This is a genomic window from Verrucomicrobiota bacterium (assembly GCA_016200005.1).
GTDB lineage: Bacteria > Verrucomicrobiota > Verrucomicrobiia > Limisphaerales > PALSA-1396 > PALSA-1396.
In genome coordinates this window covers 57,672-115,342 of sequence record JACQFP010000063.1, presented here as the reverse complement: position 1 = coordinate 115,342, position 57,671 = coordinate 57,672, and the positions used below count along the sequence as shown (strand labels likewise).

At 58.0% G+C, this 57,671-nt stretch carries 43 protein-coding genes (2 of these 43 cut by a window edge); 20 read left to right on the top strand and 23 right to left on the bottom strand.

The window, feature by feature from the left end:
- The 8 genes from HY298_21435 to HY298_21400 all read left to right on the top strand — a co-directional run.
- A protein-coding gene (locus HY298_21435; protein ID MBI3852826.1) for a hypothetical protein crosses the window boundary here: on the top strand, positions 1-920 show its end. 952 nt of this gene lie to the left of the window's left edge; the window shows 920 of its 1,872 coding nt (coding positions 953-1,872); its start codon lies off the left edge, out of view; it ends in the stop codon at positions 918-920.
- A gap of 235 nt (positions 921-1,155) precedes the next feature.
- On the top strand, positions 1,156-1,758 hold the full coding sequence (locus HY298_21430) for a LemA family protein (GenBank protein MBI3852825.1): 603 nt from the start codon (positions 1,156-1,158) through the stop codon (positions 1,756-1,758).
- 32 nt (positions 1,759-1,790) lie between these two features.
- The gene (locus HY298_21425) at positions 1,791-2,282 is read left to right on the top strand and encodes a hypothetical protein (protein ID MBI3852824.1); all 492 of its coding nucleotides are present in this window, start codon (positions 1,791-1,793) and stop codon (positions 2,280-2,282) included.
- A 28-nt stretch (positions 2,283-2,310) separates the two neighbouring features.
- Positions 2,311-4,290: a M48 family metalloprotease gene (locus HY298_21420; GenBank protein MBI3852823.1), complete on the top strand. Its 1,980-nt coding sequence runs from the start codon at positions 2,311-2,313 to the stop codon at positions 4,288-4,290.
- A gap of 166 nt (positions 4,291-4,456) precedes the next feature.
- Positions 4,457-5,848: an efflux RND transporter periplasmic adaptor subunit gene (locus HY298_21415; GenBank protein ID MBI3852822.1), complete on the top strand. Its 1,392-nt coding sequence runs from the start codon at positions 4,457-4,459 to the stop codon at positions 5,846-5,848.
- 17 nt (positions 5,849-5,865) lie between these two features.
- Positions 5,866-6,540 carry an ABC transporter ATP-binding protein gene (locus HY298_21410; GenBank protein MBI3852821.1) on the top strand — a complete coding sequence of 225 codons (675 nt, stop codon included), beginning with the start codon at positions 5,866-5,868 and terminating at the stop codon, positions 6,538-6,540.
- Between the two features lie 6 nt (positions 6,541-6,546).
- Positions 6,547-7,776, top strand: a complete 1,230-nt coding sequence (locus HY298_21405; protein MBI3852820.1) for an ABC transporter permease — start codon at positions 6,547-6,549, stop codon at positions 7,774-7,776.
- 7 nt (positions 7,777-7,783) lie between these two features.
- Entirely contained in the window at positions 7,784-9,049 is a 1,266-nt protein-coding gene (locus HY298_21400) for an ABC transporter permease (protein ID MBI3852819.1), read from the top strand.
- A gap of 9 nt (positions 9,050-9,058) precedes the next feature.
- Here the strand turns inward: HY298_21400 and HY298_21395 are convergent, their stop codons facing one another.
- A complete protein-coding gene (locus HY298_21395) occupies positions 9,059-10,090 on the bottom strand; it encodes a TIGR00730 family Rossman fold protein (protein ID MBI3852818.1) in 1,032 nt (343 codons plus the stop codon).
- A 164-nt stretch (positions 10,091-10,254) separates the two neighbouring features.
- Here HY298_21395 and HY298_21390 point away from each other — a divergent pair, with 164 nt between their 5' ends.
- Both HY298_21390 and ileS read left to right on the top strand, forming a co-directional pair.
- The gene (locus tag HY298_21390; protein ID MBI3852817.1) at positions 10,255-10,959 is read left to right on the top strand and encodes a hypothetical protein; all 705 of its coding nucleotides are present in this window, start codon (positions 10,255-10,257) and stop codon (positions 10,957-10,959) included.
- A gap of 111 nt (positions 10,960-11,070) precedes the next feature.
- Positions 11,071-14,013, top strand: a complete 2,943-nt coding sequence (ileS, locus tag HY298_21385; GenBank protein MBI3852816.1) for an isoleucine--tRNA ligase — start codon at positions 11,071-11,073, stop codon at positions 14,011-14,013.
- 50 nt (positions 14,014-14,063) lie between these two features.
- On the opposite strand, the gene HY298_21380 is transcribed toward ileS, so the two are convergent.
- The 3 genes from HY298_21380 to HY298_21370 form a co-directional block, all read right to left on the bottom strand.
- Positions 14,064-14,273, bottom strand: a complete 210-nt coding sequence (locus tag HY298_21380; protein MBI3852815.1) for a hypothetical protein — start codon at positions 14,271-14,273, stop codon at positions 14,064-14,066.
- A 175-nt stretch (positions 14,274-14,448) separates the two neighbouring features.
- Positions 14,449-15,753, bottom strand: coding sequence for an MFS transporter (locus HY298_21375; protein MBI3852814.1), 1,305 nt, complete (start codon positions 15,751-15,753; stop codon positions 14,449-14,451).
- A gap of 195 nt (positions 15,754-15,948) precedes the next feature.
- Positions 15,949-16,845 carry a hypothetical protein gene (locus tag HY298_21370; protein ID MBI3852813.1) on the bottom strand — a complete coding sequence of 299 codons (897 nt, stop codon included), beginning with the start codon at positions 16,843-16,845 and terminating at the stop codon, positions 15,949-15,951.
- Between the two features lie 283 nt (positions 16,846-17,128).
- Between HY298_21370 and HY298_21365 the strand changes: the two genes are divergently transcribed.
- A complete protein-coding gene (locus HY298_21365; GenBank protein ID MBI3852812.1) occupies positions 17,129-19,528 on the top strand; it encodes a dehydrogenase in 2,400 nt (799 codons plus the stop codon).
- On the opposite strand, the gene HY298_21360 is transcribed toward HY298_21365, so the two are convergent.
- The 3 genes from HY298_21360 to HY298_21350 form a co-directional block, all read right to left on the bottom strand.
- On the bottom strand, positions 19,516-20,478 hold the full coding sequence (locus HY298_21360) for an NAD(P)-dependent oxidoreductase (protein MBI3852811.1): 963 nt from the start codon (positions 20,476-20,478) through the stop codon (positions 19,516-19,518). The genes HY298_21365 and HY298_21360 overlap by 13 nt on opposite strands.
- 153 nt (positions 20,479-20,631) lie before the next feature.
- On the bottom strand, positions 20,632-21,063 hold the full coding sequence (locus HY298_21355; protein MBI3852810.1) for a hypothetical protein: 432 nt from the start codon (positions 21,061-21,063) through the stop codon (positions 20,632-20,634).
- Between the two features lie 174 nt (positions 21,064-21,237).
- Complete coding sequence (locus tag HY298_21350; GenBank protein MBI3852809.1) at positions 21,238-21,651, bottom strand: YlbF family regulator; 414 nt, start codon at positions 21,649-21,651, stop codon at positions 21,238-21,240.
- Between the two features lie 215 nt (positions 21,652-21,866).
- On the opposite strand from HY298_21350, the gene HY298_21345 reads away from it, so the two are divergent.
- The 3 genes from HY298_21345 (at position 21,867) to HY298_21335 (ending at position 28,931) form a co-directional block, all read left to right on the top strand.
- The gene (locus HY298_21345) at positions 21,867-25,478 is read left to right on the top strand and encodes a PSD1 domain-containing protein (protein ID MBI3852808.1); all 3,612 of its coding nucleotides are present in this window, start codon (positions 21,867-21,869) and stop codon (positions 25,476-25,478) included.
- Between the two features lie 3 nt (positions 25,479-25,481).
- Positions 25,482-26,927, top strand: coding sequence for a DUF1501 domain-containing protein (locus HY298_21340; GenBank protein ID MBI3852807.1), 1,446 nt, complete (start codon positions 25,482-25,484; stop codon positions 26,925-26,927).
- 297 nt (positions 26,928-27,224) lie between these two features.
- Complete coding sequence (locus tag HY298_21335; protein MBI3852806.1) at positions 27,225-28,931, top strand: FG-GAP repeat protein; 1,707 nt, start codon at positions 27,225-27,227, stop codon at positions 28,929-28,931.
- 155 nt (positions 28,932-29,086) lie between these two features.
- Here the strand turns inward: HY298_21335 and HY298_21330 are convergent, their stop codons facing one another.
- On the bottom strand, positions 29,087-30,601 hold the full coding sequence (locus HY298_21330) for a sulfatase (GenBank protein ID MBI3852805.1): 1,515 nt from the start codon (positions 30,599-30,601) through the stop codon (positions 29,087-29,089).
- Positions 30,602-30,998: 397 nt separating this feature from the next.
- On the opposite strand from HY298_21330, the gene metF reads away from it, so the two are divergent.
- Positions 30,999-31,886 carry a methylenetetrahydrofolate reductase [NAD(P)H] gene (gene metF, locus HY298_21325; protein ID MBI3852804.1) on the top strand — a complete coding sequence of 296 codons (888 nt, stop codon included), beginning with the start codon at positions 30,999-31,001 and terminating at the stop codon, positions 31,884-31,886.
- 227 nt (positions 31,887-32,113) lie between these two features.
- Here metF and HY298_21320 read toward each other — a convergent pair whose 3' ends face one another.
- Positions 32,114-32,893, bottom strand: coding sequence for a prepilin-type N-terminal cleavage/methylation domain-containing protein (locus HY298_21320; protein ID MBI3852803.1), 780 nt, complete (start codon positions 32,891-32,893; stop codon positions 32,114-32,116).
- A gap of 359 nt (positions 32,894-33,252) precedes the next feature.
- On the opposite strand from HY298_21320, the gene HY298_21315 reads away from it, so the two are divergent.
- The gene (locus HY298_21315; GenBank protein MBI3852802.1) at positions 33,253-34,383 is read left to right on the top strand and encodes a hypothetical protein; all 1,131 of its coding nucleotides are present in this window, start codon (positions 33,253-33,255) and stop codon (positions 34,381-34,383) included.
- Positions 34,384-34,696: 313 nt separating this feature from the next.
- Here the strand turns inward: HY298_21315 and HY298_21310 are convergent, their stop codons facing one another.
- From HY298_21310 to HY298_21295, 4 genes are all read right to left on the bottom strand, one after another.
- Positions 34,697-36,223: a DUF4445 domain-containing protein gene (locus HY298_21310; GenBank protein MBI3852801.1), complete on the bottom strand. Its 1,527-nt coding sequence runs from the start codon at positions 36,221-36,223 to the stop codon at positions 34,697-34,699.
- Between the two features lie 36 nt (positions 36,224-36,259).
- A complete protein-coding gene (locus HY298_21305) occupies positions 36,260-36,919 on the bottom strand; it encodes a corrinoid protein (GenBank protein MBI3852800.1) in 660 nt (219 codons plus the stop codon).
- Between the two features lie 200 nt (positions 36,920-37,119).
- Positions 37,120-37,776 carry a hypothetical protein gene (locus HY298_21300; protein MBI3852799.1) on the bottom strand — a complete coding sequence of 219 codons (657 nt, stop codon included), beginning with the start codon at positions 37,774-37,776 and terminating at the stop codon, positions 37,120-37,122.
- A 9-nt stretch (positions 37,777-37,785) separates the two neighbouring features.
- Positions 37,786-37,938 (bottom strand): hypothetical protein, encoded by a 153-nt coding sequence (locus tag HY298_21295; GenBank protein MBI3852798.1) that lies wholly within the window; start codon positions 37,936-37,938, stop codon positions 37,786-37,788.
- A gap of 165 nt (positions 37,939-38,103) precedes the next feature.
- Here HY298_21295 and HY298_21290 point away from each other — a divergent pair, with 165 nt between their 5' ends.
- Both HY298_21290 and HY298_21285 read left to right on the top strand, forming a co-directional pair.
- Entirely contained in the window at positions 38,104-38,790 is a 687-nt protein-coding gene (locus HY298_21290) for a hypothetical protein (protein ID MBI3852797.1), read from the top strand.
- Entirely contained in the window at positions 38,787-39,182 is a 396-nt protein-coding gene (locus tag HY298_21285; GenBank protein ID MBI3852796.1) for a hypothetical protein, read from the top strand. The genes HY298_21290 and HY298_21285 overlap by 4 nt, the downstream gene beginning before the upstream one ends.
- A gap of 764 nt (positions 39,183-39,946) precedes the next feature.
- Here the strand turns inward: HY298_21285 and HY298_21280 are convergent.
- On the bottom strand, positions 39,947-40,132 hold the full coding sequence (locus tag HY298_21280) for a hypothetical protein (protein MBI3852795.1): 186 nt from the start codon (positions 40,130-40,132) through the stop codon (positions 39,947-39,949).
- A gap of 1 nt (position 40,133) precedes the next feature.
- Positions 40,134-41,273, bottom strand: coding sequence for a hypothetical protein (locus HY298_21275; protein MBI3852794.1), 1,140 nt, complete (start codon positions 41,271-41,273; stop codon positions 40,134-40,136).
- A 188-nt stretch (positions 41,274-41,461) separates the two neighbouring features.
- On the opposite strand from HY298_21275, the gene HY298_21270 reads away from it, so the two are divergent.
- Positions 41,462-41,626, top strand: a complete 165-nt coding sequence (locus tag HY298_21270; GenBank protein ID MBI3852793.1) for a hypothetical protein — start codon at positions 41,462-41,464, stop codon at positions 41,624-41,626.
- An 84-nt stretch (positions 41,627-41,710) separates the two neighbouring features.
- Positions 41,711-43,534, top strand: coding sequence for a hypothetical protein (locus tag HY298_21265; protein MBI3852792.1), 1,824 nt, complete (start codon positions 41,711-41,713; stop codon positions 43,532-43,534).
- Positions 43,535-43,601: 67 nt separating this feature from the next.
- On the opposite strand, the gene HY298_21260 is transcribed toward HY298_21265, so the two are convergent.
- The 8 genes from HY298_21260 to ligA all read right to left on the bottom strand — a co-directional run.
- The gene (locus HY298_21260; protein ID MBI3852791.1) at positions 43,602-43,961 is read right to left on the bottom strand and encodes a DUF2185 domain-containing protein; all 360 of its coding nucleotides are present in this window, start codon (positions 43,959-43,961) and stop codon (positions 43,602-43,604) included.
- A 212-nt stretch (positions 43,962-44,173) separates the two neighbouring features.
- Positions 44,174-44,635 carry a hypothetical protein gene (locus HY298_21255; protein ID MBI3852790.1) on the bottom strand — a complete coding sequence of 154 codons (462 nt, stop codon included), beginning with the start codon at positions 44,633-44,635 and terminating at the stop codon, positions 44,174-44,176.
- A gap of 183 nt (positions 44,636-44,818) precedes the next feature.
- Entirely contained in the window at positions 44,819-45,445 is a 627-nt protein-coding gene (locus HY298_21250; protein ID MBI3852789.1) for a response regulator transcription factor, read from the bottom strand.
- 40 nt (positions 45,446-45,485) lie between these two features.
- Complete coding sequence (locus HY298_21245; protein ID MBI3852788.1) at positions 45,486-48,668, bottom strand: ATP-binding protein; 3,183 nt, start codon at positions 48,666-48,668, stop codon at positions 45,486-45,488.
- A gap of 158 nt (positions 48,669-48,826) precedes the next feature.
- On the bottom strand, positions 48,827-49,264 hold the full coding sequence (locus HY298_21240) for a hypothetical protein (GenBank protein ID MBI3852787.1): 438 nt from the start codon (positions 49,262-49,264) through the stop codon (positions 48,827-48,829).
- Positions 49,265-49,279: 15 nt separating this feature from the next.
- Positions 49,280-52,510, bottom strand: coding sequence for a hypothetical protein (locus HY298_21235; GenBank protein MBI3852786.1), 3,231 nt, complete (start codon positions 52,508-52,510; stop codon positions 49,280-49,282).
- Between the two features lie 1,454 nt (positions 52,511-53,964).
- Positions 53,965-56,148 carry a S8 family serine peptidase gene (locus HY298_21230; GenBank protein MBI3852785.1) on the bottom strand — a complete coding sequence of 728 codons (2,184 nt, stop codon included), beginning with the start codon at positions 56,146-56,148 and terminating at the stop codon, positions 53,965-53,967.
- A 521-nt stretch (positions 56,149-56,669) separates the two neighbouring features.
- Positions 56,670-57,671, bottom strand: partial view of an NAD-dependent DNA ligase LigA gene (gene ligA / locus HY298_21225; GenBank protein ID MBI3852784.1) — the 3' end only. The gene runs 1,026 nt beyond the window's last position; 1,002 of the gene's 2,028 nt are visible here — the last part of the coding sequence; its start codon lies off the right edge, out of view; its stop codon occupies positions 56,670-56,672.

Below are 57,671 nucleotides of genomic sequence, written 5' to 3'. Positions count from 1 at the left end.
CCTCTGTGTTTACGCGCGCCAATCAGGCACGTAACGGTGATGATGAGAATTCGGCCGTAGCCATCCAGACCCAGGACGGGCACGTTCCTTCCGGCAGCGTCAGCAATTGCGTCTTTGTGAATTGTGGCAGCGCCAACGCTCAGCGAGCATATTATGGCGGCGTCAACAACCATAACGGCAATCTCCTTACCGTTGATCATTGCACGTTTGTAGATTGCGTCAGCGGCGTCGGTGCCGGTCGAGGCGGGGCGGGGGCAACGCTTTCCGTCAGCAACAGCATCTTCCACCAAATCGGCGACAACGTTCCTCCGTCGGTTGATTCCTTCGGCATCACGTTGACCAATGGCAGTCCGGAACTGGTGGGCGGATTGTATCCTGCCTGGACGAATGGCTTGGCCAATTTCGGCTCGTTCCCATGGTCGGCGGTGTTCAATCGGTTTATGAACAATAACTCTCAGATCATCATCGACAATTGTATGGTAGGAAGTATCGATACTGAAGATACACAGCCTTGGGATCAGGCGCTTACCAACGTGATCGGTTGCCGTTTGTATGCAGGGTACGACACCAATTTCGTCGGCACGGGCACAGTGTTTCGCGCAACTCCGGTATTCGTGAATAACGATCCCAACGCGCCAAATGCCTTTCAACTGGCCAGCGGCTCTCCGGGGCAGGGCTTGGGTGCCAACGTGGCCCCAGTGCTCGAACCCAAGCTGGGGACTAGCGTAGCTGGAAACCAGCTAACGATCTCCTGGACACAGCCGATCTGGATGACAGGCTACGCGTTGAAGATCACTCCCAGCCTGAGCAGCCCGTCGTGGACAACGGTGCCGGGCGTTACCAACTTCAGTGTCAACTATAGTGCTACTGTCACTGTCGGCGACGGAAACCAATACTTCGCCATTCTCAAACTTCCGTAGGCTCATGCCCTGCGTCACAACGCAGGACATTCCAGTCATCGCTTACGCGCCTGCATCTTCCCAGTGCAGGCGCGTTCGCTTTGAGTGAAGCAGGTTTGAGCGCTGGTCGAAGCAACCTTGGCTGCATCAGATTACAGCGCCAGGGAGTGGTTATCTTACAAACAACCCGCCAGAATATAATTGCTTCGACCTGCGCGCTGCCCTACTTATTGCCCAACTAAATGAAAGGACCGCCATGCTAAAATCGATTTTCATCCTCGGGCTGATCATCATCATCCCGCTGTTTTTTATCCTGATTTACGTGGTCAGCGCTTACAACCGGCTGGTCGCGCTGCGCAACCGATTCAAGAACGCCTACGCGCAGATTGACGTGCAACTCAAGCGGCGCTACGACCTGATTCCGAACCTGGTCGAGACTGCCAAAGGTTACATCAAGCACGAACGCGAAACGCTGGAAGCCGTCACCAAGGCGCGCAATATCGCCTACGCCGCGTCGCAGACCGCCGCCGCCAATCCCGGCGACGCAAGCGCCGTGAAGGGCCTCATTTCCGCCGAGAGCGGCCTGACCGGCGCGCTCAGTCGATTGATGGTTGTCTCCGAGCAATATCCCGATCTCAAGGCCAACCAAAACATGATGCAGCTCACGGAAGAGTTGACCTCGACGGAAAATAAAATTTCCTTCGCGCGCCAGGCGTACAACGATTCGGTGATGGTTTACAACACGCAGCGTGAAGTGTTCCCGGCGAGCCTCATCGCGAACACGTTCAACTTCACCGCCGCCGAGTTGTTTGTCATCGACAAGCCGGAGCAGAAGGACGCACCGAAGGTGCAGTTCTAACGAGCTATGGACAAAACGAACGCCTGGTCTTTATGGACACGCTTGCCACATATGAACAGAGTTTCGGCGGCGTCCGAAGGCGGTTCATCTTGCTGCCGGATCATTTGGCGGTGCGTGGTCGCAGGTTTGGATCGACCTTTGATGCCCGATACGATTTGGCATCGTTGAGCGCACAATTCGATAGCGCACGGATTTTAGCTCCACTTTTCCACGGCGGAGTGGTGCTCATCGCTATTGCGCTGCTCGGCGCAATCATCCTCGTCTTCAACAGTGGCTTGATTTGGCCAGCGTTGGCTGTCGTGGGCATGATCGCGTTCAGCGGCATCGCTTGCGTGATTTTTAGGAGGCGGCCGTTGCAGGTTTTCGTGTTCAAGCTTAAAGGCGGAAACTATGCCTTTGAGGTAATCGGCGCCGGCCCGGAAGCGGTCCGAGTCGAGCAGTTCGTCTCGTCAGTGGCGGAGCAAATAGGGAAGGAACACGGTGAGACACGAGTGTCGCCGAGCACTAGCAGAGTGGTCGCGTAGCCGGCCAGATCCCGGCAGCACGTTTTGAATGGACTTCTTTGAGCGCCAGGCCAAAGCACATCGCAACACCAAACTGCTGGTGGTGTATTTCGCTGCCGCCGTCGCGTTGATCATCCTGTCGGTTTATCTCGTCATTGCCTTTGCGCTGTTCGGAGGCAGATTGAACCACCCATCCCAGGATGTGGCTGCGGTTGCCTCGCTTTGGAATCCGCAGGTTTTTCTATGGGTCGCGCTCGGCACGCTCGCTGTCATCACGATCGGCAGCGCGGCAAAAATCATGGAGCTTTCGCAAGGCGGCAGCGCCGTGGCCGAGATGCTTGGCGGACAGCTTATCAACCCGGACAATGCCGATCCCAACGAGCGCAAACTGCTCAACGTCGTCGAAGAAATGGCCATCGCCTCCGGTGTGCCCGTGCCACAGGTTTACTTACTGCCGGAACAAAGCATCAACGCCTTCGCCGCCGGACACTCGACCAGCGATACGGTCATCGCCGTCACGCAAGGATGCATGAAGCTGCTCTCGCGCGACGAATTGCAAGGAGTCATCGGCCACGAATTCAGTCACGTCCTCAACGGCGACATGCGCCTCAACCTCCGGCTCATCGGCCTCATTTTCGGCATCATGGGCCTGGCCATTGTTGGCCGGGTTCTGTTGCAATTGCGCAGCCGCAGCAGCCGCGACCGCAATCTTCTGCCTCTCCTCGGCCTCGCGCTTCTACTGATCGGCTGGATTGGTGTCTTCTTCGGGCGGCTCATTCAAAGCGCGGTCAGCCGCCAGCGCGAGTTTCTCGCGGATGCCTCCTCCGTCCAATTCACGCGCAATCCTGCCGGTCTGTCCGGCGCGCTGCAAAAAATTGGCGGCCTCGGTTACGGCTCCCGAATTGAATCGGCCCACGCCGACCTGGCCAGCCACATGTTCTTTGCGAACGGCATGGGCGAAACACTCTTCGGCCTCATGGAAACTCACCCGCCGTTGGAGGAACGCATTCGCGCCATCGATCCGACCTGGGACGGGAACTTCAAATCCATCCGCGTTGACGCCATCGAAACCGAAGAACGAGCGGCGAGTTCCGCAGCCCGAGCGCCGGCCAGAACTGTTCGCCCGCCGAGCATTGGCGATCTTCTCGGAGCGCCGCCGGTCGTCGCTGGCTTAAGCGCGGCGGCGGTTCGGACGGACAGTGTCATGCCCTCCCTTGGCACACCCAGTGCAATGCACCTCGAATACGCCGCCAATTTCAGATCGACGCTTTCAGAAATTCTTTCAAGCGCCGCGCACGAGCCAGCCAGTGCCGCCGCATTGATTTACTCCGTGCTGCTCAGCCCCGATGAAACGACCAGAGCCATCCAGCTTCGCCAACTCCAATTGCAAAGCGATCCCGGCGTGTACCAGGAAATCGCGCCGCTGTTTTCGGGAGTATCCAAACTGATTTCTCAGGCCAGACTGCCGCTGCTGAATATGACGTTGCCGACGCTGCAACGACTCTCACCGGCGCAATACGAACAATTCAGGAAGAACATGCAGTTCATCATCGAGAGCGATCGGCAGATTGATCTGTTTGAATACATGCTGCAGAAAATTGTTCTGCGCCATCTCGCGCCGCATTTCGGGCCGGTCAAAAAACCCATCGTTCAGTATTACGTCCTCAAGCCGCTGGTGCCGGATTGCGCCCTTCTGCTCTCGGCGTTGGCTTATCTTGGCCACGGCGACGAGGCGCAGATCAAGAACGCATTTCGCCTCGGCGCGCAGCAACTAGAACTTCCTGAAAACATCCTTTCACTCATCGAATCCCAAGATTGCAATCTCCCGCAGATCGATGCGGCGTTGAAGCGTCTGGTCGAAGCAGCGCCGAACGTCAAAAGGCTCGTGCTCAACGCCTGCGCTTACACCGTCGCCGCCGATGGCGTCATCCAGCCCGAGGAGGCTGAATTGTTGCGAGCCATCGCCGACACGTTGGATTGTCCCATTCCGCCGTTTGTGCAAGGGATTTCTCCCGAGGAGCACGGTTGACCTTACATCCCAACTGGACACCGCCCCTCCAATCTCCTACTTTCGCCGGCAGGCTATTCAACTGCCAAGACGAGTATATTGCCAGATGGCAGAACAACCCAGTGGCCTTGACTCCGAATATTATTGAAACAAAACGACCGGCGGGGTGTCTTTAGAAGGCAAACAAATGGCAAATCCCAAATCGAAAAAGCGCAAAAAGATCATCGTCGTGTCCCTGATCTTGCTGTTGGCCGCCGGAGGTGGCGTGTTCGCCTACTTCAAGAAGAAGGAAGTCGTCATCACCGTGCAGAAGGAGCAGGTCGCCCGCCGGAACATCACGGAATTGGTCGTCGCCAACGGCCGCATCCAGCCCGTGCTGCAAGTCAAGATCAGCCCCGAAGTCAGCGGCGAAATCATCGCGTTGCCGGTCAAGGAAGGACAACAGGTCAAAAAGGGCGACCTGCTTTTGAAGATCAAGCCGGACCTCTACATCGCCAGCAAGAATTCGTCCGAAGCGAGCTATCTGGGATCGTTGGCCGGCAAGACCACTGCGGAGGCCAGCTTGCAAAAAGCGGAGTTGGAATTCAAACGCAACCTGGAACTCTTCGCCAAAAAACTGATTTCCGACTCCGCCTATCTGGAGGTCAAGACCGCCTATGATATTGCGAAGGCGCAACTCGAAAGCTCCGTGCATCAGGTGGCCGTCGCCAAGGCCGCGCTCCAGCGGGCCGAGGAAGACCTGTCCAAGACCACCATCGTGTCCCCGCTCACCGGCACCGTAAGCCGCTTGAACTCCCAACTCGGCGAACGCGTCGTCGGCACCGCCATGATGGCCGGGACGGAAGTCATGACGGTAGCCGATTTGAACGAGATGGAAGCGCGCGTCGATATTGGCGAAATCGACGTGGTGTTGATTGCCCTCGGACAGAAGGCGCGGCTCGAAGTGGATGCCTACCGCGACCGCAAATTCAACGGCATCGTGACCGAGATTGCCAATTCCTCGAAAGGTGCGGGCATGCTGGGTGCCAGCGGCGGCAACAGCGGCGGTGGTCAATCACAGGAAGCGACCAAATTCGAAGTAAAAATCCGGATCAAGGAAAAGGAAACCTTCCGACCGGGAATGTCGGTCAACGCGGAAATTGAAACCCGCTCGCGAACAAACGTTCTCTCGGTCCCCATCGCCAGCGTCACAACGCGACTGCCCAAAGCGCCGGACGCCGACAAACGCGCCGGCGCGAAGAGCGACCCCAAACAATCCACCACCAACTCTGCGAAAACCGATCCCGTCTCTTCGGCCTCGACGAACGCGCCATCCATGACTTCCACAAACAACTCCAAGCCTGACAAAAAACCAGGCGAGGCCCCGAAACCAATTGAAGTCGTGTTCGTCGTTGAAGCCGAACGCGCCAAAATGTTGCCGGTCAAGCGGGGCATCAGCGATGATTCTTACGTGGAGATTACCGAAGGATTGAAAGAGGGACAGGAAGTGGTGTCCGGCGGCTACAAGGCCATCAGTCGAGAGTTGGAGAACGGCAAACGAATCAAGATTGGCAAGCCTCCCGCCGAAGTGAAAAAATAAGGTAGAATCTTGTGGCCCTGATTCGACTGCAAAACATCTCCCGCCGCTATCAGATGGGCACGGAGACCATTCACGCCTTGCGCAATGTCTCGCTGGAAATCGAGCGCGGCGAATACGTAGCCATCATGGGTCCTTCCGGCTCCGGCAAATCGACCTTGATGAATTTGATCGGCTGTCTGGACACGCCGACTGACGGCGAGTTTGAGTTGAACGGCAACAAAGTCAGCGAAATGGACGACAATGAACTGGCGGAAATCCGGAATCGCGAAATCGGCTTTGTCTTTCAGAGTTTCAATTTGTTGCCCCGCTCCAACGCGCTTCACAACGTCGAGCTACCGCTGATTTATTCCGGCATGAACGCCGAGGAACGCCGGAAAGTGGCCCTCGACACGCTGGAAAACGTCGGCCTGACGGACCGCATGCATCACAAACCCAACGAAATGTCCGGCGGGCAGCGACAGCGGGTCGCCATCGCGCGCGCGCTGGTGAACAAGCCTTCCATCATTCTCGCCGATGAACCAACCGGCAACCTCGATACCAAAACCGGCGTGGAGATCATGGATCTGTTCGAGAACCTTTCACGAAAAGGCAACACCATCATCGTCGTTACGCACGAAGAGGACGTGGCCAAGCACGCCCGGCGCATCCTGCGCATCCGCGACGGCCAGATCGCCAGCGATGAAAGGGTGTGAACCGGGATGAACCTCTTCGCTGAACTCAAGGAAGGTCTGGGCATTTCCTGGGACGCCATCCGCGCCAACAAACTGCGCTCCGGCCTGACGACGTTGGGCATCATCATCGGCATTGTCACCGTGACGTTGATGGGCACAGCCATCGACGGTTTCAATCGCGCCTTTCTTCAAAGCATCTCAGCCATCGGCTCGGATGTGTTGTTCGTTCAGCGGTTCGGTTGGTTCATCGAGTCGGACGAGGAATGGGTCGCAGCCGAACGCCGTCCTGAAATTACCATCGCGCAAGCCAGGGAGGTGGAACGGCAGATGACTCTGGCGCAAGCCGTCGCTCCCAAAGCGGATTCTCGCGCATCGGTGAAATACAAAAACCGCAGTTCGAACATGGTCAATGTCATCGGCACCACGGACCAGTTTCTATTGACAGGCGGAGTGACCGTCGTTGATGGCCGGTTTTTTACGCCGGGCGAATCGGATAGCGGCCGCGCGGTCTGCGTGTTGGGCGCGAACGTCGCCACGAACCTGTTCCCGGATGAACCGCCGGTGGGCAATAAAATTCAGTTGGGCGGAGGGGCGTTGGAAGTCATCGGTGTGCTGGAGAAGCAGGGAAACTTCATGGGGCCATTCAGCGCGGACAACCAGGTGATCATCCCGATGCAACAATTTGTCAGCAGCTTTTGGGCGCAGCCGGACGTGCAAATTCAGGTGAAAGTGAACGACCTGCGCCAGCTTGAGGATGCGAAAGAGGAATTGCGCGGTGTGATGCGGAGAATTCGCCACGTTGCGCCCGCCGACGAGGACAACTTCGGCATCGATCAACAGGAAATGTTCATCAAGATGTTCAATCGCGTGGCGGGAAGAATTGCCGCCGTCGGTTTTTTCATCACGGGACTTTCGCTGTTCGTCGGCGGCATCGGCATCATGAACATCATGTTCGTGTCGGTGGCGGAACGCACCCGCGAGATCGGCATCCGTAAAGCCATCGGCGCGAAACGGCGCACGATCATGGTCCAATTCCTGATCGAAGCCGCGAGCATCTGTCTGCTGGGCGGAATGTTGGGACTGGCGATCGCCTGGCCGTTGACGTTGGTCATGGCGAAATTCATGCCCGCGCGAATGTCGCCGCTCGTCGTGGCGATTGCCCTGCTGGTTGCGCTGATGACCGGGCTCGTTTCCGGTTTCTTCCCCGCCTGGCGCGCGGCACGGATGAATCCCGTCGATGCCTTGAGGAATGAGTGAGTTGCAGATGAGATCGAAAAAGAGAACCATCCTGTTCGCGGAAGCGCGCGAAAGTTTTCGCATGGCGATGAACGCGCTCACGTCGCACAAACTGCGTTCAGCGCTGACCTTGCTGGGCGTGCTGGTGGGCGTGTTTTCTATCATCGTGGTGATGACGGCGATGCGCGTGATGCAGACCAGCATCGAAGCGGATTTGAGCCGGTTGGGAAGTTACACGTTCGTGGTGCGGAAGTGGCCGGGCATTTATTTCGGCGGACCGGAAGGCTTTGAAAAATTCTGGCGGCGCAAGAGTATCACGCTCGCTCAATGCCTGCAGGTGCAGGAACGGGCAACACTTGCGGGCAGCGTGGGACTGGAAACCTGGTTTTGGGGCGGGCAGGCGGTTTCGCGTTACGAAAAAACCCCGCCCAACGTCGAATTTTCCGGTGCCACGCCGGGAACTTTCCCTGCGAAGAACTGGACTGTGGCCGATGGCCGTGCCCTTTTGGATTCAGACGTGGACAGCGAACACGACGTTTGCGTGCTCGGCAACAGTCTGTCCAAGATACTGTTTCCATTCGGTTCCGCCATTGGCGAACAGGTGAAGTTTGACGGCATCAACTACACGGTTATCGGCGTGTTGGAATCGCGCGGCTTGATGCTGGGCGGCAATCAGGACAACTTCGCCGTCATTCCCATCACCACCGGTTTGCGGCGCTATGGTCACCAGCCGTGGCGGAGCTTGTCGATTCTCGTTCAGGCGCAAAGCCAGGAACTCTACGATGACACCGTCGAACAGGTGCGCGGAATCATGCGCGTGATCCGCAAGGTGCCGCCGGGCAAGGAGGACGATTTTGAAATCTTTTCCAATGATTCGATGATCGCCCAGTTCAAATCCTTCACGTTGACGGTGCGCATGGGCGTGGCGGTGATTAGTTCGATTGCGTTGATCGCCGCCGGCATCGGCATCATGAACATCATGCTCGTTTCGGTGACGGAACGGACGCGCGAGATCGGCATCCGCCGGGCTGTCGGCGCCAAAAAGCGCAACATCATGGTACAATTCATCATGGAAGCCGTGGTGCTCTGCGAAGTCGGCGGCGCGCTGGGCGTGTTGCTCGGCATTCTCGGCGGAAACGCCACCGCATTTTTTCTGAAACTGCCGCCCGTGATTCCCTTCGACTGGGCGGTGATCGGCCTGTTGATCTGTTCGCTCGTCGGCATCATCTTCGGCACCTATCCCGCCTACAAAGCGGCGAACCTCGACCCGATTGAATCGTTGCGTTACGAGTGAGTCACCGGCTTACAACCCGTTCAACACATCAATCAACTGGCGCAGTCGGCCGTAATGGCGGCGGTCAAATCCGAATCCAATGCGCGGCAGCTTCACCTCATCTTCATCCTCTTTTTCTTCCGGCGTGGCTTCGATGAGTTTGATCTTCTCGCCGGCGATGATGTCGGCAAAATCTTCGTTCATCGATTCGATGGCTGAAGGTGATGGCGCATGTTTGAGGCGGATGACGAACAGATCTTTCACAAAACGGCTGGAGTGAAAGTTGCGATAAAAGCGGGTGATGATGTTCACTGCCTGGTCCGTGTCATCGGTGATGTGATACAGGTGGAGGTCATCCGATGAGATGAGCTGGTTGCGCAGGAGATGTTCGCGGACGTTCTTGTCCCACGTTTTCCAGTAAGTGCCGCCGGGTTTCTCGATCAGCACCAGCGGCATCAACTGGCTCTTGCCGGTTTGCATCAGTGTCAACGCCTCGTAACTTTCATCCATCGTGCCGAAGCCGCCGGGAAAAAGGGCGATGGCATCCGAATGCCGCACGAAAATCAGCTTGCGCGTGAAAAAGTATTTGAAGTTGATCAGTTTCTTGTCGTCTTGAATGATGGGATTGGCGCCTTGTTCCCACGGCAGCCGGATGTTGACGCCGAAGCTCTTTTCCGGGCCGGCGCCTTCGTGTCCAGCCTGCATGATCCCCGGCCCGGCGCCGGTGATGACCATGAAGCCGGCCTTGACAATCTTGCGCCCCAGATCCACCGCCTGTTGATACTCCGTCTTGCTGGGCAGCGTGCGCGCCGAACCGAAGATCGTCACCTTGCGCACGCCGGCATAAGGCGCAAAGAGTTTGAAGGCATAGCGCAATTCACGAATCGCCGTTTGAATCACGCGCACGTCGCCGCGGTCTTCCACATCGGTCAGCAGCTTCAACGCACTTTCAATGATGTCCTCGACGTGGTCGTGGTTATGGCCGCCGCCTTTGTAAGCGATGAGTTCCTGGATGCGACGCTTCAATTCCGGGTCACCCGGCGGTCTTTCCGATCTGATCATGGGCAGAGCGTAACGATTTTGCCGTCAAATGCAACTTTCCCAATGGTTTAGCTGACCGAAGCGGTTTGGACGCCCAGGCATTCAAAATGTGAATAAGTTTGTATTGCACTCGTCGCGCAGTTCACCAATGATGCATCCAGCCGAAAAGAACCATCTTATTGGCCGTGAAAAAACTTGCTGTAATTCTTGTCGCCTCACTTTGTTGTGTCCCAGCGGGCTTAGCGCAAATTGCCAAATGGACGTTTGAAGCCTCGGTCCCCACCAACTCCGGGCCATACCTCGCGGAAGTGGGGACCGGAACCGCCTCTGGATTTCATGTCGGGGTGGGTACTAATGTCGCCGTTTACAGCAATCCTTCGGGGAACGGTTCGGTTGAATCGTACAGCGCGAATGTTTGGTCGGTGGGCGATTATTGGCAGTTCCAAACCAGCACGCTCGGATTCACCGGCATTGCGGTTTCGTATGATCAAACCGGCAGTTCCACGGGGCCTCGGGATTTTAGTTTGCAGTATAGTACGGACGGAGTGCTGTTTACCCAGTTTGGCTTGAGTTACACCGTCTTGCTGAACGGCGCCCCGAATCCGGTGTGGAATTCGACTACCAGTTCCGGCCTCTTTACTTTTGCCTACGACCTCAGTTCAGTCACTGCGCTTGATAATGCGCCCGTCGTTTATTTCCGCATCATCGACGGCAGCACCACTTCGATCGGTGGTGGCACGGTCGCGACCGCCGGCACGGACCGAATCGATAATTTCACGGTTTCCGTCGTTCCCGAACCGCAAGACCTTTTTCTATTTGGCGGTCTGGGTTTATTGGCGTGGACTGCGTTGCGTCGCCGCCCCCGGTGGAATCGATCCCCTTCCCGATAAAGCGTCCTGTCTGCGCAGGACGGTTTTTTGCGGCCGGAAGTTGTCTGCGACATCGAGCGAACTTGCTTCCCGGCATCACCGCTGTTAGCGTCTTCCCCTTTGAAAAGTCAGATGGACTACAAGAGCACATTGAATCTGCCGCGCACCGACTTTCCCATGAAAGCCGATCTGGTCGCGCGCGAACCGGAACGCTTGAAGAAATGGGAGAGCGAAAAACTTTACGACAAAATCCAGGCTGCGCGCGCCGGTGCGGAGAAATTTGTTCTCCACGACGGCCCACCTTTCGCCAATGGCGATGTGCACATCGGCACGGCGCTGAACAAAATCCTCAAGGACATCATCGTCAAATACAAGACACTCCGTGGTTTCAGCGCGCCCTACGTTCCGGGCTGGGATTGTCACGGCCTGCCGATTGAATTTAAAGTTTCTCAAGAAATGCGGAAGGCTGGCGACACCAGTGCCGACGCGGCGACGATCCGCAAAGCCTGCGACGCTTATGCCCGCAAATACATCGACTTTCAACGCACGCAGTTTAAGCGCCTCGGCGTGCTCGGCGATTGGGACAATCCCTACCTGACGCTGAACAAGGAGTACGAGGCCGACGAACTTCGTTTGTTCGCCGACATCGTCGAGCAAGGATTTGTTTATCGCGGCAAGAAACCGGTGTATTGGAGCATCCCCTGCCGCACCGCGCTCGCCGAGGCCGAAGTGGAATACCAGGACCACGTCAGCCAGAGCATCTTCGTCAAGTTCCCGGTCGTCGGCGAGGCGAACACTTCCATCGTCATCTGGACGACAACACCGTGGACGTTGCCCGCCAATCTCGCCGTCGCTTACAATTCCACCTTCAGCTACTCGCACATCCGCGCCGGCGATCAAACTTACATTGTCTCGACAATGTTGTTGTCCACCGTTGCCGAGAAGTGCGGCTGGGGCGGTTACGAAATCATCCGCAGCCTGACCGGCGATCAACTCAAGCAGATCGAATATCACCATCCCTTTTGCAATCGCACGGGAAAACTGTTCGCTGGCGACTCGTTTGTCGATAACAGCACCGGCACCGGTTTCGTCCATATCGCGCCTGGTCACGGCCTGGACGATTACAATCTCGGTCGTCAAAATGGCCTGCCGATTTATTCGCCCGTTGATGACGATGGTTGCTTCGCTTACACGAACGAATTGCCGGTTGAACAACAGATGCCCGCCGAGATGATCGGCAAAGCCATTCTCGAAAAGCACGGCGAGAGCGACGCCAACCGCGCCGTGCTGCACGAACTGCGCGTCCGCAATGTCCTGTTGCACCAGGAAAATTATCATCACAGCTACCCGCACTGCTGGCGCAGCAAGACGCCGATCATCTTCCGGGCGATGGACCAGTGGTTCGTGCGAATTGACCATGTAGCAGCCGACGTAAGGAGGCTCACTTCAAAATCCGAAATCCGAAATCCGAAATCCGAAATTGATCAGAGCCTCGTCACCTCGGCTGCTACGTTCCGTCAAGAGGCTCTTGCCGAGATTGACCGCGTCCAATGGATTCCTGATTGGGGCGTGAATCGCATCAAAAGCGCCGTGCAATCGCGTCCCGATTGGTGCATCTCGCGTCAACGCAGTTGGGGCGTGCCGATCCCGGCATTCTATGACGCGAAAGGCGAACCCATCCTTGACGCGCAGATTGTCAGAAACGCCGCCGACCTCATCGAGAAACATGGCTCCAACGTTTGGTTCGAGAAATCCGTGAGCGAACTCTGGTCGCTCGTGAAACCGAAAGACTGGAAAGGAGCGGAAGCCGTCACCAAATCCAACGACACGCTGGACGTGTGGATTGATTCGGGTTCGTCGTCGCGCGCAGTCTTGATGCGTCGCCCGGAATTGAATCACTCAACTCTCAACTCTCAACCCTCAACCAATTCCTGGCAGGCCGACATGTATCTCGAAGGTTCGGACCAGCATCGCGGCTGGTTTCAATCATCGCTGCTGCTCTCGCTGGCTGGCAACGGTGCCGCGCCTTACAAGACCGTGCTCACCCACGGCTTCATGGTCGATGCCGACCGCGAAAAGATTTCCAAGAGCAGACAGGCGCATGGCGTCTATGAAAAACCGCAGACCGCCGAAGCTTACGTGAAGAAGTACGGCGCTGACATCGTGCGCCTTTGGGTCGCCTCGCAGGATTTCCGCAACGACATCACCGTCAGCGAGGAACGCATCAACAAGGTGGCCGAGACCTATCGCGGCATCCGTAATGCGCTGCGCTACCAGATCTCCAACCTCTACGACTTCGATCCCGCGAAGCACACCGTGGCCGACGACAAGTTGACTGGTCTCGACCGCTGGGTTCTCAGCGAGTTCTCGAAGCTTGAGAGCGAAGTCATTGCGGCTTACGACAAATACGAATTCCACGTCGTTTATCAGAAGATCAGTCAGTTCATTGCGGTCGAACTTTCCTCGATTTACCACGACGTCATCAAAGACCGGCTCTACACCGACGCGGCCGATTCGCACCGCCGCCGCTCGACTCAGAGCGCGCTGCATCGGCTTGTAACGGGCCTGTGCCAGATGCTCGCGCCGATTCTGGCGTTTACGGCGGATGAGGCTTGGGACTTCGTGCCTAGTAAAGCTGTTCCATCCATCCACCAACAGACATGGCACCCGAATCAGTTTGAACGGCCCGAAACAGAACGGGAGCTCTGGGAGAAATTGTTCAAACTGCGTGAACATACCCTTGATGGTTTGGAGGGTGCCCGACAAGGAAAAGCCATTGGAAAGTCGCTAGAGGCAGAGGTTGAACTTGAAGGTTCACCGACTGTCATCGAGGCTCTGATACCACATGCCGCGAGTATGAAAGAAATGCTAAATGTTTCCGAACTCAAGCTTGTCTCCAGAGACTGCCCTCCTGTCGAAGGACGAAATGACGCTCCGACTGTTCTTGTGTTTCACGCACGCGGCCAGAAATGCGAGCGCTGCTGGCATTGGGAAACGGATGTTGGCAAGCACCCGGAGCATCCGACGATTTGCGGTCGCTGCGTCGAGGCTGTAAAGCAGATCGAGACTGGGTAGTTTGAGTCGTCTCGGTTAGAGCCTGCAGCTTTTTCGAAGACCGGATTTATTTATGGGTAACGGTACGACTCGATGCCAGACCTGGTCAAGATTGGCCAGACATAGTCGTGTGCCAGCGCGTGATTGACGATGTTCGCAATCGCCGGGGCAAGTTGATCGATTCGCAAGAGCAGGTGGGCGGCTGGTCCGCTCTCCGCACTTCCCCGGCAGCGGTTGACCGGCATCGCGATGGAATGCCAGACGCCTGGGAGTAGCCACACGGGTTGAACCCGGCCGTTCCAGCCGATCGTAATGCTGACTGGAACGGCGACGGTTACATCAGCCTTGAGGAATACCTCAACAGCCTCTGTCGGCGGTAAGCTCCGCGGTGAGCATGGGGCCGTTAGCCGGGGCGATCTCTCCTTCCAGATTTACTTCGATCGAGTTTGATCCGGTTCAGTTATTTTTTTGCACAACTTCAGGCCGCACGCGAACGGCCAGCACCAGGATCGCTGCCAGCAGGTAACAGGACGCAAGAAAAAGCAGGCTGGCGTTATGAGAGAATCCGCCGTCTCGCAACCAGCCAAACACATAAGGCCCGATGAACCCACCCAGATTTCCGATGGAATTGATGAGGCCAATCGACGCGGCAGCGGCGGATTCGGTCAACGTCATCGTTGGCAGCACCCAAAATGGCGGCGGCCAGGAGTACGCCGCAGCGCCCGTCAGGCAAAGCCAGAACATGACCAGCGGAAAGGACTGTCCCGGCATCGTGCTTAGCGCCAAAAAAATCGCCGTCATCGCCTGTCCGATGGCCGTGTGCAGCTTCCGTTCGCCAGTGCGGTCAGAAGATCGTCCCGCCAGATACATCGCAATCAGCCCGCAGGCATAAGGCAACGCCGTCCACGCCGCCGCTGCCGAAGCGGAGAAACCCGAAGCTTTCTTGATCGTTGTTGGCAGCCAGAAACCAAACGCATAGCCACCAGCGTTGGCGGCACAGAGCGCAAGCGCGAGAAACCAGACGTTGCGCTGACGCAAAGCCTGCCAGACAGTGATGCGCCCGAGCGCTTTCTTCTTTTGCTTCTCAGTTTCCAGTTCGGCGGTGATCCATTCGCGTTCGCGCTGCTCAAGCCATTTTGCCTCGCGGGGAAAATCCGTCAGATAAAAAAGCGTGATGACGCCGAACAACACGGCCGGCAGACCTTCCAGAATAAACACCCAACGCCAACCGGCCAGTCCGAACCAGTCCACTTGCAGGATCAGCGCCGACACCGGCGCGCCCAGCGCCAGTCCAAACGGAATCGCCATGATCATGCCGGAGAGCGCCCGCGCCCGGTCGCGGCTTCTGAACCAATGCGTGAAGTAAACAATGAGACCCGGAAAAAATCCGGCTTCCGCAACACCCAGGAGAAACCGCGCGGCGTAAAATTGAAATGGAGTTCGCACCAACCCGACCAGCACCGTGCAACATCCCCACGTGATGAGAATCCGCGCAAACCATTTCCGCGCGCTCCAATGTTCCACGATCAGTGCGCCGGGAATTTCCAAGACCAGATAACCGATGAAAAAAATGCCCGCGCCGAAACCAAAGACCGCTTCCGAGAACTTGAGATCCTCCGACATGTTCAACTTGGCGAATGCCACGTTGGCGCGATCCAGGTACGAGATGATGTAGAGAATGAAGACGAACGGCAGAATCCGCCACGCGATCTTCCTCCGCGTCCGCTCAGGGTCGAAAAATGTCGCGATGGCAGGAGGCATGAGAGTTTTAGCGTGCGGCAAGTGACGATCCGTTCAACCAATTCATACCTACTGCGAGTAGTATTCGAAGTATCCGGATATCCCCTCACCCGGCCTCCGGCCACCCTCTCCCCCTCCGAGGGGGAGAGGGCAGGGTGAGGGGGCGATGCTAAAATTCGAGGTTGTGATTGCGCGGAAGATCATCTGAAGTTTGTCTCAGTCGTCCAACACGCGCACCGTTGTCAGCGATTTCAGCATCTCATGGTCGGCGAATGTCCAGACGACTTTCTTATCGCGCGTGACTTCGAAGGCATGGACGCCTTTGCCTTCCTGACCGCGCAGAAAGTTTCCAACGATGAGGTTGCCGTTCTTGAGCCGTTGAATGCTCGAAATCCAGGTCAGGTTCAACTCGGGCGCGTCCTTCGCTCCAAATTCCCACACCACCTTGTGATCGGGCGTCACTTCAATGATACGCTTTTGCGTGCCGCAGGAGATGAGCGTGTTGCCGTTTTCGAGCCTCAACGCGTCACCCGCATTTTCCACATTCGCGTGTTCCCAAACAACGCGGCCCTCGGGATTGACCTCGCGAATGGCTCCTTGCCCTTCGTGCGCGGCCAGGATGTTGCCGTTGGCCAGTTGATGAACGTTGCGAACTTGCAAATGATAACCCTCCACACTCGTCGTCAGCTTGGTGGTTCTAACCACTTTACCTTCGGGATTCACCTCGACGGCCTGACAAGGCCCTTGTTCGCCCAGCAGCGTGTTGCCATTCGGCAGACGCGAACAACCAAGCACTTGCGGGCATTTGCTTTCGTAGTTCCAGACAACCTCATGATTGCGATTGATCTCCTGAACGCCCGTCGGTTTGCCGCCGTAAGCGTAAAGAATGTTGCCGTTGGGCAGAACCTCGAAGATGACCGCGATGCTTGGAAACTTGTGCTCCCAAACCAGTTTGCCGTCCGCCGAAACCTCGACGAGCCGGTTTGGCCCCTTGCCATATTCGGCGAACAGGATGCGATGTTTGACCGGGGGCTGTTCACCTTCCGCCCCAACTGCAATGTTGCTCGCAATGCTCCATAGAGCCAGGTTGATCAACACATTTAAACTGTTCAGACACGAACGAGGAACTTGGACCGACCGTAGATGGTTCTCACGCGTTTCGGATTCCCCTTGACCCGACCTTTGGCCACCCTCTCCCACTCCGAGGGGGAGAGGGCAGGGTGAGGGGGCGCTGTTACACTTGGGGGCTGTGCGCCTGCCAAGAATATTTCGTAGTCTGGTTAAGCTGTGCATTGGCTGTGGCGGCGTTTGTAAACCAAATCGATTCTCTTCACAAGCAACATTACTTTTTGACAGCGGAGCGTTAATTGAATGAAATGCCACGCACGACCAGCACATGAAATCAGCCGTCATCTCCACATCCGCGCCAACCAGTCCAGCACCCGCGACTTGTCTCGCGCTTTACGAGCAAATGGTCTTGATCCGGCACTTCGAACTCGCCGCGCAAAAACAATACAAGGCCGGACGGATGCCGGGTTTCATTCACCTTTATGTGGGTGAAGAAGCGGTGGCGGTCGGCGTCTGCGCGCATCTGCGGCGGGATGATTGGATTACGAGCACGCATCGCGGCCACGGCCACGCCATCGCCAAAGGCGTTGATCCGAAAATCGTGCTGGCGGAACTTTACGGCAAGGCAACCGGTTGCTGTGGCGGTCGCGGTGGGAGCATGCACCTTTACGATCCAAGTGTCGGATTATTCGGGACGAATGGCTTTGTCGGTGGCGGCATTCCCGCGACTGTTGGTGTCGGCCTTGGCGCCAAAGTGCGCAAGACGGATCAAGTATCGGTCGCCTTTTTCGGCGACGGCGCGACGAACCACGGCGCATTTCACGAGTCAGTCAATCTCGCCACCGCGCAGAACGCACCGGTCATTTTCGTGTGCGAAAACAATCTCTACGCCACCGCCACCCCACTGGCGTTGGCGACAAAAAATCCGGAGATCGCGAGTCGTGCCGCGGCCTACGGCCTGCCTGGAATCGCGGTGGACGGCAACGATGTGCTCGCGGTCTGGGAAGTCACGCGACAGGCGGTGGAACGCGCCCGGAGCGGCGGCGGGCCGACCTTGATCGAGGCCAAGACTTATCGCACGGTTGGACACCACGAAGGCGATCCGCTGGTCGGCACTTACCGCCAGCAGGACGAACTGGACGCCTGGAAAAACCGCTGCCCGATTCTGCGGTTTGGAAAATGGCTGGTCGCCGAAGGACTGGCGACGAACGAGCAACTCCGAGAAATCGACGACCGCGTCACCAAACGCATTGAGGCTGCCGTGGAGTTCGCTGAATCCTCACCGTTGCCGGACGCAGCTACCGCCAACGATCATGTTTGGGCCAACCCGGTCAACCCGCCACTGCCATACGCAACCGCCGCTCAGCCCGCGCCCAAGACTGTTGAACAAAGCTGGCTCGAAGCTGTGCGTGATGGTTTAGCCGAAGAGATGCGGCGCGATCCCAACATCATTTACCTCGGCGAAGGCATCGGGGAACGCGGCGGCAGCTTTGCCCACACGAAAGGACTTTGGAAAGAGTTCGGCGCGCAACGAGTGATCGACACGCCGATTTGCGAACTCGGATTTACGGGCGCGGCAATCGGTGCCTCGGCCACCGGCAATCGAGCCGTCGCCGATCTGATGTTCATCGACTTTCTGTTTGAAGCGGCCAGCCAGGTCATTCAGCAGGCGGCCAAACTGCGCTACATGAGCAATGGACAAATCAGTGTGCCGATGATTGTGCGCGCCAGCATGGGCGCGATCAAGAACGCCGGGCCGCATCACAGCGGAACCTATTATCCAATTTGGGCGCATATTCCGGGGCTGATCGTCGTCGTGCCGTCGAATCCCGCCGATGCCAAGGGCCTCATCAAAACCGCACTTCGCTGTTCCGACCCGGTGATTTTTCTGGAGCACAAACTTCTTTTCGGCAGCAAGGGGCAGGTGCCAGTGGGCGAACACTTCGTCCCGTTTGGTCAGGCGGAGATTGTTCGTTCCGGAAAGGATCTGACGATTGTCACCTGTGGCGTGTTGGTACATCGCAGTCTCGAAGCAGCCACGTCCTTGGAGAAGGAAGGAGTTTTGTGCGAGATCATCGATCTGCGAACTATCGTGCCGCTGGATGTTGAAACTATTCTCGAAAGCGTCGCCAGAACGAAACGACTTTTGATTGTGGACGAGGCTTACTCGATGTGCGGTGTGGGCGCGGAGATTTCCGCTGCCGTAATGGAACACGCGTTCGAGAAACTCGCCGCGCCCGTGGGACGACTGCATCCAGACCCGGTGGCCCAACCTTTCAGCCCGCCGCTGGAAAACGAGATCGTTGTGTCCGTGGACAAAATTGTCGCGGCTGCTCAAGCCGTGGTTGAGGGACGACCGCTGCTGCCGCGACGATTGAGCGGCTACGATGCTCGTTTGCAAAGAAGAACTTTTGCGGCCACCGAGTTGTCGGCAACGAAGTCGCGCCCCAAACCGGCGACAGTGACACCCGCCGAAAAACCCACCGCCTCCGGTGTTCCCATCGTCATGCCCAACCTGGACCTGACTGTCACGGAGGCCACGGTTGTCCGCTGGCTGAAAAAAATTGGCGACCCAGTCAGGCTCGGCGAACCGATCGTCGAGGTGGAGACTGAGAAAGCCGTCGTTCCGATTGAGTCTCCGACTGATGGAGTTCTGGCAGCCATCTTTGCGGGAGAAAATGCAGTCGTGGCTTTGACGGAGTCGCTCGGCACCATTCAGCCTGCCTGATTCTTCCGATAGAGATCAATCGTGCGCCGGAAGCCGTATTCCAGCGAAGTGGTTCGCCAATCTGGAAACAATTTTTCGATGCCATGATGACTCGGAGTTGCTGGATATGGCAACGGTGGACCGGCGATGGAAAGGCGGGAGGCAGCACTCGGTTCAATACGCTTCAACAAGCTGACAATTTCTTCCACCGTGGAAACTTCGCCCGGCACATCCACGGTATGAGCGCCTTGCTTGATTTCCAAAGCCGCGCGCACAAAAGCACACGCCGAATCCTCCACGTATCCGAAATTAGCCGGGCCGCAAAAGCTGACCGCAAAAGGTTCGCCAGTGGCAACGGCGCGCGCGGCCAGCGTCGGCCCGGCCGTCAAACCCGTCTCGCGTCCCCAGCCATACACCAGCGGCGGACGCAGTCCCACGGATGGGATTCCGAAGTGCAACCAGTATTGCCGGGCGATCAATTCGTTGGCCCGCTTGAACGCGCCGTAAAACGTGAGCGGTTCGAGCGCGGCGTTTCCTCCATCTGAAACGCTCTCCACACTGGTTGGATCGTTCCCCGCGCTGCCGTAAACCGCAATCGAACTGGCGTAGGCCACGCCTTGAATCTGTGACTTCCGTTCGCGGATCAACTCAAAGATTCGCGTCGTGCCCAGGACGTTGATTTCAAAACCGCGATACGGATCCTGCTGGCAGGCGGGCGTGAGCAGGCCGACGAGATGAATGACATTGGTAATCGGATGGTCATCAAACGACGCGCCCAGCACTTTTGCATCCAGAATATCACCGCCCACGAATGTCACTTCGTTTGCCGATGATCCGACAAGGTGTCGCCACTTCTTCCCGCCGTCGGTGAGATCATAGACGACGACCCGGCATTCGCGTCGCAGCAATTCAGCGATGACCCACGTGCCGATAAATCCGCTGCCGCCGGTGACAAGAACAGTTGGTTTCATCCGGCCAGTTGATCCCGTAGCAGCCGACGTCGGGAGGCTCTGATCAATTTTGGATCTCGGGTTTCAGATTTCGGAATTTTAATTCAGAGCCTCCTTACGTCGGCTGCTACGAAGAATTCATCGGTTCGATCACCGACCGGACACGATTCGCCTTTAATTCCCCGCCTTGGTATAAACATCAACGCTCGGCTTTTCATCACGCACGGCGTCGAAGTTTGCCGCCAAGGTCCACGTCCCCTCGCCGAGCTGGTAAATGGACAGCCGCTCTTCATCCACCGACTCGGTTTGCGAGGCGGATTGGCCGGCCTTGATGTTGAAAAACTTGATCGACTTGAACGCGCCCAGTTTTTCCAGCTTGATGCTCCCTTCCGCGTATAACACGGTGTTGCCGTCGCTGCCCTTGATCTCGAAGGTGAACTTGTCCTTCTTGATTTCGATCGACTGCGTGATGGTCTGACCATCAGGACTCTTTTTCTTCAACGACCACTTGCCGCTCAGACTGTCCAGATCATCGGCGGATGCGGTGAAAGTGAAAGTGATTACCAAGGCGGAAACGGCGAGGATGTTTGCGAGAATGTTTTTCATAATTTGTTGAGTTGAGATTTGTTTAGAGTCCGTGAAACCTTTTATTTTTCTCATCCCAGATTCAAGAGAGAATTTACTTCAATACGCGAACGGAACACTTCAGACAGAATAAACGGCTGATCCTGCGCCACGCCCACACTAGTAACGAAGCCAATTGGTGATCACAATTCTTACTCAATGGTGACACCCGCAACCGTGACCGCACGAGCCGGAATCAAAATCCTCCGGGCCAGGCACGCGACCCAGTTCAAACGTCTTGGTGACATATTGACCGAGGGATTGCTGCAATTGATTCATTTCCTCCTGCGCGTCGAGGAAGCCTTTGGCCACCGGATTGTTCACGAATGCTTCGCGATGTTTTTCAAAGTCCGCAATCTCGTCGTTGCTCAATGCCGTGCCAAGTTGTTGCTTTTGCTGGAGCGACTGGCCTTTGACCATCAACGCATCGTATTGTGCCTTGGCGCGATCATCCGCCACGAATGCGTCAATCCGTTGCCGCATGGATTGAACGTCGGGTTGATCCAGCAGGGTCTGGCACAGTTCTCTCGTTTTTTGAATGACGGCGCTTTCTTCGGCAATCGCTTGCATAATTTTGATTTGATTTCTTCGTGCGCGACACCGGCTTCGTTGCCATTCATCGCGTCAACGGCTCAATACATCACAGACCCAGTTCAAAATCAACCTTCGGTTCTGATAAATCTTCAGCCAGGTTCCATGGCCGGCTTGGGTGGCGAAAGATACGCAAAACCCAAAGAAAACATAGGTTTGCACGTTTCAGATAAATAGATACAATTTCTGGTGATATGGAAATCCGCAGTCTGCTCAATGGCCAACGGCTTGGTTTGCTTTGGCTGTTGGCTATTCTCGCGCTGCTGGCGGCCAGCGCCTCCGGTGCAACCCAGCCGGCACGGAAGAAAACCGCCATCGATTTCAACCGCGATATTCGTCCGATCCTGTCTGAAAACTGCTTCGCCTGCCACGGTCCCGACGAGAACAAGCGTAAAGCCAAACTTCGTCTCGACCAAAAGGACGGTCTGTTCAAAACGCTGGACAAAGGCAAATTGGTCGTCGTCCCCGGCAGCAGCAAGCAGAGCGATTTGTTCCGTCGCATCACCGCGACCGATGAAGACGACCACATGCCGCCGCCCAAATTCGGCAAGGCACTTACCAAGGCACAAATCGAATTGCTGCGCCAGTGGATCGATGAGGGCGCGGAATGGAAAGGGCACTGGGCCTACCTCGCGCCTGAGCGACCGGAGTTGCCGGCGGTAAAAAATAAATCCTGGCCGCGCAATGCCATTGACCATTTCGTTCTGGCACGACTTGAAAAGGAAGGGCTCAAACCCACCAGCGAGGCCGACAGACTGACCCTGATTCGCCGGCTGACATTCGATCTCACCGGTCTGCCGCCCACGATTGAGGAAGTGGACGCGTTTCTGTCGAACAAAAACCCGGACGCTTACGAAAAGCTTGTGGATCGCTTGCTCGCGTCGGCCCAATACGGCGAACGCATGGCGGAATTCTGGCTCGACCTCGCGCGCTACGCCGACACCAACGGATATCACATCGACAACAATCGCGACATCTGGTTGTGGCGGGAATGGGTCATCCGCGCGTTCAATGAGAACATGCCCTTCGATCGGTTCACCATCGAGCAACTCGCAGGCGACCTCTTGCCCAACGCGACGATGGATCAGAAGGTGGCCACGGGTTTCAACCGCAATGAAATGGTCAACTTTGAAGGCGGTGCCGATCCCGACGAATATCTCACCAAGTATCAAGTGGGCCGCGTGGACACCACCGCCACCGTGTGGTTGGGCATCACGCTGGCCTGCACCGAGTGTCATGACCACAAATACGATCCCTTCACTCAAAAGGATTTTTACAAGTTTTACGCGTTCTTCAATTCCATCGCGGAAAAAGGACTCGATGGACAGAAAGATAATCCCGCACCGAGCATCAAAGTTCCGTCGCCCGAACAGAAAGTTCGCTGGGATGAACTGCGCGACAAGGCGGCGGTGCTGGATTCCGACTTGAAAAAGCAATTGGAAACTCCGCACAAGGAACTCGATCTCGCCCAAGCCAAATGGGAAGACGAAATCCGCAAGAAGGTGCTCACCGATTGGTCGGTGGTTGATCCCGCGGAGTTCACTTCGGCGGGCGGGGCCACGCTTAAAAAGCTCGACGACAAATCGGTCCTCGCTGGCGGTACCAATCCGGACAAGGAGACTTATGAAGTCATTTTGAAAACGCCGCTGGACGCCATCACCGGCATCCGGCTCGAAGCGTTGGCCGACGCAAGCTTCCCCGCCAAAAGCAGCCGCAGTGAGAACGGCAATTTCGTGTTGACCGCGTTTGAGGCCGAGGCGGAAGTCGCGCCATCCGGCGAGGCGTCCTCGTCGAGTCCAGAGTCACCGGAGTTCGGCGTCTGGCATGTGCTCGGGCCGTTCAAAGCCGCCTCTGCGAAGGAAGCTTTCAGCAAGGCATTCATTTCCGAAGCGGAGATTGACCTCACCAAGACTTACGACGAAGGCAAGTTGAAGTGGGTCGATAAGCCGGACTGGAAAGACGGCATGGTGCAATCGCTCGGTTCCACCGAGAACGCCGCGACGTATCTCTATCGCACGATCATCGTCAAGAGCGCCCGACAGATGATGATTTCGCTGGGCAGCGACGACGGCATTCAGGTCTGGTTCAACGGTCGCAAGCTGCTGGCGAACGATGTGGCGCGTGGTGTCGCGGCCGACCAGGAGAAATTGGTGCTCCGGCTGGCCGCGGGTGAAAACAAACTGTTGTTGAAAATCAACAATGGCGGTGCCGACTATGCCTATTATTTTGCTGCTGACAAAAATCCGGTCACCAAGTATCCGGTTCAGTTCGCGTCGGCGGTGGCCGATGTGAATCAAAAAGATTTCAACGTGCAATCCGCGCTGGAAGGAAAGCCGAACAAAGGCTGGGCCATCGCCGGGTATGAAGCGGCAAATCAAGTTGATCACCAAGCCGTCTTTATCGCCAAACAACCGTTTGGTTTCGCGGAAGGAACGAAGCTGAAAGTCCGCCTCAAGTTTGATTCGGATTTCAAGCAACACGCCATCGGCCGTTTCCGACTGGCAGTCACCACGTCAGATGGGTTGGTTGAATTCGCCGCGTTGCCGGACAACGTTCGCAACATTCTCCCGCTCGTGCCGGAGAAGCGAACTGAGGCGCAGAAAACCGAACTGACAAAATATTATCGCGAGACCTTCGTGCCGGAAGTTCAGACGTTGAAACAACAACTCACCGCCAAGCGCGACGAGCTGAACAAATTCGAAGCCACAATCCCCTCCACGATGGTGATGCAGGACTTGGAGAAGCCGCGCGAAACGCACGTCCTTGTCCGCGGCGACTTTCGCAACAAAGGTGAACTTGTTGCGCCCGGCACGCCCGCCAGTCTGCCGCCGTTGCCTGCTGGCGCGCCCGTCAACCGTCTGGCGCTGGCCCGATGGCTGGTCTCTCCTGACAACCCTTTGACCAGCCGCGTCACAATGAACCGACTCTGGGCAATGTTCTTCGGCACCGGCATTGTTAAGACGAGCAATAATTTCGGCGTGCAAGGCGAATGGCCGAGCCATCCGCATTTGTTGGACTGGCTCGGCACCGAGTTCATCGCGCAGCACTGGGACATCAAGGCCATGCAAAAAATGATGGTCATGTCCGCCACCTATCGCCAGTCGGCCAAGGTCACCAAGGAACTTGTCGAACGCGATCCGGAGAACCGCCTCTACGCGCGCGGCCCGCGTTTTCGGCTCGACGCGGAGATGATTCACGACAACGCGCTGGCGGTCAGCGGCCTCTTGAATCGAAAAATTGGCGGACCGAGTGTGCGTCCGTATCAACCACCCGGTTTGTGGGAACAGGTCGGCTTCGGTGACAGTTTCAGCAGTCAATCCTACGTTCAAAGCAAGGGCGAAGACTTGTATCGGCGCGGCCTTTACACCTACTGGAAACGCGCCATGCCGTATCCGGCCTTCGTCACCTTCGATGCGCCCAGCCGCGAAGTATGTACCGTACAACGGCCGCGAACCAGCACGCCGCTGCAATCGTTGATCCTCATGAACGATCCGGTGTATGTCGAAGCCGCGCGCGGTCTGGCGGCACGCGTGATGAAGAATGGCGGCGACGATGTCGCCAAACGTCTGACCTACGCCTTCCGTCTCACCTTGGCACGACCGCCCAAGAAAAATGAACTGGAGGCGCTCGAAAGAATTTATCAGCAGCAATTGCAAAACTATCGGCAGGACAAAGCAGCCGCCGAAGCGCTGCTCAGCGTCAGTGAATCGCCGCGCCCCACCGATCTGGACGTGAGCGAACTGGCCGCGTGGACGGCCATCGGCAACATTCTTTTGAATCTGGACGAAACGATCACGAAAGGTTGACCTATGTTCTACCAACCGGAATTTGAAAAAACAATTTCTCGCCGCGCATTCCTGCGGCGCGGCGCCACGGGTGTCGGCGCCATCGCGCTGGCCTCGTTGCTCAAAGAGAATCTGTTCGCCGCTTCGCCGGACTCGGTGCAATCGCACGGTGTCCTCAAGTCATTCCATTTCCCGCCCAAGGCCAAGCGCGTGATCTACCTGTTCATGTCCGGCGCGCCGTCGCACATCGACCTGTTCGACCACAAACCAAAACTGAAGGACCTGACCGGTACGGAACTGCCCACGTCAATCCGGATGGGCCAGCGCATCACCGGCATGACCAGTGGACAGAAGCAACTGCTCTGCGTCGGCTCGCCGTTCGAGTTCAAGCGACACGGTAAGTCCGGCGGCGAGTTGTCGGAGATTCTGCCGCACACCGCCCAGGTCATTGATGACATTGCCATCATCCGCTCCATGTTCACCGAGCCGATCAATCACGATCCGGCAGTAACATTTTTCGCCACGGGCAACCAGCAACCGGGCAGGCCCACGATGGGCTCCTGGATTTCTTATGGCCTCGGCAGCGAGAACAAAAACATTCCCGCCTACGTGGTGCTGGTTTCTGGGAGCGGCGGCCAGCCGTTGCAGGCGCGTTATTGGGGCAGCGGATTCCTGCCGAGCAACCATCAGGGCGTGCAATTCCGCGGCGTGGGCGATCCCGTCCTCTACGTGACCAACCCCAAAGGCATCAGCGCGCAGACGCGGCGGCAGTTGCTCGATGGCGTCCAAGAGTTGAACCGCATGGAGCTGGGCGAGCTGGGCGATCCGGAAATCGCCACGCGCATCGAGGCCTATGAAATGGCTTATCGCATGCAGACCAGCGTGCCGGACTTGATGGACATTTCCAAAGAGCCGAAGGAAGTGCTCGACCTCTACGGCGCGGAGCCGGGCAAGGCATCCTTCGCCAACAACTGCCTGCTCGCCCGGCGACTGGCTGAGCGCGACGTCCGCTTCATTCAACTCGTCCATCGGGACTGGGACCATCACGGCAACCTGCCGGCCGAGATCACGCGCCAGACCAAACTGACCGACCAGGCTTCGGCGGCGTTGATCATTGATTTGAAACAACGCGGACTGCTGGAGGACACCTTGGTTATTTGGGGCGGCGAATTTGGCCGCACCAGCTACAGCCAGGGCGAAATCACCAAGACCAGTTTCGGACGCGACCATCATCCGCGTTGCTTCAGTATCTGGATGGCGGGCGGCGGCATCAAAGGCGGCATCACGCTCGGCAAGACGGACGACTTCGGTTACAACATCGTGGAAGACCCGGTCCACGTTCACGATTTCCACGCGACGTTTCTGCATTGCCTCGGCATCGACCACAAAAAGCTGACGTTCCGTTTCCAGGGCCGCGACTTCCGCCTCACCGACGTGAGCGGTGAAATCGTGACGAAGCTGCTGGCATAGTAGCGATTCGGTGGAATGGGGAGCGCGCCCGCCCTCGGGCGCAGCCAACGACGCCCTCGTCGTTGGCATCATGCCGTTGCGCAGCGTGAAGCGATTCGGTTGCACGACGAAGTGTTCGACGCGAGGGCGCGTCGAACCGCAGCCGGGGCGGCTGCGCTCCCGACTATTTCTTCATTGTAAAAAACACATTCTGCTGGTAGCGTCTTGCGTGAAAACAAACAGACCACTTTGAAAACCACGCCGCTCCTTCACTTCTGCTCCCACCTTCTGAGCAGTCGCCTCATCACCGCACTCGCGATGGCGGCCATGAGTTTGCAGAGCGCGTATGCCGCGCCCACGCCCGCCCAGCAAGCCTACCTCAAAGCCTCCAACACCGGTGGGGCTGACGCCCTTAACTTTGGTGACAACTTTGGCCAATCGGTGGCGGTATCGGGCGACACGATAGTGGTCGGGGCACCCTATGAGAACAGCAACGCCACCGGGGTGAACGGCGACCAGAGCAACACCAACGCTCCTGAATCGGGCGCCGCCTATGTCTTTGTGCGCAACGGAACGAATTGGATCCAACAGGCCTATCTCAAAGCCTCCAACACCGGATCAAATGACGCCTTCGGTCGTTCAGTGGCGGTGTCAGGCGACACGGTGGTGATCGGAGCGTATGGCGAGGCTAGCAACGCCACCGGCGTGAACGGCAACCAGAGCAACAACAGCGCATCGCATTCCGGTGCAACCTACGTCTTCGTGCGCGACAGTTCGGGGAATTGGAGCCAGCAGGCTTATCTCAAGGCTTCCAACACCGACGCGAATGACGGCTTCGGTTATTCGGTGGCGGTGTCGCGCGACACGGTGGTGGTCGGGGCATGGAACGAGAACAGCTACGCCACCGGGGTGAACGGCGACCAGAGCAACAACAGCGGCTTCAGTTCTGGTGCGGCCTATGTCTTCGTGCGCAGCGGGACGAACTGGACCCAGCAAGCGTATCTCAAAGCGTCGAACACCGGGCCGGGTGACAACTTCGGCTTGTCGGTTGCTGTGTCGGGTGACACGGTGGTGAGCGGAGCGTATGGCGAGGCTAGCAACGCCACCGGCGTGAACGGCAACCAGAGCAACAACAGCGCTTCTGCCTCTGGCGCGGCCTACGTTTTCGTCCGCAGCGGGACGAATTGGAGCCAACAAGCGTATCTCAAAGCCTCCAATACCGGCGTGGATGACCAGTTCGGTTCCGCCGTGGCGGTGTCGGGTGACACGGTGGTGATCGGAGCGTATGGCGAGGCTAGCAACGCCACCGGCGTGAACGGCAATCAGAACGATAACAGCGCCACTGACTCTGGGGCGGCTTACGTTTTTGTCCGCAACGGGACGACATGGGTACAGCAGGCCTACCTCAAAGCATCCAACACGGACGCGCGTGACCAGTTGGGCATCTCCGTGGCGATATCGGGCGACACCACGGTGGTCGGGGCGTATTACGAAGACAGCAACGCCACCGGGATTACCGGAAACCAGACGGACAACAGCGCCACCAACTCCGGCGCGGCCTACGTGTTGGTGCGCAACGGGACGAACTGGAGCCAGCAGGCCTATCTCAAAGCCTCCAACACGGGCGGTAGCTCAGACGTTTTCATCCCCGGTGACTCCTTCGGCTTTGCAGTCGCCGTGTCGGGCGACACCGTCGTCGTTGGGGCGATCGGGGAGGACAGTAACGCCACCGGCGTGAACGGCAACCAGAGCGACAACAGCGCCACCGACTCCGGGGCAGCCTACGTTTTCACCGGCTTGGGCTTTGGCACCCAACTCACCATCGTGCCTGATGCCAGCAGCGGCGGTTACTTTGTTCGCTTCAACGGCGCCCCCGAACTCACCTACCGATTGCAGCGTGCGTCCAGCGTGACCGGCCCGTGGGACACCATCGACACGCAGACCGCGCCCGCCTCCGGCCTCATCGAATACCACGAAACAACTCCGCGTCCGGCCGCCGCCTTCTACCGCACCGTCACGCCGTGATTTTGATGGTTTGGGGAGCGCGCCCGCCCTCGGGCGCAGCCAACGACGCCCTCGTCGTTGGCATCCTGGCGTGACGCATCGCCCATCGTTTTGATCACGCGCCAGAATGTTCGGCGCGAGGGCGCGCCGAACTACAGCCGGGGCGGCTGTGCTCCCTATTTCAACTTTGTCGTTCCTGTGACGTCTCTTGGTTGCAGACAAAATTCCAGGATGGCATGAACATCATCGGTCTGCGGAATCAACTCCGGTTGCCGCGCAGTGCGTTTCAAACGCTCGGCCAATCGCCTCGTGAAATCCTCCACGGTTTTTGAAAACTCCGGACGCTGGGCGAGGTTCTGCATTTCTTCCGGGTCGCGTTTGAGGTCGAAGAGTTGAATCGTGCGTCCGGGCTGTGGATTGTCGGTGACGTAGCCATCTTCGCGCACGCGCTTGCCGGTCGAGTAAATGAACTTCCACCGGTCAGTGCGGATGTACGCTTCTTCGTTTTCCGAATACTCAATGAAGACCTGTTCGCGGTGTCGCCTGGTTTTCCCGCTCAAAACGGGAACCAGGCTCTTACCCTGGACATTGGAAGGAATCGGAACTCCGGCGTAGTCCAGCACGGTGGGAAAAATATCGATGAATTCGACGAGCGCCTTGGTGCTCTGCTTTAGTTTGATCTTGCCGGGATAACGCATGAGCAAGGCCGAGTGCACGGCCGGCTCGTAGCCGCAATGCTTCTCGAAGCGTCCGTGCTGTCCGAGCATGTAACCGTGATCGCCGGTGTAAATGACGAGCGTATTCTCCGCCTGCCCGGATTTTTCCAGCGCATCGAGCACCGTCCCGATGTTTTTATCCAGGAACTCCGCCGACGTGTAGTAGGCGGCGATGATGCCCTGCTTCTCGCGGTCGGTGAGGTTTCGAAAGATTTTCGGAATCTGCCAGTCGTCCTCCGGACCGACCTTGGGAACCGTGAACTCCTCCGGCTTGTGCCAGCCGCGATATTCAACGGGAAAATAAAACGGGGAATGTGGTTCGTAAAAACTGGCGATCAGGAAAAACGGCTTGTCGCGCCGGTCACGCAAAAACTTCGCCGCCTGTTGCGCAAAAAAAGTTCCGGCCATGTCGGCATCAATCAGCCCAAAGGGACGGCACGCGCTGTTGAGCCAGACACTGGCCGGGTCTTTGAACGGTTTCCACGGCGGCTGCACCTCCACGCCCGACGGCAGCAAGCTCCTGCCTTTTGCCTCCAACCATGCCCGATGTTGCGGCAGATCAATCAGCAGAGCGAAGCCGTGCTTGAGCGGACTGTTAAAATGCATCTTGCCGATGGCGGCGGTGTTGTAGCCGGCACGCTTGAGAACTTCCGCCAGCGTGACTTCGTTTTCCGCCAGCGGCGTTTTCAATTGTGTCACGCCGATGGTCCGCGGGTAACGGCTGGTGATGAACGATTGCCGCGAGGCCGTGCAGACCGGCGAATTGCAGAACGCACGGTCGAATCTCATTCCTTGCGATGCCAACCTGTCGAGGTTCGGCGTGCGCACTTGGTTGTTGCCGTAAGCGCCGATGACGTAGGGCGCGTGATCATCGCCGCAAATCCAAAGCACGTTGGGTGGGCGTTTTTCCTGCGCCCAACCAAAGTGGGCCGGCAACGTCAGGCAGAAAATGATCGCGAACAAAATTGAGCGCATGATTTTTCCATTCTGCAGAATCCCGCTGGTCGTTCGTTTTGAGACGGGTCTTTTGTTAACAGGGTTTGGGTGTTCTGCAAGCCGCATCGCAGTGATCCAGCCACTGCGCGAGGCAGAGTGGAGGATGCGGATCGGGTGGAGCAAATTCGAAATCCGAAATCCGAAACAAATCCGAATGGAGGAAAATGGCAATGACCAAAACGACCGGTACCCGACAGCATGCCGCAACCGTTGGTTTTGGAATTCACCGTCATGGTTTCGGATTTCGGGCTTGTTTCGGATTTCGAGCTTCGGATTCCGGATTTCCTTCAGACCACCTCGGTTCCACAAAAACAGCGAAGGGCCTTGTTTGCCCGCTTGCATTTGGCGGGCGACTTCGCGAACAATCCCGCCCGCCATGCAGTTCATACGCGACATTCACGCCGCCAAAGGCGCCGCCGGAAAGCCGGTCATTTCGTTTGAATTCTTTCCGCCCAAAACCGGGGAAGGCGACCGCAACCTTCTGGAAAAAACCATTCCCGCCCTGCTTCAGCTCAAGCCGGATTATTGTTCCGTGACCTACGGTGCCGGCGGCAGCACGCGCGACAAAACGCTCGGCATCGTGGATCGCATCCAGCGCGAGCACAACCTCACCGCCATGGCCCACCTGACTTGCGTCAGCTCGACGAAAGCACAATTGCGCGATGTGATCGAACAGGCGCGTGGTCTCGGCATCAAGAACGTTCTCGCGTTGCGCGGTGATCCGACCGGCACCAACAGTGAATTCCAAAGGACGGAAGGCGGCTTTGAGTTCTCCTATCAACTCGTAGCGTTTCTGAAAGAACTCGGCGGGTTCTGCATCGGCACCGCGGGATTTCCCGAGGGGCATATCGCCTGCAAGGAGGGCAAATACGTCGATTGGCAGCGCTTGAAAGCGAAGATCGATTGCGGCGCAGATTTTGTGCTTACGCAACTTTTTTTCGACAACGCCGACTTCTTCGAGTTCCGCGACTACCTCACCAAGCTTGGTGTGACGGTGCCGATCTGTCCTGGCATCATCCCCATCCTGAGCGCTTCGCAGATCAAACGGTTCACGGCGTTATGCGGCGCGGAATTACCCAAGCCGCTCTTGAACGACCTCGAAAAGTTTGGCGACAACGACGAAGCGACTGCGGAATTCGGCATCGACTACGCGACCGAACAATGCGCCGAATTGCTGCGTGAAGGTGTGCCGGGACTCCATTTCTACACGCTGAACAAAGCCCGCTCGACGACCCACATCCTGAAGAAACTCGGACTGGCTTGAGGCGTTTGTGCCGTTGGTCGGATTGCGATTTGTGCCGGGAGAGACCCCGCGAACCAAATTACGCGAATCGAGCCCCTGAACCCACCCCTTGCCCCTCCCAAGAGGGGAGCGGCGCACGTTGGATTGTTCCCCGCCTGGGAGGGGTAAGGGGTGGGTGGGTCGGTGGCAGGTTCATTGTTCGGACGCGAAGGAGCCTGGCGGAAGACCGCCCGTTGAGTGCGCCTCGATCAATACTTGGTAGCGATCGCGGCCGCCACTCGGTCGAAATCGCGGTCCACCGGCCTCTGTGCCGGCGTGTCCCAAGTCACTTTGCCCGTCTTCGGCTCCTTCCACTTGTAGATTTCCGAATGGCCATCGGCAAAGCTCAGGTTGGCGCCGCGATCGTGCCGATCGGAGGGGCTGTTTTGCCAGACTCGATTATCAACTTGGATCGCAAAATAAGCGTCTTCAAGCGTGATCGTGCTCTCGTCAATAAACACCAAGGCCCCGGCAGGTCTCGGATTTAGAATGTTAGTGTACTTCCTGTTGATCGGGTAGCGGGGGTTGACCCAGTCAACGTCGCTGTTCATCTGCCCTGACATGGAAAAACTCCGCACGCGGGTTGCTTTCCTTCCATTCCGTTTGTAGTCATCGGCGGCACACACGTAGATCCCCAAAGAGGTGTTGTACGGGAACAGTTTTCCATTCTTGATGTTGTTAACATTGGTGTCGCCGGGAGCCGCGTTGACGTCGCCTTGCACCCAGGCGTACGTCTGGTTTTGCAAATAGTTCTGTATCAATTCGTCCCGGTTGTCACCGCTGTACATGATCCAGCACAACGTGAGTTGCTTCGTGTTGCTCAGGCAGGAAATGGCTTGGGCCTTCGTCTTCGCCCGCGCCAACACCGGTAACAGCAAGCCGGCGAGGATCGCGATAATGGCGATGACGACGAGGAGTTCGATCAATGTAAAAGCAGCCCGGTGCTCTTTTTCCCAGTATTGGTAGATGGATTTCTTCGGCCACATCATAGGATTTTCGGTTTTGGACAGCTTAATTCTTTTTCGCGGCGGGTCAAGAACTACTACTGCCCCGTCGCAACTTAAATCAGCTCAAGAATCCGCGCTGAAGCCCTCGCGTGGTTGCAATAATTTCTCCCTCAGTGTACATCTGCGCCTCAACGACCCACATGACGATGAGCACCTTAAAACACTCCGTCTGTGCTTTGTCCTGTGTCCGGCAAATGCTCGGTGCAACTCGACGACAGTTGTTGGTTTACCTGGCGTTCCAGCTTTGTTGCGTGACGGTCCTTTCGGTATCAGCTGCGAAGTCTCCGAGAGGGTGGTTGATTAAGAACGGACACGTCCTTTTTCCTATCGGCTCTTACGAATTGCCCAAGTCAGATGCGGATTTGCGCACGATGGCCGACGCCGGTTTCAATCTGGTGCATTGCGGCAATATGGCTGATCTCGAGCGCGCCCAGGCGGCGGGGATGTTTGGCTGGATCAGTCTGCCGTTGCAATCGGGCGCGGACAACGACGCGCTGCGAAAAGCCGTGCATGCCGTCAAGGACCATCCCGCGCTGGCGGTGTGGGAAGGGCCGGATGAAGTAGTCTGGAATTTCACCGCTTACAGCGGCCTGTATCGCAGTGGCGTTTACAAGAAGCCTGATGAATGGTGGCAACAAACGCCGCTGGCTGTGCAACATGCGGAGGCGGAAGCCAGGAGAATTCTGCCCAAATTGCGCGAAGGCTGCCAACTGGTGCGGCGCATTGATCAGCGGAAACTTCCCATCTGGATTAACGAGGCAGCGGAAAGCGATCTGAAGTTCATCCGGGAATACATCGATGACCTCGACATCACCGGTTGCGACATTTATCCCATCCATGAAAACCGGCGAGTGCCGGAAACAGTTGGAGACTTCACGGAGCGGTATCAGCGAGTCGCTCGCGGCAAACCAGTTTGGATGGTTCTGCAAGCATTCTCCTGGCATGAATTGACCCCGCCGAAGGACGAGCATCTGGTTTATCCTTCCTTCGTCGAATCACGTCTGATGGCCTACAGCGCCATCGCCCACGGGGCAAATGGAATTCTCTATTGGGGCAGTGAGGTGGTGCCGAAGGAATCGCCATTCCGTCCATCGCTCCTCGCCTTGGTGAATGAGTTGAACGCGCTGCAACCGTTCCTTACCGCGAAGGACGAAGCCGGCGTGCGCGTGGAATTGACCGAATCCAAAGGTCGAGCGCCGGAAGGAAGTCGTGGCGTGAAATGGATCGCGCGCTACGCCAATCGCGAGTGGCTCATCGCGCTCGTGAACGAGGATGATCGATCGCAGTTCGGGGTCGAAGTTGTCGGACTGAAGAAGTTGAATGGTCGAAAGCTTGAACTGCTTTACGGCTCTGAAACCGCGAGTGTAGAACACGGCGGCTTTGTCACCCGCCTCAAGCCGCACGAAGTCAAGGTTTTTGCAACCAGCCGCAAGTGGGAAAGTGCGTGCCGTGAGGGCCGGGACTTTCAATAATCAATATGCATGGCCGAAATGAATTCCCCTCGCCCCATCCTACGCATGAACCGAAGGGAGTACGGGTGGTCGCGTCAACGTTTGGAGAGTGCGGCGACTGGTCGCCGCTGTTACACGGGGCGTGTGGGAAAGACACACTCGCCCTGGAGCAAGCCCTCCCCAAAGCGGCGATAAGTCGCCGCACTCCAAACGCTCCGCGCGTCTCCGACGACTTGGTCAGCATCAAGTTTCTAGGGCAGGAAATGGCGGAACAGGAACATGTCCGACTACTCAACCGACTTGTCGCCAATCAAAGTAGCGAGCGAAAATAATCTCAAATCAGCGCGGGTCTGGATGATGACGGGAATCCCATCTCGTCGGCGAAAACCTCCTGGAATTGTGACACTTCGTTCAGCGAGACGTGCTTCACTTGATTCCGAATCGAGGCGTAGGCGAGGTCGTTGCCGGCATTGAACAAAGCCAGCTTGGCACCGAGCAGAGCGGAGTTGCCGACGGATTGGATTTTTTCCTGCGGGAAGTTGAGAAGTCCAATGCGCTTGGCGCTCGAGCAATTGAGGTAGTTGCCAAAAGCTCCCGCGAGAAAAATTTGTGAAAGGTCGTTCAATCGCGCTCCCCACTGTTCCGTGAGAATTCGAATGCCCGCCGCAATTGCTCCTTTCGCCAGTTGCAACTCCCGAATGTCGCGCTGGGTCAAGGAAACCGGCGGCGCAATCGTCAGCGCATCGCCAGCGACCAGACGCCCGGACGGTTGAATCAGCCCCAGTTCCAAGCCGCCCGCAACGGCATCGACCAGTCCGCTGCCGCAGATGCCGCGCGGCGGAACATTACCGATGACGTGCGCGTGAAATGTTCCGTCGTGCACCATGATTTCGGAAATCGCCCCCGTCGCCGCCCGCATTCCCATCGAAATGCGCGCACCTTCAAAGGCCGGACCGGCGGCGGTTGACGCGCACAGGAGCCGTTCACGATTGCCGACGACGATTTCGCCGTTTGTGCCCAGATCAATCAGGGCGGCCAGAGATTCTCGTTCGTGCAAGCGGGTGGCCAGCACGCCGGCCAGCAGGTCGCTGCCAACGAAGCCGCCAAGGCAGGGAAGAAAATGAATGGTGGAATTTTTGGCGAATCGCCAGCCGAGTTCATCCGCACAACAAACTTGCAGACCAATATCCTCAGGCTCGAATGGCTCGTGCGAAAGCGGCGTGACCTCAAGGCCGCAAAAGAGATGATGCATGACGGTGTTGCCAACGATAATGATGCGCCGCAATTCATTGGCGTCGGCGGCAGCGCCAGCGAGCAATTCGGCAATCATGGCGCCAATTTGTTTCCGAATTACTTCACCCAGCAGTCTCTGATTCCCGCCAAGGGCGAATTCAATCCGGCTCATGATGTCCGCGCCATAGCGCGCCTGGGTATTCAGGGCCATGCGCACTCCCAGCACGTGGCCGGTTGGCAAATCGAGAAGCTGCGCCACCAGCGTCGTCGTGCCCAGATCGACCGCCGCGCCGAGGCCCGCTCGCGGAGTGAATGCGAAAACCGAATCGTCGGAAAGAATCGGCGACTCCCATTGCGCCAGTTCAATTTTCAAATCGCCGTTCGCCCGGTGACGGCACGCCAGCCGCCAGCCGTCCGCAAGTTCGGCAACGGACAACTTGTGCTTTTCCTCATCCGTGACGGGCAGTTCGCCGCGAAGCAGTTTGATTTTGCATCCCTTGCAGCGTCCCAAGCCACCGCACGGAAACTCGACACCTTGAAGAAACAAAAAATCCTGAAGCGCAGAACCGCGCTCGATGGAAAACTTTTGGCCCAACGGCAGAAGCTCGATATGCAGCGGTTCGCTCACAGGCGGGCCGGAATTGTTAAATCAATTCTGTCAAACTTAGGTGGCCGAGGCTGGCGCGCTGTCGAGACCGAGAACGGTTTTGGCCAACGCCACGGCACTCACGGCGTTGTCGCTGAAACCGTCAGCGCCGATTTCATCGGCAAACTTTTGGGTCAGCGGCGCGCTGCCCACCAGCACCTTTATCTTTTCGCGGACGCCATTTTGCTTGAACGCGTCGATGGTCGTTTTCATTGCAGGCATCGTCGTCGTGAGCAGGGCGGACATCGCCACTACATTCGCTTTTTTCTCGTTGATGACGGCGATGAACTTTTCCGGCGTCACGTTGACGCCGAGATCAATGACTTCAAACCCGCCGCCTTCGAGCAGGGCGGCGACCAGGTTTTTGCCGATGTCGTGCAAGTCACCTTTGACTGTGCCGATGACGACGCGGCCTAACGGTTCGTCGCCGCGCGCAACGAGCAAAGGTCGAATCAGTTCAAGGCAGGCTTTCATGGCGCGGGCCGAAATAAGCAGTTCGGGCACGAAGTAATCGCCGCAGTCGAAACGCCGCCCGACTTCGTCCATCGCCGGAATCATGAATTCGTTGACCAACTTCAGCGGGTCAATTCCGGCGGCCAGGGCTTGTTCGGTGACGGCGCGGGAGGATTTTGCGTCACCGTTGAGGATTGCGTCGTGGAGCTTCTTCAGGTCTTCCATAATTCAAATGCTTTCAAGTTAATTTACCGCTTCGAACGCGGCGTGACGTTGACCTGCGTCAATTTGTTGGAACGATTGTGCTTGCGGTAGTGTTCTAATTCCACTGAAATTTCCTTGGTGTGCGCATTGTCCCGCAAAGCTTACAAGGGCGCGCTGAGTTCATGCACTTGGATATTCTCGACTCGGAATTTAATCCGTCCTCACGTCACCGCAAACTGCGCCGCCAACCCCGCGATGCTCATGTTCTCCGCGATGGCGTCGTGCGGGATCAGCAGATACTTCCACGATTTGCCGCCGTTCTTGGCCGAGTGTTCCGTTGCGTGCTGACAATAACGAACCGCTGACTCTTTCTTCGCGATCACTTCGGGGTGTTCCATTTCCTTCCGCATTTTCGGTTCGAGCATGTAAATGCACTTCGGCATTTCGACAACGAAGTCCGGCTGGTATTCGCGCTGGTCGGCGGCCCACTTGTAAAAGATTTGAAATTGGCCTCTGCCGGGCTTGAACCACTTGTCGCCTTCGCGATCGAGAATCACTGAAAGAACGCGCTCGGGGTCCGACTGGAATTTCTGCACCGGATAGAGGCACTTCTTGAATCCGCCAAAAATCATCTGTGGAATCTTGGACTTGTCGGCCACGGGCGCGCGAAAATCGTAAACAGGCTCATCCGCCGGGGCAGTAAAAGCCAGCGGCTTGAGCGTAGTGAAACCCTGCTTCACCACAACATCGTGGCCGGCGACTTTTTCCCAATGGTGCTCATAATCGCGGCGCGTGGATTCGATGAGCGGCGCTGCCAGAGATTCGTTCAGCTTGATCTCATTTTTGCACTTCGGACAAATGATGGTTGGTTCCGCCATAGGTTCCTTTCAATTTATACGCTCATCGAACCGGTCGTGATCCGTCACCCGGTGCGCCGCGTGATACGACTTCTCCGGGTCTTCCAGCAAGATGCGCGGCTCCAGCCTGGGCCGGTTCTCCTTCCCAATCCACGTCAGTTCCAGTTTTTGTTTTTTGGTCACGGCTGTCTTGCTGATCGCTGAGAGCGGAGACTAAACGAGCGCGACGGAGTGTGGCAACCCCGCCGTGGCAAGCCGAAAACACGACAGCCGAAAACACGCGAGCAGGAAATGTCGTTGTAATCCGTTCTGACTCCGGCTTAAGTTGCGGCTGCGCAAGCAGACAATATGAACTCCAACTATTTCAATACGGGCATTTACACTGTTCGCGATGCGGCACGGCTGACCGACGTTTCCACAGGGCGGATTCGTCGCTGGTTGCGCGGTTATCGCTACCGCTCGCGGAAGAAGGCGTATGCATCGCCGCCTGTGTGGCAAGGCCAATGGGAGCCCATTGATCACAGTCTGGCGCTGGGGTTTCTGGACCTGATTGAAATCCGGTTTGTGGACGCGTTTCTCAAGGCAGGCGTGAGTTGGGCCACGCTGCGGCAGGCGCGGGAACGCGCCGAAGAGATGTTCAAGGTTTCGCATCCGTTCTGCACGAACCGGTTTGTGACCGACGGGCGGGAGATTTTTGTGGAACTGCATCGCGAGACGGGCGAGCCGAGCCTGATCGAAATCGTGCAACGGCAGGCGGTATTTGCGCAAATCATCAAACCATTCCTGAAAGAACTGGAGTTCGCGGATGGCACCGGGTTGGTGCGCTGGTGGCCGCTCGGTGAGAAGCGGCTGGTGGTGCTCGATCCGACTCGCAACTTTGGCCGGCCAATCGTGGCCCGGCACGGCGTCCCGACGGAAGTGCTGGGGAACGCAGCCAAAGCAACTGGTTCGATCACCGAGGCCGCGCGGTGGTATGAAGTGTCCGAACGGGAGATCCAGGATGCGGTGGAGTTCGAGCAGCGGCTCGCTGCATGAAGTTCTTTCTGGATAATTGCCTGGCCATCCGCCACGCCCGCGCTTTGAACGAGATGGTCAAGCCTGAGCACAGCTTCACCCATCTCCAGGACAAATTCGCCCCGGACACGAAAGACGAAGTCTGGATTCGCGCGTTGGGACACGAGGGCGACTGGATTGTCATCTCCGGCGACTACCGAATTGGCAAGAGCGCGCACGAACGGCGGGCCTGGCACGAGAGCGGATTGACGGCTCTTTTCCTGAGCAAAGGTTGGACGAACATCCCGCCGCTTCAACAACACTCGAAGCTGTCGCTGATTCTCGACGACACCATTGAACAGGCCCAGCGGGCGAAGCCGGGATCGGGGTTCTCCGTGGCGATGAATGGGATAATTCAGCAAGTGTATCCGTGACCTCCAGCCGGGGTCGGTTTTCCTTCCCAATCCACGTCAGTTCCAGTTTTTATTTCTCGTGACATCGTTATTCAATCGCAAAGAACGCAAAGAGCGCAGAGAATCTCGGAGTGCAGACAGCATTGTCCGCGAGTTTCAGCCCACCGAACGCGACGCGCGGAGAAGGCTGTCCGCGCTCCCGTCGACGATGCCGTCCGTTTTTCGCGCTCTTTGCGCTCCCTGCGGTCATAAAACATTGGGGCTTGATTTTCGAGGCTGAAAAGCCGACATGTATTGCAACTTCTCGCAATTGCGATGGGGTGATCCGAAAGGGTTGCCCTCTTTTTTTGCCCTGATTCGGCTGATGTGGCCGCAGCGCGCCTTTGGAAAGTGGTGAATTGAAGGCGAACAGCGCCGCCTCCACCTGGTGCGGATTCAAATCCACCTGTGCCCCCGGCGACAGCGCCCGCGAGTTTCCCCATGCTGTCAGACGAACAGCGCTTGGTCAGCTCGTGCGCAAAGTATTTGGCGTGATAGTCCGTGAGGTTCATCCACAGCAGTCATCTAACACTGGTAAGAGGCAATGAATCAAGCGTGGAGCAGATGCGGAGGTTGCGTTGTCGGCGAGCAAATTAGTCTGTTCGCAGAGTTTCATTACGCTGCGGAGTTTGGCAACCTGCCGCGCGGATTCAACTCGTTGGTTTTTGAAGGATTGGCCTTTATCGTGCATTGCTTCGGCGCAATCCTGCCGCAAGATCAGGACACTACCGAGCATTCACACGGCATCAAAAGGACACCAGACAATGCCAGATGTAAGTGTAAGCCAGGCTATCAACGTCTTCCCAAACTTTTCGCGCGAGCTGTTTGTCACCCGGAATTTCTGGCAACTCTTTCAACTTTTCCTCCCAGGGAATGCACACGCCGGGAGCGCGCCCGCGCGGTTGGTCATCCGGCTTTGGTTCAGTTTTCATTTCAGTAAACGCCATATTCACGAGTGAACTCGGTCAGCGCCTTTACGTTTTCCACTTTTGCATCGTTCTGAATAATCGCGCTCGCGTCCATGATGTAACCGCCGTCGCGCGCGACTTCGTCGATGATCTTCTTGCAGCACGCACGCACTTCGTCAGGCGTGCCGAAGCCCAAGAGCGTGTTGGGAACGCCGCCGCTAATCGCGAATTTGTGGCCCAAGGCCCGGTGGACTTCAAAAATGTCGTCGCGATCCACGTGGTAAATAATGCTGCCCGCAGGCAGTTCAGCAAACGCTTTCAGATGCGCGCCCCATTTGCCTTCCGCATAAAAAAGCGTTTGATGGCCGCGCCGCCACAATTCGAGAATGATCGGCTTGAGCGTCGGCCAGTAAATTTCCTCGAAATGATTCATCGAAACCAGCGGCACGCAACCCCGGTGCATCCAAATCGTGACCGGAACATTCTTTTCCAGATCCGCGCCGGAGAGAGCCACGTGCAGTAGATGCGGCATCAAGGCTTCGCAGCCTTTGCGGACCTTATCAGGTTGCTGCTGCAGATCCATGCAAAGCCCGACGTAGCCGCGCAACTTGTCGCCGAGGATGTCCATGGGCGCTTTCAAAATTCCGCTGATGGCGTTGACTGTGCCGGATTCTTTGCGGAGCAATTCAGCCTGGCGGACAAACGCGCCGAAATAATTCCACATCGCCATGCCGCCTTTGAGAAAGGAGAGATTGTTCCGATAGGAGGTCGGCTTGCCCATCGGCGCGACGTCGCTCGAAACGCGCGACAGCCAAACGTTAAACAAAAACTCCGTCGGGTCGGCGGCGAGCGCATCGTATTCGTCCGGCTGCATGAACGCGTGGTCTTCCGAGGGTTCGCGATATTGAAATCCGGTTTCCGCCGAAACGTCGATGCCGGGAACGCCGTAATATTTCAAACCGATGGCCTGAGTCAGGCCGGTCCAAACATAGACCATGTTGCCGACGACGGCGTCCCAATCGAAATCCGCCGCGCATTTTCGCGCCGCGGCAAACGCCTGCTCGAAATCATGCGTGACCTGCTGGCAGGTGTAGCCCGCGTATTTCGCGGCGAACTCTGCGACGAACGGACGAATCGGAATACGGTCGGGTTTGCCCTTGCGCATCGCGGTCACGTAGCGCTTCAACCGTTCCTGATACAACCTCTCCGTGTTGGATTCGCTCTTGGTTTCAATTGGTTCACAGATGGCGCTCACGAGTAATCTTCAGGCGCAAGGCTAATGCTCAGACACTGCAACCGCTTTGATGCAGGTCAAGGAATAATGCGCCATTGGCGTCGAACTTCAACCTGTCTATGGATTTAGCCGTAACTTCACTGGACAATTTTATCTTTGGCCACGCGAGTAAGCCCGTGACTTGCGGCCGGGGCGTGACCATCGGAGCGGGCGTTGTCATTCCGGAAATAAATTTCACGCTCCCGCCATTTTTTCCTTGGCGAGGTTCACAAGAACTTTTCTGAACGATTGCCGTGTCACGACCGGTCATTCGTTGACTCGGGTCAATTCAGACGGCGACCCGATTTGTCAGACTTCCAGCGCTCGGAATGAAACTATCGATCCTCGATCAATTCATTGTTGTTCTCTACCTGGCGGTGATCATGTCCATCGGCTTCGCGATGAAGCGGCGCGCGGCCAAAGGGATGTCGGCTTATTTTCTCGGCGGACGTCAGTTGCCCTGGTGGGCGCTGGCCATGAGCGGCTCTTCGTCCTACTTCGACATCACCGGCACGATGTGGATCGTGTCGCTGTTTATTTTGCTGGGTCTGAAAGGCATGTGGGTGCACTGGCTGTGGGGCTTTCCGATCACGGCGTTTTATCTCGCTTACATGGGCAAGTGGATTCGCCGCAGCGGCGTACTCACTGGCGCGGAATGGATGTACACGCGCTTTGGGAACGGCAAAGCAGGCGATCTGGCGCGGCTATCTTACACGCTCTTCGCCATTCTCACCATCACCGCGTTGCTCGGCTACGGCGCGATCGGCATGGGGAAATTTGGCGCGGTGTTCCTGCCGTTCGAGCCGTTCACATGCTCCGCGCTCATTCTCGGCGTGACGGGGGTTTACGTCATCGTGGGCGGACTTCATGGCATCGTGCGGGTGGAAATTGTGCAAACCATCGTGCTCAGCACAGGCGCTCTTACGTTCGCCTTCATCGGCTGGCAACATTTCGACGCGGTCAAGTTTGCGGCGAGCGTACCGAGCGGATGGAATTCCATCATGCCGGCGATGCGGCCCGCGGAACTGCAAGGCGTCGTTTCGGGCGGCACGGATTTTTCTCTCTTTGGCGCGCTCGTCGCGGTGTGGTTGGCGAAAGGGTTGTTGCTCTGCTTCAGCGGGCCGGAGCAGTTGTTTGATTTCCAACGCTTCCTGGCGGCGCGGGATGCCCGCGATGCCTCGAAGCTCGGCGCGTTGTGGGGCGTCATCCACACCTTGCGCTGGCCGTTCACGATGGCGATCGCCGTGATGGCGATCATCGGTCTCGGCGATCCGGCGCTGGATGCGGCTTTGCGGAAAGACCCGGAAGCGGCGCTGCCGCTCATCATCAGCGCGCGGCTGCCGCACGGACTCGTGGGCTTCATGCTGGCGGCGCTGTTGTCGGGCTTTCTCGCCACGTTCAGCTCCACGATCAACGGTGGCGCGGCGTACCTGGTCAAAGACATTTACCAGCGTTACGTCAATCCGCAGGCCGGTCAGCGCACGCTCATCCGCGCCAGCTACGTTGCGTCGGCGCTGCTGATTGTCATCGGGCTGGTGATCTCGCGCTTCGGCACTTCGATCAATACGGCGTTCATGTGGATTTTCGGAACGCTCGCCGCGGGAATTCTGCCGTCCAACGTGCTGCGCTGGTATTGGTGGCGGCTCAACGGCTGGGGCTACGCCGCCGGCATCTTCGGCGGCATGGCGCTCTCGCTGGGGCAGGTCTTCGGCGACACTTATCTCTGGCGCACGCCGCTGCCGCTTTACGTCGGCTTCCCCGTCATCGCGCTGGCGTCCACAGTCATCTGCATCGTCGCCGCGTTGCTGACGAAACCGACGGATGAACCAACCCTCGCCCGCTTTTACGAAACCGTGCAGCCGGCGGGTGCGTGGGGTCGGGTGAAAGCCAGTGTGCTGTCAGCGAATCCTCAGTTCCGTCGCGAAGCGCCGTTCGCGCGCGACGCGCTCAACACCTTGCTGGCGCTGGTGGCGATTTGCGCGCTCTACGTCGGCACGCTCTATTTGATTCTCCATCGCTACGGGGTCGCGTGCCCATGTTTCGGCACGACAGTGGCGATGGGCATCGTGCTGTTCTTCACGTGGTATCGAAACCTGCCCGCGCCGGAACGGATGATAGACGAGGAAGAAGTCAGCGCGCCGCCGCGTGCGTGAACCTCCGATTCACTGGCTCACGGCGTCGAACATCGCAAGGATGTTCACGGGTCCTGGAGCACACTGGTTACGCCTTCTCTTCATCGGGTGGTTCAAAAGGCACGGCCACGAACTTTTCGAACCAGCCACGGCGTTCAAATGCGGAGCCAATCGGAGCGTCCAGCAACGAAATGATCGCAGTGTCATAATTCGCTATGGTGTTCACATCGTAAATCGCTGTGTGGCCTGCGTCTTCCAGATAATCTTGACTCTCCTTCCCTGAAAAGAACCGCCACCCGCTATCCTCCGGAAAGTCAGGCTTCTCACGATACATATAGCCAACTTTCTGCCCTTCGACCGTTACCATATCTGTGGCATAGCACCCACCGTGTCCTTCAGCGAGTGGTTTGATCTCACTGCTATCGATCTTGAAACGCTTCTCAGGCATAACTGTACAGGTAGTAGGAAAGGTTTCCCTGATATTGGGTCTTGGACGGGTAACAAGGGAATCGGTTTCCCGCGTTCATAGGGCGAGCCTATGGCTGAAAAAGACACGGGTCAAGGCGCAGTTCGTTTAGGATTGAGAAGCTTGAATCAGATTGCATTGGTTGTTCTTTACGTGCGGCCAGAATTCAGCTTGCGCGAGGCAGAGAGTTCAAATCACCGCACCGCGTCGAACATCGCAACGATGTTCGCGGGCGGCACGTCGGCCATGATATTGTGGACTTGCTGGAAAACGTAACCGCCACCGGGACTCCAGATTTTCATTTGTTCGCGAACGTGCGCGCAGACTTCCTGGGGCGACCCTCTGATCAAGACATCGCGGGTATCGCAGCCGCCGCCCCAAAAGGTGAGCCGGTTGCCGAAATCCTTTTTCAGGCCCGCCGCATTCATGCCTCGACAGGTGATTTGCACGGGATTGATCGCGTCGAGTCCGGCGTCGATGAGGTCGGGCAAGAGTTCGCGTACCCCGCCGCCGCAGTGCAGCATCACCTTCACCGGCGCGAGTTCCTTGGCGCGCTGCCAGAGAAGCTGCTGACGCGGTTTGAAAAATGCGCGGCTTGCCGTTGAGCGAGTTACGTCAAACCGGCGGCAAAAAAAACGAAACCGCTCCGCATCCATGAAATTTCGGTTAGCGGGAGATCGTCGCGCGTGATGACGCCTCTTGGCCGGTGTCGTCGCCAGTCAAAGCCGTGATGTATTTGGGCACAACGCGACAACACCCAGCGTGCCGGAAGTGCTGGAGATGATAATTTTAACGACCCGCGTGCAGAGAGTGAGATTGGTAGATTCGAGGGCGCACACTTATTGGCCCACGAATCGGGCCACCGCCTCCGCGCGCGAACGCACATGGAGTTTTTCATAGATGTGTCGCACGTGAGTGTTCACTGTACCCACACCGATGCCGAGTTCATCGGCGATCTCTTTCGACCGATAGCCTTTGGCCAGAAGTCGCAGAATGTCTTCCTCGCGTGGCGACAAACGCAAGTCGGCGTCGTCGGATGCCGGCGCCTGGCGAAAGGTCGTCACAACTCTCCTGGCAATATGACTGGACATTGGCGCGCCGCCGCGATGCACCTCAGCCACAGCTTCCAGGATCACGTCGGGCGACACGTGTTTCACCAGATAACCCGTCGCCCCCGCCTGCAATGACTCGAACACTTGCTCGGTGTCTTCCTCCACCGTGAGCATGATCACCTGCGTGCGCGGCAACATCGTCCGCAATCGCGCGACACATTCAATGCCGCTCTTGCCCGGCAGATGAATGTCCATCAACACGACTTCGGGAAGCACCTCCGGCATGCGCTTCCACGCTTCTTCAGCGCTGGCGCAACTCGCCACGCAGGAAAAACCCGGCGCGGCGTCGATCAACACAGCGAGATTCTCGCGCACGGCGCGGTCGTCTTCGACGATGGCGACCCGGATGCTCATCGAGGCCGGTTGCGAGTTGAGAGTTGAGGGTTGAGGGCGCTCATCCGATTCCTCCATTTTCGGCAGCCGCGTGTCGGAGTGGCAGGCGAAAAGTGACGGTGGTTCCTGCGCCCGGTGTCGAAACGCATTCGAAGCTGCCACCAATTTGCTCCAAGCGGGCGCGGAGATTCGCCAGACCGTTTCCCACCTGTCCGCCCGGTTGGAAGCCCCGCCCGTTGTCCTTGACTTGCACGATCAAAGACCCGTTGACGATGGCCAGGCTCACGACGACTTCACTTGCGTGCGCGTGCCGCACGACGTTGGTCAAAGCCTCGCGCACACTGAGCGCCAGTTGGTGGCGCGCGTCCGCCGCCAGCGGCATCGCCGGAATGTCTTCGGGAAAATCCAGCCGCACGCGCACGCTGGTCGCGCCGAGAAACTGGCTGATCTGCTGTTCCAGAAAACTGGCCAGGCTGGAAAGCGTGTCGCACTGCGGGTTGACGGTCCAGACCACCTCGCGCATGCGTTCGGCCAGATCGCGCGTCCGCTGGGCGGTTTCACCGAGGTGTTCAGCCACCGGTGTCACCTCTCTGGCTTCGCGGCCAATGACATCAAGTTCGAGCGCCAGACCGGTCAGCGCGGTGCCCAGATCGTCATGCAGGTCGCGCGCGATGCGCGTTCGTTCGTTGGCCAGGGCGCGCTGCTCTTCCAGTTTCAACAGCCGCCGTTGCCACCTTAAACGATAGGCTTGTACACCTAACGCCAAGCCAATCACGGCTGCAGCGCACAGGAGGTAGAAGGGCCACGTTTCATAAAAATGCGGCGCGAGCGCAAAAGGGAAACTCGCCGGTGTTGGGCTCCAAACGCCGTGATGGTTGGCGGCAACGACTTCAAAGCAGTAGTTGCCCGGGCGGAGGTTGGTGTAGTGAGCAACCCGATCCACAGTCACATCACGCCAACCGGAATCACGTCCGATCATGCGATAGCGAAATCTCGCGCGCTTGGGATCCACAAACGTGTTCGCTGTGTAAGAAATTTCGACCACTTGCGCTCGACCGGGAGCAAGCTTCGTAACCGCCGACGTGAGGAGGCGGATATTCCCATTCTGTCCCATCGTCCGCCTCCTCACGCCGGCTGCTACACCGTCTCCGAAAATTATTTCATCATCGGCCTTCACCTGCTCGATGACGACCGGCGGCGGGACTTCGTTAACCTCGACCGTCTTTGGATCAATCACGACGACGCCGCGCGTGGTGGGAAACCACAACCGTCCGTCGCGCGCCTTCCAGCCGGCGGGTTGGCCTTCGCCATTGGTCTCGCTGCTCTCCATGCCGTCGGCAGTGCCGAAGGCGGCGACTTGCACGGATTGTACGCGGCCCTCCGCCACAGCGTTCAACTGCTCCAACTTCACCCGGTAAATGCCACGCAGTCCGCTTAGCCAGAGATAACCGAAGTCGTCTTCGAGAATCCAATTCACGGCGTTTTCCAACAACCCCTGGCTCCGTCTGAAGGTGAAGAAGCGACCCACACCTCCACGTTCCTTTGAAGGAGCCGACGTATGGAGGCTCTGTTCATGTCTGCTTTCTGCTTTCCGCTTTCTGCTTTTCGAAGTGAGTCTCCTCACGTCGTCTCCTACGGGCGGTAAAAACCGGGTCAAACCGTTCTCCGTGCCCAGCCAAAGCGCGCCATCGGCATCCTCGTGGATAGCCCAGACGCGGTTGTTGCTCAGACCGTCGCGCTCGGTGAAGACGTCGAACTTTCGGTTGCGCAGGCGCGTGAGTCCTTGACCCTGCGTGCCGAACCAGAAAGTTCCCGCCCGGTCTTGCAAGATGCACCGCACGTCATATTCAGAGCGACCGGCCCAATTCGTGTAGGAAGCCGTGACTTGGCCGTCTTTTAACGCGGCGACGCCGTTACCGGTGCCGATCCAGAGAAGGCCCGATCGGTCCTCGTAGAGCGCGAAGATATTTGGGCTTGGCAGAGCGCTCGCTGCGACTCGTTGAATAAGCCTCTCCTTAAATTCTAAAACGCCGATGCGCGACTTTGCAATCAGCACGCCGCCATCGCTGGGAGGCCAGACGCAACGGTCGGGGTGATCGGGATAAATGTCACCTGCGTCCAGCGGAAGTACGCGACGGTCGTGAATCCGACTTAACCCCCGATCGGCCCCCACCCAAATTGTCCCATCCGTTCCCTCGCAGACCGACCACACATGGTCGTCAACCAGGCCGTCGCGCGTGGTGTAAGTGCGCACCCGTCGCCGCTGAAGTTGAACCAGCCCTTGATCGGTTCCCAACCAGAAATTTCCCTCGCGATCCTCCTCCATGCAGGTCGTGGACACGGGCGCGGCGCTCTCCCCCAATTCAACGGCCGTCCAGCGCCCGTGATCCTCGCGAAACAGCCCTCCCGGTTTCGTATCCACCCACAGATTGGTGGAGCGGTCTTCATAGATGAAGTCCACGGGCCGTTGGCCGAGTTGGCTTGTTCCAATGGTCTTTGAGACAGATTGGTCCCATCGCTGAAGACCTTGCTGAGTGCCCACCCAAAGACTGCCCGGCTGCTTCGCGGACAACCCCGTCAGCCAGGCATTTCCTGATGAATTCTCGACTTGATTCGTTCGCAACTCGTCCGCATTGGGCGACAACGTCAGCCAAGTGTGCCCTGTGACGATGTGAAGCCAGCCGTCCGCGCCCTCGTGCAGCGCCTGGATTGAAGTATCTTGGTGCAATGGCATGTTCCAGACTTGCGAGAACTTGCCGCCCTCCAGGCGCGTTACCAAATCGCCGGCCTGCAGCCAGACGCCGCCGGAGTGACGGGCCGTCAGGCGCCAGACTTTGCGGTCAGGCAATCCATGCGCCGTTGTAAGCCGGCGGAAATGATGCTCCCGATAACTCACCAAGCCGTCGGCCGTGGCAATCCAGAGCGTGCCGTCGGTGTCTTCCGCCACGGCGTTAATAGCGTCGTTCACCAGTTCCGGAGTGTTGAATTTGTCGAACACGGTAAAGCGCACGCCATCAAACCGGGCCAGCCCGAACCAGGTGCCGAGCCACAGATAACCGTCGCGAGTTTGCTTGAGGCAGGAGATGCGGTTCTGCGGCAGCCCATCCTCAGTTGTCCAGCGTTTCACGCGATACGGTTGCTCCGCGCGCGCGCCGGACTCGACCTCCGCCGCGGACAATGACGCCACCCAACTGGCGCAAACCAGCCAGGTGAGGAGCGCGCGTTGGCGAGGGCGGTCGGGCATCTGTCTGCATTGCTACCAAATAATGGCGGTCAGGGGAACACTGATCATGCACTCCGCCTGCCGTCCCTCCGGTTTCCCACCGCAGGTAACCTGAAGTTCCAACCGGTGCAGCGCGAATCGGGAAACGAAATGACCGAATGTCCACGAATTCCCTGACGCTACGGATGAAACAGCCGGAAGTATTTGTTCCCCGTCGGCGGTGAATTGGTCACGCTTCTAGTCGTTCCGTCGTCGCCCACTGTGCCGGTGAAGCTCGTCCAGTTGGTCGTGGCCAGATTGGTATTCTGCTGCAAATAAAAGCCAGTGGAAGGCGATGGCCATGAGATGATCACGTTCGCGCCGGAGCGCGCAATGGTGAGCAACGGCGCGCCGGGCATTTGCACGACGGCGATGAGACTCCAGAAGCCGCCCGTCACGGAATAATTGCCGCCGGTCAGCGCATTACCGACGTCCGGCTGGCCGATGGTGCCGCTGACGGCATACACGCCACCCGTGCTCGTGCCGCCGCCGGCGACTTTGAACCAGTCAATGCCGTATGGCTGCGCGAAGCCGATGGCCGGGATCAACAAACTGGCAAGCAGGAGAAGATTCTTCATGAGTCCTTTGTTGCTCTAATAGGCCAGAGGATTTCCTTCGTGGCTGATGGGCATGAATTGGCCATCACCGACGTATTGAAGTTCAACGGCGATGTGCCGTGCGCCAAGCAGGTAGCCTGAGGTGCCGACAGCAGTGGAGTCAGGCGGGGAAGAGGAGTAAATCTGGCCGCCATAAACCACCGCGACGAATCTGCTCCCATCTACTGATGAGGCCACAGAGATCCAATTTGCGCTAGGTGCGGTCGTGGCCGTCCAGTTTACGCCCGAATCCGTGGAAGCGTAAATCTGGCCGCCACTTTGCACGACGGCGGCGAGTTTGGTGCCATCTGCCGAAGACGCGACGGAACCCCAGTCTGTGTTTGGTGCACTGGTGGGTGTCCAGTTCATTCCCGAATCCGCAGACATGTAAATTGAGCCAGCATGAACTCCTGCGACGAGGCTCGTCCCATCCGCCGAGGAGGCCACGGACGACCAATTTGAGCTGGGCGCGCTGGTGGCCGTCCACGTCACGCCCGAATTCGTGGAAGTGTAAATCTGGCCACCACTCTGGACGACGGCGACGAGCTTTGTCCCGTCGGCCGATGAGGCCACCGAGTACCAACGCCGGCTGCTATCGCGCGCAGTCCAGGTCACGCCCGAATCCGTTGAAGTGTAAATTTGCTCGTTATCACCCGCTGCGACGAGTTTGGTCCCATCCGCCGAAGAAGCGACGCAGTACCAGTATGCACTCGGTGCGCTGGTAAGTGTCCATGTCGCGCCCGAGTTGGTGGAGGTGTAAATCTGGCCGCCGGCGGTATCGATCACCGCGACAAGTTTGGCCCCGTCCGCCGACGAGGCAACGCCATTCCAATTGCTAACGGGCGCGCTGGTCGGAGTCCACGTTACACCCGAATTTGTCGAAGTGTGGATCTGGCCTTGCCAAACCGCCGCGACGAGTTTGGTACCGTCCGCCGAAGAAGCGACGGAATCCCAATTCCGGCTGCTGTCCCGCGCGGTCCATTGCACACCACCGTAAGAATTGGTGAAGCCCTCGATGGATTGACCCGCGTTCTGTGCGATCTTCCAGCCGCCCACGCCCCTGCCGGAAACCCGCACGGTATCTCCAAGGTTCGGCGTGGTGGGCAGCGTGACTGTCACCTGCGCGTTGTTCGTGACCAGATAACCGGTATTGGCTGCGGCCTGTTGACTGGTTCCCGAAACGACTTGCCAGTTGAATGTGCCGGGCACGGTCGTCAAACCCGCGCCATTGCCGCTGAATGTGCCGCTGAACCCGCCGTTCAAGGTCACACTTGCTGCACTATTGTTCGTGACTACTGCGCCCGGCAATTGCGCCAGCGGAATCGTGCCGCTGGCCAATTGCGAGGCGTTGAGGTTCGTCAAACCACCGCCGTTGGCGTTGATAACACCAGCGATAAACGTGTTGGAGTGGATTCCCGGCGTGCCGATGCGGATGGTACTGCTCTCACCCGCGACGCCAAGGTTGCCGATGTCAATGTTGTTGCTGCCAGTCGTGAGGTTGTAACCTGACTGAAAACCCAGTGCGATATTGGTTGCGCCACTGGTGTTATTGTGAAGAGCCGAATCGCCATCCGCCGTGTTGTAGTTGCCGGTGGTGTTGAAGTTAAGCGCCCGATGGCCGTTGGCCGTGTTGTTCGACCCGGTCGTATTGAGGTTCAGCGCCGAATCGCCGTTGGCCGTGTTGAAGCTGCCGGTGGTGTTCAAGAAAAGCGCCTGATGGCCGTTGGCCGTGTTGTTCGAGCCGGTCGTATTGATGTTCAGCGCGAAATCGCCATTGGCGGTGTTGTAGCTGCCACTCGTATTCCAGTAAAGGGCTTGATAACCGTTGGCCACGTTGGAAACACCGTTCGTGTTTGAGAAAAGGGATTGGTATCCATTAGCCGTGTTTCTACTGCCGGTCGTGTTGTTCTGAAGCGCTTGCATGCCGGTGCCCGTGTTTTGGCTGCCAGTCGTGTTGAGCCCAAGCGCTTGCTCGCCGGTGGCTGTGTTGTTGTTGCCGGTTGTGTTGCCGAGAAGTGCGCCAGTGCCGGTGCCCGTGTTGTTGTTGCCCGTCGTGTTGCGGGAAAGTGCCTGATTGCCATTGGCCGTGTTATAGATGCCGCTCGTGTTGTTTATCAGTGCCCAAAATCCGTTGGCCGTGTTGCCGTAGCCGGTCGTGTCGGCATGGAGGGCATTTACACCTACCCCCATGTTTTGACCAAGGCCCGTCAACGTCAAATTGCCCGCGCCCGCACCGGCGAAGAAGTTATTATTTCCGAAGGCGTGCATCAGGGTGTTGCCGCCGGAATAGATTATGCCGGCGGTCGTCGTCGTTGCGGGCAGGTTCAAATTGCTGCTGAGTGCAATTGTCCCGCCGGAGAGGTTTCCAAATGTCCCGTTGAAAGCGCCGACGAAGGAATTGCCGCTGTTGGCAAAAGTGTTGACGCCATTGAACACATTGCCGCTGGTAAACGTTTGATTGGCGTTGCTCGGTGGTGGCGCAATCGTCAGCGTCGCACCAGCGGAATATTGGCTGCCCGCATTTTGAACCGTGAGACTCACGACCGACCCGCCGGAAACCGTGGCGGTAACGACGGCGTTTGAACCGCTGACATCCGCCACGGTAACGATTGGTGCCACCGTGTAACCAGACCCGCCGTTAGTGACGTTGGCGCTGGTAATGAACCCGGAAGTGACCACCACGCCACCCGTCGCTTGCGTTGTAGTATTTGGAATGGTCAATCGCACAATGTTGGAGCTCAGTTGGCTGTCGGCCACGGTGCCGGTCACGTTGGCGGCGGAAACGGAATTCGCGCTGGCCGCAACGGCCGCTGTGACGGCAGTCCCGGCACTGGCGGCGTAGAGGGCTTGCGGCGTCGGCAGGATGGGCTGGCGCGGACTCAGGGTGCTGAACGCGCCGTTGCCGTTGGTGCGCACAGCGATTTCCAGCCAGACGTTCGTGCCACCGAAGACGCCGCCAAAGTCCAGCGTGACAAGGAACAGTCCGTTGCTAACGCCAGTGGCGGTGTTCGTCAGCGCGTCGCCAACCGCGTTGCCACCCGCCAGCGCGTCGTAGATCGCAAATCGCAAATCGTAACTCCCGTTGGCCGGATTGCCGCCGTCATTCAACCGGCCTTGGTAGGTGAACGCCGTGCCCTGGGCAAAAATTGAGGGTTGAGGGTTGAGGGTTGAGAGCAACAGCAGCAGCGCGGAGCGTTTGATGAGTGCGAGGATAGGTTTGGTTTTCATTTAGTATTGAGTTTGAGATTCACAACCTGAGTTCAGTTGGGATGGAACTTCACCCCATCACACTGATGCTGGCGACGTCGGTCCATTGGCCGACTTGTTCGCCGTTGAGACGGTAAATGGCTTTGTATTTCCGCACGGCACTCGTGCCGGCGGCGGTCAGAGGAACATGGGTTTCTGTTCATGATCGTGCTGAGTTTACGCCGTTGCAGGAGCAGCGCGGTATCCCCAAAAGTGTAGATGGCCCCTTGGCATGAAACTTATCCGGCGCTGCAGGGCCGCAGTCGGAAGGGGCGTGGGATTCATTCCGCTTCGAGCCGCGGAACGCAACGAAGCGATACTGTCAAAAGGAACAGGATAGGGGTAGGAAGAGCAGCGGTGGCCGCTCCCCCTCCCTCCAAACCGGACAGGCGGTTCTCGCGCATCCGGCTTTCCAGTCGGTGGGTGCTCTGTCGAGAGGGAGCGGCTCTTCGCCTCGTCCCCAAGTCCGGCGGTCAGACGTTCGGTATCACCCAAGCCAATTGCACTCGGCTGATTCCACCACTGGCTAGCCCTCGCGGGCACTCGCGTTGGTTTTCTTTTCCGTCTTTCTGTCCTTCGCACTTCCACCTTCCTGCGCTCCCTTCGCTCCACGGTCGTTACCCGTTTCATCGCTACTACGGACGCTCTGACTCCCGCCAGCCAGGCACGCGGACTGGACGCCCTGCGCACCCTCCAGCACAGGCGGGTCTCCCTGGTTACTGCCTTGGGGCTTCCGCCCATTCCCTCTCCAACCATCGGCGCGACGACCGGGGATCGCCCGGCAGCCAGCGGATTGACGCCCGCCCCGACTGGCTTCGCCTTTCGCTCGAAGGCTCGCCCGCCCACGCCGACCGAATCGAGTTCACGGCGGCTGTCCCACGGGACATCCTGTGTTACGGACTGGTCGTTCTCGTTCCGTTGCTCTCCACCCCGTGTTGCCACGACGCAGTTACGGTTCGATACCGCACGATTCTTCATCGCACAGAGGCGGACTTTCACCGCCCCATCCCAACGCCATCCCAGGCGCACGAGCGCAGCCGCCACGGCTGCTTGTCGGCGCGCCCGCGCGCCGAACCATGATTAATCAGTTCGAGCACCGGCACGCGAAAGCCGACGACGAGGGCGTCGTCGGCTGCGCCCGAGGCGGGCACGCTCCCCAGACAACTGCGTCGTCCTTACCAGGGCTGAAATGTGTGGAATTGCGGAAGTGCGAATAAATTCCGCGCTTTCATTTGATCGGGAGCGACCGGCAGCGAACGCCAAACCGTGCATCACCTTGAAGCGGACTGAAGTCCGCATGCCTTTGCGCCAGCGGCCTGGCCCTGTGGAATGGCGTTCGTAGCTGCCGCAGTAGAGGTCGCGTTTATTCCACGGGGCGAGCCGTGACTCCGTGGGAATTTCCCAACGGCATCGTTCCGGGTTTGAATTGGTATCCGTTACGGCGCCGACGCAGCGCGCAAGGTGGCGGCCAACGCATTCGCGCCGCGCTTCACCCAATGCACAGTGCCACTCGCAATGGGAGAGGGTCCGGTGGAAAAGTTGACCCAGCCAATCACAACTTCATTGCCATGATCGAGGGAAAGATAAAACGGTGAATCGCCGTTCTTTGCCAAAGTGCTGCGTGCGCCGAAGGGGCGTCCGTCGGCCAATTTCCCCCGCACACCAATCGCGCCGCTGGAGCTGATCTTGCTCGCGCCGGCGGCGAGGACACTGGCGCTGGCATCGGTGTTCTCCAAGATCAAGGAACCGGCGCCCGCCTGCGCCGCCGGGTTGAGTTGCGAGTTGAAAACGTTCCGGTCGCCGGCCAACGCCGATGTCCAATTCCCATCCGTCAACGAGCCGGTCACCTGGTCGGTGCCATTCGTCAGATCAACCTGCAGCGTCAGGGTGAGCGGGTTCAATTGCGGGCGGCTCACTGTGACGATCGCGTCGCCGTCCAGGTTGAATTGACCACGAAATCCGCAGCGACTTCCGCCGACCAGCAGTTTGCCGGTGAAGGCGCCCGAAACAGTCACCGTCAATGTGAAATAACCCGCGCTGTCCGGCGTGATGTCGTTGACATTCGCCACCAATCCCGCGTAGCTGCCTTTCACCGCGGGAAACGGGGAGGGGACAAAATTCGCGACGAGCACGAGATTGGGTTGCATAACGAAATTCAGCGTCGGCGAATCCGAATTCATTCCCGCCCAACCGGCGAACAACTGGCCCGCCGCTGGCACGGCTCTGGCGGTGTAAGTCCTGCCGATTTCAAGCAGCTTGCCGTTCAGGTTTGGAGTCACGCTGCCGGCGCCATTTGTTTGCACGGTCAACGGCGCGTTGACCACATAAGTATATGTGATCGTGGAGTCGGATGAAACATTGCCCGCCAGGTCCACGCTGTGAACGAGCACCGTGTTGACGCCGGGAGACAAGGTGATTTGCCCGCTCCAATTGGTGGTTCCCTCCGCCAATTCGGTTGATCCGTTGATCTGCACTTGAACGCCCTGAACGCCGACATCATCTTCGGCAGTTCCAGCCAGAGAAATGAACGGCGAGCTGAGTCGCGCTCCATTCGCCGGCGCTTGCGTGATCGTGACGACGGGCGCGTTTGTGTCACCCGGAGCGGGCGTTGTCGGCGGCGGGGGCGGTTGTGGCGGCAAAGCGCCGGGCAGCGCGCTCGCCGCGACGATGGCATTGAAGGCATTCACCCGACCGTAACCGAATGAAGTATCGTAGCCGGGCAAACCCGCGTCGTCCGCGGTTTGCTGCAAGAGGGAAACAATTTCATCATTCGACAACGAAGGGTTCTCGGACGCGACCAAGGCGGCGATTCCCGCGACGATGGGGCTGGCGAAGGACGTGCCGCGCCACGCGCCGTAGGGATTGTTGGTGTCGCGCTGCGTCGTCCAGATGTTGTCGCCCGGCGCGGACAACGTCACGTAGCTGCCGTAACTTGAAAAGGAGGCGAGCGTATCATTTGGCTCGGTGGCGGAGACCGCGACCACATGCGCGCAAGCGGCGGGGTATTGCGGGGTGGAGTTTGCATTGTTCCCGGCGGCGGCCACCACAACGACGTTGTTGCTCCAGGCAAAACTGATGGCGTCTTGCAACGTGCTGGAAGGCGAATTGCCGGCGACGCTCAGATTGATGACGCTCGCGCCTTGGTCCACGGCGTAGCGGACTCCTTCCGCAATGCTCGAGTAAGTTCCGAAACCGGAAGCATCCAGAATCTTGACCGGCAACACCGTGCAGCCGGGAACCACGCCCGCGACGCCAACACCATTGTTGCCAGCCGCGACAATCGTGCCCGCCACGGCCGTGCCGTGCCCGAAATCATCTGCCGGATCGTTGTCCCCTGAAACAAAATCGTATCCCGGCAGAATGCGTCCGAGGAGGTCCGGATGCGCGCGGTTGACGCCCGAATCGAGGACGGCCACGATCACATTGCTGCGCCCCATCGTGACATCCCAAGCCTGCATCGCCTGGATTTTTGCCAGATGCCACTCGCTGCCGGAAACGACATACGTGTCGTTGGGCACATAAGCGGCCTGTGCGATAAAATCCCGTTCTGCAAACTCAATGTCCGGATTATTCCGCAACCCGGTCAGAAGCGCTTCCGCCTTGTCTTCGGAGACCGCCACGACCTGCACCCGGCCGCGATGGAGTGTCCGGCTGGGCGACGCGCCGTGCCGCTCAAGCAGCGCGACGAAATTGGATTCCGAAAGACTGCCTCTGGGCTTGATCAGAATTTTCCCGGGAACAAATCGGGGTTCCGGTGGCGCTCCGTTTGCGGGGAGGTTGAGGAGGAGTAAAAAAAGAATTTGCGCGAGCCAAAAAAACCTCGCCCACCTTTGCGGAATTAAATTCTTTTGACCCGTGAGATTTTCGGAATTGCACATCTTCGTTTGCACGGAACGCGGCCCGCCGCTCCTTTTGCAAAGCTGCCGATGTGCCAATGCGACCCGGCGTTCCCGCCACGCGGAAACGATGAGTGTGAGTGTCCCAATTTGTGGAAATGAGCTGGAGAGTGTTCGCTTTTGTGCCAGGCACGGGAAGAAAGCGGGCACGAGGCCGCAGGCCTCAACCGGCGCAGGCCGGAGGGTGGGGAATGGTCAAGCTGAGGTTGCCCGGTCGGATCGGAACGGCGTTCTTGCCCAGCAAATCACTTCAGCATCCGCAACAACTCCGCTTCGTCGATGATTTTCACGCCGAGTTTGTGCGCCTTCTCCAATTTCGATCCGGCGTCTTCACCGGCGACGACGTAATGCGTCTTCTTGCTGACGCTGCCGCTGACCTTGCCGCCGCGCGCCTCGATGTTCGCCGTGGCCGCTTCGCGCTTGAGCGTCGGCAGCGTGCCGGTCAGGACGAAGACCTTCCCGGCCAACGGACCGAGCGCGGCGTCCGGGTTGTAAAGCGCCGAACGGAAATTCAGTCCCGCCTTGTCCAGGCGCTCGATCAATTTCCGGTTTCGCGGATCGCCGTGCCATTGGACGAGGCTTTGCGCGATCACTTCACCGACGTCCTCAATCTCCGTCAGTTGATCTGCACTGGCGGCGAACACATCCTCCAGCGTGGCAAAACTGCGACCCAGCGATTTCGCCACGCCCGCGCCGACGTGCAAAATGCCCAGGCCGAACAACACGCGCCACATGTCGCGGGATTTGCTCGCGGCCACGCCGGCCAGAAAATTCTGCGCGGACTTTTCGCCCATCCGTTCAAGACCGGCCAACGCCGGAAGCTTAAGTGAATAAAGGTCGGCGACGTCGCGCGCCAGACCCGCTTTGACGAGTTGCGCCACCAACACTTCGCCGCCGCCCTCGATGTCCAGCGCGCCGCGCGAACACCAATGTTCGATCCGCCCGCGAACCTGCGCCGAACAATCGGGATTCGGACAGCGCCAGACCGAGCCTTCCTCGTCATCCGCGCCGGTTTCTTTGGAAACCCTCGAACCGCATTCAGGACAGCTCTTTGGAAAATGGAAAACGGTCTCCTGGCCGGTTCGTTTCTTCAACACGACGCCAATGACTGCGGGAATCACCTCGCCTGCCTTCTCGATGATGACCGTGTCGCCCACCCGAATGTCTTTGCGACGCAACTCATCCTCGTTGTGCAACGTGGCACGGCTGATGGTGCTGCCGGCGAGAAATACCGGCTCCAATTCCGC

Coding starts and splice junctions, on each gene's coding strand:
- HY298_21430 (MBI3852825.1), top strand. CDS start 1,156: ATGCTAAAATCGATTTTCATCCTCGGGCTGATCATCATCATCCCGCTG.
- HY298_21425 (MBI3852824.1), top strand. CDS start 1,791: ATGGACACGCTTGCCACATATGAACAGAGTTTCGGCGGCGTCCGAAGG.
- HY298_21420 (MBI3852823.1), top strand. CDS start 2,311: ATGGACTTCTTTGAGCGCCAGGCCAAAGCACATCGCAACACCAAACTG.
- HY298_21415 (MBI3852822.1), top strand. CDS start 4,457: ATGGCAAATCCCAAATCGAAAAAGCGCAAAAAGATCATCGTCGTGTCC.
- HY298_21405 (MBI3852820.1), top strand. CDS start 6,547: ATGAACCTCTTCGCTGAACTCAAGGAAGGTCTGGGCATTTCCTGGGAC.
- HY298_21400 (MBI3852819.1), top strand. CDS start 7,784: ATGAGATCGAAAAAGAGAACCATCCTGTTCGCGGAAGCGCGCGAAAGT.
- HY298_21395 (MBI3852818.1), bottom strand. CDS start 10,090: ATGATCAGATCGGAAAGACCGCCGGGTGACCCGGAATTGAAGCGTCGC.
- ileS (MBI3852816.1), top strand. CDS start 11,071: ATGGACTACAAGAGCACATTGAATCTGCCGCGCACCGACTTTCCCATG.
- HY298_21375 (MBI3852814.1), bottom strand. CDS start 15,753: ATGCCTCCTGCCATCGCGACATTTTTCGACCCTGAGCGGACGCGGAGG.
- HY298_21365 (MBI3852812.1), top strand. CDS start 17,129: ATGAAATCAGCCGTCATCTCCACATCCGCGCCAACCAGTCCAGCACCC.
- HY298_21360 (MBI3852811.1), bottom strand. CDS start 20,478: ATGAAACCAACTGTTCTTGTCACCGGCGGCAGCGGATTTATCGGCACG.
- HY298_21355 (MBI3852810.1), bottom strand. CDS start 21,063: ATGAAAAACATTCTCGCAAACATCCTCGCCGTTTCCGCCTTGGTAATC.
- HY298_21350 (MBI3852809.1), bottom strand. CDS start 21,651: ATGCAAGCGATTGCCGAAGAAAGCGCCGTCATTCAAAAAACGAGAGAA.
- HY298_21345 (MBI3852808.1), top strand. CDS start 21,867: ATGGAAATCCGCAGTCTGCTCAATGGCCAACGGCTTGGTTTGCTTTGG.
- HY298_21340 (MBI3852807.1), top strand. CDS start 25,482: ATGTTCTACCAACCGGAATTTGAAAAAACAATTTCTCGCCGCGCATTC.
- HY298_21335 (MBI3852806.1), top strand. CDS start 27,225: ATGGCGGCCATGAGTTTGCAGAGCGCGTATGCCGCGCCCACGCCCGCC.
- HY298_21330 (MBI3852805.1), bottom strand. CDS start 30,601: ATGCGCTCAATTTTGTTCGCGATCATTTTCTGCCTGACGTTGCCGGCC.
- metF (MBI3852804.1), top strand. CDS start 30,999: ATGCAGTTCATACGCGACATTCACGCCGCCAAAGGCGCCGCCGGAAAG.
- HY298_21320 (MBI3852803.1), bottom strand. CDS start 32,893: ATGATGTGGCCGAAGAAATCCATCTACCAATACTGGGAAAAAGAGCAC.
- HY298_21305 (MBI3852800.1), bottom strand. CDS start 36,919: ATGGAAGACCTGAAGAAGCTCCACGACGCAATCCTCAACGGTGACGCA.
- HY298_21300 (MBI3852799.1), bottom strand. CDS start 37,776: ATGGCGGAACCAACCATCATTTGTCCGAAGTGCAAAAATGAGATCAAG.
- HY298_21290 (MBI3852797.1), top strand. CDS start 38,104: ATGAACTCCAACTATTTCAATACGGGCATTTACACTGTTCGCGATGCG.
- HY298_21285 (MBI3852796.1), top strand. CDS start 38,787: ATGAAGTTCTTTCTGGATAATTGCCTGGCCATCCGCCACGCCCGCGCT.
- HY298_21280 (MBI3852795.1), bottom strand. CDS start 40,132: ATGAAAACTGAACCAAAGCCGGATGACCAACCGCGCGGGCGCGCTCCC.
- HY298_21275 (MBI3852794.1), bottom strand. CDS start 41,273: ATGCGCAAGGGCAAACCCGACCGTATTCCGATTCGTCCGTTCGTCGCA.
- HY298_21270 (MBI3852793.1), top strand. CDS start 41,462: ATGGATTTAGCCGTAACTTCACTGGACAATTTTATCTTTGGCCACGCG.
- HY298_21265 (MBI3852792.1), top strand. CDS start 41,711: ATGAAACTATCGATCCTCGATCAATTCATTGTTGTTCTCTACCTGGCG.
- HY298_21260 (MBI3852791.1), bottom strand. CDS start 43,961: ATGCCTGAGAAGCGTTTCAAGATCGATAGCAGTGAGATCAAACCACTC.
- HY298_21255 (MBI3852790.1), bottom strand. CDS start 44,635: ATGGATGCGGAGCGGTTTCGTTTTTTTTGCCGCCGGTTTGACGTAACT.
- HY298_21250 (MBI3852789.1), bottom strand. CDS start 45,445: ATGAGCATCCGGGTCGCCATCGTCGAAGACGACCGCGCCGTGCGCGAG.
- HY298_21245 (MBI3852788.1), bottom strand. CDS start 48,668: ATGCCCGACCGCCCTCGCCAACGCGCGCTCCTCACCTGGCTGGTTTGC.
- HY298_21240 (MBI3852787.1), bottom strand. CDS start 49,264: ATGAAGAATCTTCTCCTGCTTGCCAGTTTGTTGATCCCGGCCATCGGC.
- HY298_21235 (MBI3852786.1), bottom strand. CDS start 52,510: ATGAAAACCAAACCTATCCTCGCACTCATCAAACGCTCCGCGCTGCTG.